Origin of the sequence: Cytobacillus sp. NCCP-133 (genome assembly GCF_026011715.1) — a bacterium.
Taxonomy (GTDB): Bacteria; Bacillota; Bacilli; order Bacillales; family Cytobacillaceae; genus Cytobacillus.
Genome location: NZ_BRVM01000015.1, coordinates 1 through 57671, shown reverse-complemented (window position 1 = coordinate 57671; position 57671 = coordinate 1). Strand labels below are relative to the sequence as shown.

Here is a 57671-nt window from a genome sequence, read left to right as displayed (position 1 = left end):
AAGATTTGTATAGTTTCAAAACGTATGAAAAGGCTATCATTTTTTTTATCATTGAGGACACAAAGAATGAAAGCGATTACTGGAAAGGAGATATTCTCATGAACGGAAAAAACCTTAAGCAAGAAGCAATTAATCTTCATCGTAAACATGGAGGCAAAATTGAAGTAGTAAGCAGAATGGACATAAACAATATATTAGATTTAAGTCTGGTATATACACCAGGTGTTGCGGATGTATGCAAAATGATTGCTGAACATCCGATAGAGGCTGATTCCTTGACATCAAGAGGGAATCTGGTGGCTGTCATTACAGACGGGACTGCTGTTCTTGGTTTGGGAGACATCGGGCCAAAGGCTGCAATGCCTGTAATGGAAGGAAAAAGCATCTTGTTTAAGAAATTCGCAGATATAGATGCTGTCCCTCTTTGTCTTGATACGAAAGATACGGATGAAATTGTCAATATTATCAAAGCCCTTGCCCCTACATTTGGCGGTGTGAATTTGGAGGATATTTCTGCACCAAGGTGTTTTGAAATTGAAAGCCGTCTGATAGAGGAGCTTGATATTCCAGTATTTCATGATGATCAGCATGGAACTGCCATCGTCGTGCTCGCAGCACTGATTAATGCCCTTCGTGTTGTAAACAAACAGCACCGCAGCGTTAATATCGTGATTAATGGAGCTGGAGCTGCAGGAATAGCAATAGCTAAACTGCTCATGCATGCGGGCTATAAGAATATTACTCTTGTAAGCTTGGAAGGGATAGTCTGCAAGGGAGAAACGTGGATGAATCCAATGCAGGAAAGTATGGCAGAAGTAACCAACTTAAAGAGGTTGAAAGGGAATTTAAAGGATGCAATAAAAGGCGCTGATGTATTTATAGGCGTTTCGGGACCGGGAGCATTAAAAGCAGATCATATTAAATTAATGGATCGCGATCCGATTGTTTTTGCAATGGCCAATCCAATTCCTGAAATTTATCCCGAAGAGGCAATAGAAGCAGGAGCAGCAATAGTAGGAACAGGAAGATCCGATTACCCGAATCAGGTGAATAACCTGCTTGCATTCCCAGGAATATTCAGAGGGGCTCTGGATGCCAAGGCCAAAAATATCACGGTGGCAATGAAGGTGGCAGCGGCTAATGCCATTGCAGATGTGATTCCAGAAGGAGAATTGAAAGCAAGTTTTGTAATCCCTGATGCGCTTGATCATAGAGTGCCGCAGGCTGTCGCTAAAGCAGTGTCAGCCATGGCTATTCAAGAAAAGAAAGGCAAGAGTTCAGTGTCTTAAGCTGGGCCTTTGCCCCGCTTTTTAAAAAGGAGGATGATTAGATGGAACAGGCAGTTGAAAATGTGGAAACTAATCGCTCTGCAAAAGAGCAAAAGGCTGTTCAGGTAAGCTCTTTGTCAGATCATAAAATTTTTAATATACCAGTTGTATGGTTTACGGTATTTGCTGCTATTACGTTATTGAGCATGTATACTGGCAACCTGCCAGGAGGGATGATCGGAAGCTTGCTTGTGATGATTGTTCTAGGTGAAGCTTTTGGCTGGATTGGAGATAGGCTGCCATTGGTAAAAACGTTTTTGGGCGGAGGGGCTATTGTAGCTATTTTTGGTTCCGCTTACATGGTGTATAGCGGGATTCTCCCGGAAAACATCACAGAATCCGTAACTGTTTTTATGACGGATGGAGGATTTCTTGATTTTTATATTGCTGCCTTAATTACAGGAAGTATACTTGGCATGAATTCAAAAATTCTGGTTAAAGTAGGGGTTCGTTATTTTCTCCCAATTACTGGCGCAGTCATAGGTGCAGTCCTTATTACAGGAATTGTCGGTCTTATGGTTGGATTTACCCTGCAAGATGCTGTATTGGTAATTGCTATGCCTATAATGGGCGGAGGCATGGGAGCAGGTGCAGTTCCAATGAGCCAAATTTACTCTGAGCTTCTTGGAAATGAGCCAAGCTACTACATTTCTATGCTTGTTCCAGCTCTTGCACTAGGGAATGTTTTCGCTATTGTATTTGCAAGTATATTGGATAGAATAGGAAAAAGGTTCCCATCCCTGACAGGCAACGGACAATTAATTCAAGGTTTTAAATATGAGAAAACCGAGTCCAAATATAATATTGGAAAAATGGGTGCAGGATTGTTAGCTGGGTTAACCTTTTTTACACTTGGTAATCTGCTGGGCGATTTTCTTCCGCTCCACCCTTATGCCATAATGATCATATTGGTGGCTGCCGCAAAAATTGCTAATCTCATTCCAAAGAGTGTGGTAGAAGGTGCAAGCCAATGGTACCAATTTGTAGCAAGTAACTGGACATTCGCTCTATTATTTGGAATTGGAGTAGCATATACAGACTTAAACACGGTGCTGCAAGCATTATCTCTTCAGTATATTCTTACGGTTTTTGCTGTAGTGCTGGGGGCTATTCTGGGGGCCGGATTATTAGGCAAGTTAGTAGGATTCTATCCAATTGAAGCAGCCATTACAGCTGGGCTTTGTATGGCAAATATGGGCGGAACTGGTGATGTTGCGGTTCTTTCTGCATCAAAAAGGATGGAATTAATGCCTTTCGCCCAAATTTCATCCAGGCTTGGAGGAGCATTAATATTGCTGTTATCTGGATTGCTGATACCTTTGTTTTTATAATGCACTGTGACATTTCTTTTGCTGGTGGAATATTATCCTTAAAAAGGGAAGGATTTGATCAAGCCTTCCCTTTTTAAAAATTGATTTTAAGGCTGGAATCCTATTAACTTTGCTTTTTTATCAACACCGAGCGTTTTTTCATCCGGGAAAGTGATGACCGAACTGATGTAGTCCCAGCGGATGAGGAAGTGTGTCACGCAATCTTCTTCCTTTTGCATTTCCTCGGGGATATCTGTACCGTCTTCCTCCTGGATTTTTGTGCGTTTAAAGCAAGGGTTTTCAACCCAGATGCCCATGTTTTCGGTTTTGATCAGGTTTACGAGATACCATTCGTCTGGCTGGTAAATGCCTGTGATGGAACCAACCAGGTCATTCGGAAAGTTTTTGAATTTTATTTGGATTTTCTGGTCTTTAAAGTTTTCCAGATGCATAAGCTACCCCTCCTGAACTAGTAAACTATCTTTTGTATACTCTTCCTTTTTTTGAGTTTTTTAAACATCCATAAAAACGCAGCCCGGTTCACTCTTCAAAGTGAACCGGGCTTTTGCTAGCGATTGCCATCGACATATTTTCCGTGGTCCGGAATGGCGATTTCATCAAATTCATTAACGAGCTTTGCGAGGCTTGCCCTTAATGTACCGGCAGCCATTGGGACGCCATGGCCTGTAATAGCAACAGCAGGCTGAAGTGCCTCAAGCTTTTGAACAGAGGTCCGTGCTGATTCCCAATCAGTTGTTAAGTAGCGCGGCGGGCCGCTGATTTCCTGTTCCTGTGTCAGTACGCTGTATAGGGATTCTTGCTTAACCGTTACAAAGGCATCTCCTGCAATCAATACACGGTCAGCTTCTCTGAACAATGACATATGGCCCGGTGTATGGCCTGGTGTGTGAATCCATTTCCACCCCTCCATATGAGGAACGCTGCCGTCATCAGGTAAAGGCTGAACATGGGTGCCAAGGTCGATGCCTTCATGAGGGAAGGCGGGTGACATTTTGGCAACTAGTCCGCCTTCTACGCTTGCATCTGGCTTTGGGTAATCCTCCTTCCCTGTTAAAAATGGCAGCTCCAGCGGATGGGCGTAAACAGGAACCTGCCAGCGCTCGACCAAGTCAATAATCGCCCCTACATGGTCAAAATGCCCATGAGTTAGAATAATCGCTTTCGGCTTTGCATTTTCTCCGTACAGCTCTTCGGCTGCTTCAATAATTTTGTCTGCTGACTTCGGCATTCCGGCGTCGATCAGCACCCAATCTCCAGGTTCTTCGGTTACACGTATAAAACACACATTGACAATCTGAACTGTAAGGCAATGAACACCATTTGCTTCATTCACAATCATTCCGCTCGTTGAGGAAGTCATAGGCATATAGCGTTCGGTTGATGAGCTTTCCTTCAAGAAAAATACCTCCTTTAAACTCGCGCTTAGTATAGGTCTCGTGTCCTGATTGAAGCATCACTTTATCGCAGTCTAACGGCAGTAAGGCTCAGGGGAATCGAAGGAGAAGAGTCCGGAGCCCAACTGCCCGTAAAGGCCCGATTGGTTCAACTAACAATCAGCGGGGATAAAAAAAGCGCCCCACTGATTGAAGTTTTACTTTATCTTTTTGAGTATACCCGCATAAGAATTTTGTATGCTGCATATTCAGGGGTAAAAGGGAATAAATGAAAAAAAGCCCTGCCGATGCTGCCGGCAGAGCTGAGTCATGGAGTCCCTTTTATGATAAAAATTCGTGCGGGTTTAAGCCAAGTTCCATGCAGATTTCTGTGACGGCTTGTTTTTCGTTTTGATCAAAATGGCCGTCAGCATAGCCAATAGCGATACAATAACGGGCTACAAGCCGGGCAATTTCCGGCTTGTTCCTCACGCGGCCGACTGCTTTGAAGGCTTCCGCACGGCCGATAATGGGATCCGTTTCAATTCGCTGCACGAACATATTGAATTGCTGGATGACTTTCTGAGTATCAAATACTTTTAATTCTTCGCTGCTATTCACAAACTCAATCATTTTTTGTCGTTCAGAGGGGTCGAGCCTGCCATCGGCCATCCCGACAAGGGCGCATGAAGCGACAACAGCATCAAGGACATCTTGGCTTTTAAAGCGCGTAAATAATTCCTGTGCACGTCTTTTCTGGTCATTGGCCCATTGAACGTAGTCTGTCTGATTTGGGGACCAGGAGTTTCCGCAAGCGTTGCAGGTAAGCTTAAGCTGATTTTTTCCAATAAATCCGCCAAGAAGCCCGATTGGGCCCAGAATAAGTCCGCCGACTGCTGCTTTGCCAAGGCCAAATCCTTTTTGCCCAGTACGGATATTGGTAGACCCGCAGCGGGTGCAGGCGATATTTCCATCTGTGTAAGATTGGGCTTGCACTGGCTGCCTGTATCCGGTTTGGCTGCCAAATGATGATGGCTGGGATACAGGGCTATTATGTGCTGGTTGATTGTAAGACGGCTGGCTATAGCCTGGCTGGCTGTAGCTTGTCTGTGCCGGCTGGCTCGGTGTATAGCCTTGAGACGGCTGTCCGAAGCTGTTCGGCTGCTGATATTGATTTTGATTGATTGCAGGCTGAGGGCTTGCTGCAGGCTCTTCGTCTACGGAAACGCCGAAGTTACGGCAAAGTGCAGCCAATCCCCCCTGGAATCCGCTTGCGATGGCGTTAAATTTCCATTCGCCATTATGGCGGTAGAGCTCGGCTGCTACAATTGCTGTTTCCACTGTAAAGTCACGGCCGAGTTCGAAACGCAGAAGCTCTTCATTTGTTAGGGCATTGAAGACCCTCACATAGGCATTGGAAACTTGGCCAAAATTCTGCCCTTTCATCTGGGCATCATGGATGGTAATGGTAAAAGCAATGCGATGGATATGCTGAGGCACTTTGTTCAATTCGATCCGGATTTGCTCGTCATCCCCGGCACCGGCTCCAGTGCGGTTATCATTGCTGTATAGAATAGATCCGTTGCCGCCAGAAGGATTATTATAAAAAACAAAATCGCTGTCACTTTGAACTCTACCGGATGCATCTGTTAAAAATGCTGAAGCATCCAGGTCATATTGCGGCTGATTGTGGCTGACATCCCAGCCCAATCCTGCCATGACAACCTGCAGCCCTGGATTCGTCTTGGTTAAATCTACTTTTTGTCCCTTGCTTAATTGAACTCCCACAGATTTCACTCCTTTTTATCAATGGCAACTATGTATTGTTAATAGTGTTATACGTACTCGGCAGTAAGAAGTTTCATAGTTTTCATTATAAGGGAAGTGGAGAAGAAGTGAAACTTGAGGGGCTCTCTACGGCGTGATTAACTCCCATCTTTCACTCACTGCCATCAATTTGGTCGATTAACTTCCATTTTCCTCCCACTGACTTTAATTTCGTCGTTAATAGATGGAAAAATGGTTTTTTCATGAAAGCATCGAATAATACTAGAAAGAGAAGAGGGGGAAACAGAATTGAATCGTAAAGCAAAAATATTTGCCCACCGTGGTGTAAGCGGCCATTATCCAGAAAATACAATGGCGGCTTTCCAGGCTGCATTGGAAGCAGGGGCAGATGGGATTGAACTGGATGTGCAGATGTCAAAAGACGGAAAACTGGTGATTATCCATGATGAAGCCCTGGATCGGACTACGAATAGCACAGGATATATAAAGGATTTGACTTATGATGAGATCCGAAATCTTGATGCCGGTGGGTGGTTTGCTGAAGCTAACGCTGGTGAGGCTATCCCGGACCTGGGGGCTGTTTTTCAATGGGCAGTCCGAAATGGCAATGAGCTTCTAATCAATGTGGAATTGAAAAATGACTTGATAGATTACCCGGACCTGGAGGAAAAAGTGATTGAGCTGGTTAAGAAATACAGATTAGAAAATAGAGTTATCCTGTCTTCTTTTAATGCGGAGAGCATGAGGAAAGCGAGGGAGCTGCATCCTTCCATCCAAACCGGTTACTTGATTTCGGGTATGCCGGAAAATGCATTGGAAGTGGCAAAAAAGATTGGTGTGAATAGCATTCATTGTGAAGAAACCTATGCACTGTCTGAGTTTGGCAGGGAGGCAAGTGAAGCAGGTTTTACTTTGAGAGTATACACGGTGAATGATGAGACAAGAAGTGAATTTCTGAATAAATCCGGGGTTGAAGTGATTATGACAGATTTTCCTGAGAGATTTTTGAAGAAATAACTTTGAAAAAAGCTTTTTTGAGGGTAGTGCCAAAGCTAATTTGGGCTTTAAAAACAAGATAACCGCGAAAAATCAAATTTAACCGCGAGATCCAGAATATAACCGCTAAACCAATAGTGTTTGAGGCATTCCGCGTTTTCCCGATCCTGCAATCAATTAAACGGCTGCTGATTAAAAAAGCAAGCGCAGTCATTCTGTGCTTGCTTTAAGATTTCTACCAAAGCACGGGCTTGGCTACCATAAACCAAAGCATGAGCATTAATAGAAATAGATAAATCCAGACGGAGCGGGTGAGCTTCTTTACCAGAAAGTGCTGGTCCGCTCCGGGTTCATCAAATTTTTTCAAGACAGGCGTAAAGGCCCGTGCGAGAAAAAAGACAGATGCCCCCATCACCATTAGGGTTGCGACAATCCAGGATGTCGTCCATGCCCAGTGGCTATTCACGATAAGAAGGACACCCGAGCCTACGAGCACATGTCCTGCATGCTTGACGAGGCGGACGGATGTCCTGAAGATGCCTATATATGCCTGCTGGACGCCCTGCCCGGCTGATTCTAATTTTTTGGCGATCGGAATCAGGACAAAAAACGGTCCGACAGAGAGAATGGCGCTGCTGACATGAATGTACAGCAGCACACGGTATAAAAGTACTTCCATCTCAGAGCTTACTTCTTAACGGGGCTGAATTCGTGAACCCATACACGCATTTGTGGAAGCCAAGGCATGCCTGGGTGCATGGAAAGGATGGACTGCTTGTAATCCTCCAAGCTTTCAAAGCCTTCCTGACGGGCATGTTCATCTGTTAATTCACCAAGTGACTGGGAGTATACCTTTTCAACAATAAAGTCCTGGCCCTCAAGAGTCATGACTTCCCCAATGTCAGCATATCTGCCGTTTCGGCGAGTAGCTGTTTTTTTTCCTGCAAGTACTTTTTCAACGTCCTCTTTAACCGTAACCATACGGTCAACTGAACATGTTTTTGGCGGTAATGTATTTGGGTCATGCTGGTTTGACATTATGTAATTCCTCCTTATGTAAATGCGTACTTTAAAACCATACCATATTTTTAAGCGGGAAGGTAGTTTAGCGAAAGAGATTGTAAAACTTATGGCGATTAAAATCGTAAAGAGATGGAAAAGGAAGGCATGTGACTTTATGCTAAAAAGCTTGAGGAAACGGATCCTCAAGCTTTTCTTATCATTTCAATTTAAATGAGCTTTTCAAAGATACGATGCGGTTGAATACAGGCTTTTCTGGTGCGGTGTGCTTTGGATCGACGTTGAAGTAGCCATGGCGGAAGAATTGGAATTTATCCTTCGGCTGTACATCCTTCATGTTTGGCTCGATAAAGCCCTGGACGATTTCAAGCGAGTTCGGGTTCACATAGTCAAGGAATGTCTTACCATCAGCTTCATTTTCAATTGCAGCATCTGCACCAGCATTTTTATCTGCATCTTCGTCTAGGATCAAAGGCTCGTATAAACGGAATTCAGCCGGAAGGGCGCTCTTTGCATCCACCCAGTGAAGTGTTCCTTTTACTTTTCGGCCAGTGAATCCTGTTCCGCTCTTTGTTTCAGGATCGTACGTACAATGAAGCTCTGCGACATTGCCGTTTTCATCCTTAATTACATCGTTGCACTTGATAAAGTAAGCATGCTTTAAGCGGACTTCGTTTCCAGGGAATAGCCGGAAGTATTTCTTCGGCGGATCTTCCATGAAATCATCCTGCTCCACATAAATCTCCCTTGAGAACGGAATTTGGCGTGTGCCCATCTCAGGGTTCTCAGGGTTGATTTCTGCATCAAGCAGTTCTGTTTGGTCTTCAGGGTAGTTTGTGATGACGACTTTTAACGGACGAAGCACACCCATTGTTCGAGGCGTTTTCAGCTTCAAGTCTTCGCGGACGAAGTGTTCAAGCATGGCTTCATCTACAACGCCTGCACCCTTCGAAACGCCAGTCTCTTTTACAAAGTCACGGATGGCATCAGGCGTGTAGCCTTTGCGGCGTAAACCGGATATAGTCGGCATGCGAGGATCATCCCATCCATCCACGTATTTCTCATCAACAAGCTGCTTCAGCTTCCTTTTGCTCATAACGGTGTTTGAAATGTTTAAGCGGCCGAACTCAATCTGCTGCGGCGTGCTTTCCATTTCGCACTCTGCCACAACCCAGTTGTATAGCGGGCGCTGATCTTCAAATTCAGTCGTACATAAAGAGTGGGTTACACCCTCGATCGCATCCTCAAGCGGGTGGGCAAAAGCATACATCGGGTAAATGCACCATTCATCCCCAGTGTTATGGTGAACCGCATGTGACACACGGTAAATAACCGGATCGCGTAAATTCAGGTTTGGTGAAGACATATCAATCTTCGCTCTCAGAACCTTTTCGCCGTTTTGAAATTCGCCTTTTCTCATGCTTTCAAACAAGTCAAGGTTCTCTTCCACTGAACGGCTGCGGTATGGACTTTCTTTTCCAGGTTCTGTCAGTGTTCCGCGGTATTGGCGGATTTCCTCCTGGCTTAAGTCATCCACATAGGCTTTACCTTTTTTAATCAAAAGAATAGCACGGTTATACATCTCCTCGAAGTAGTTGGAAGCATAGCGAAGCTCCTCCCACTCATAGCCAAGCCATTTTACATCTTCTTTGATTGCGTCGACATATTCCTGGTCTTCTTTTAACGGATTTGTGTCATCAAAACGCAGGTTTGTTTTGCCGTTAAAATCATCAGCCAGGCCAAAGTTGATCACGATCGATTTGGCATGTCCGATATGAAGGTAACCGTTCGGCTCAGGCGGGAAACGGGTGATGATTTCCTTATGCTTTCCCGACTCCAGATCTTCTTTAATAATCGTTCGAATAAAATTTGAGTTATGTTCCAAACCGGTATCAGCCTTTCTGTTTTATGTAGTTAGTCCTTATTTTAATTATATTGGGAAGGAAAATAAAGCGAAACTTCCTTCAGCTGCGGTTTTCCTCTGCCTTTTGTTGAACTTGAAGGCAGTTTGTTTCATTTTCAGCGTATTGCCAAGTTAATGAAGGCCCAACCCTTATTCATTCTTTCTATTATAAACAAGACATTGCCGGAGTAAAAGTTTTTCAGCCGCCAAGCGCCCAAGTTTTACAAAAGTGTTAAATTTTTTCAAATGTGAAGGGAATGCCTGTAGAAAAAAGAATTCTTATAAATAGGACATTACTTTATTAATTGGAGGGATGAACATGGCTAAAGAGTATCCGGTTTTAGAAGGGGCAGAGCCTTTTTATTTTGAAGGGAATGAGATTGGGATTTTGGTATCGCATGGATTCACCGGCTCAACCCAGAGTATGCGCCCGCTTGGCGAGGCTTACGCTAGGGAAGGATATTCAGTTTGCTTACCAAGGCTGAAGGGGCATGGCACCCATTATGAAGAAATGGAAATGGCCACTTATCAGGACTGGATTGATTCTGTGGAAGAAGGTTACCGGTGGCTCAGGGAGCGCTGCAGCACGATCTTCGTTACGGGCTTGTCGATTGGCGGGACGCTGACATTGTATATGGCTGAAAACCATCAGGAGATTAAGGGGATTATCCCGATTAATGCAGCTATCCACATTCCGGATATGGCGGCAGCAGCGAATCTTGAGGATGTCAGATTTCTCGATGCGATTGGTTCGGATATTAAAAATCCGGATATAAAAGAACTGGCTTATGAAAAAACACCTGTGAGGTCACTTCGGGAAATTACGGAACTGATGAAGAAGGTTAAAGCGGATTTGGGAAAAGTGACTTGCCCTGCACTTATTTTTGTTTCAAAAGAAGATCATGTTGTCCCGCCTTCCAACTCTTATGACATTTTTAAGAGCATTAAGACGGGCGCTAAAGAGTTGGTAGAGCTGGAGAATAGTTATCACGTAGCAACGCTTGATAACGATCAGGAACAAATTATTAAGAGAACGCTGCAATTTTTGCGGAGAGCATTGGAAACAACCAGTTTGCAGGAATAAAGGGCAGGGGGCTGATGAGCTCCTCTTTTCTTTTTGTGAAAACATGTCAAGTGTGTTAGTATTTAGTGATGCGAAATAAGTGCTGCTGTTCATTGAACAACGGAAAGAAGAGATATCATTTGAACAAGGCAGTAAAGGAGACTTTGTGGACGAAGTCTTTTATTATGCTGTTGGTCGGGAATTTGTTCGTGTTTATGTCGTTTCATATGCTGATTCCGACCTTGACTCCCTATATTAAGTCGATTGGGGCTGCGGGGCTTTTGGCGATTACCGTTATTTATCCGCTTTCAAGTGTCGTTGTGATATTCCTATTGTTCCGTTTGATCCACGGGCTGGCATGGGGCTGGTCCACCATGGTCAACGGTACAGCGGCAGTAGATGTGGTCCCTAATTCCCGCCTGGGAGAGGGGATGGGCTAGTTTGTGGCAACGGCAATGCTTTTTCAAATCTCAAGTGTATTTCTGATCTTAGGGATGTTTGTGACCGTGTTCTACGGCTGCAGGCGCGCTTCCATCCGGCCGCAGCAAGTGTCTTAAAAAAAGAATAAAACTGGCATTCAGGAATATATATTTCTGAATGCCAGTTTTTATTTTTTTAGGCGTGGTATTTATAGAGGAAGATATCTTCTTGTACTATTAAGAATGTTACACAGAAATACAAATATGTTTCAAAAATGATAGGGAAATGAAATTTTTTGCAGAAAAATTTTTGTTAAAATAGAAGGATAAAGGATGAAAATTGGCGCATCATGCGTTTTTACATATTGTGCCTGCCCTTAAAGGTGTTTGGGCAAACGAGGCATCATTTCAAATAAGCACTGCGGGGGATCAAGATGACAGTAGAGAAGCAGCTAATTAATAAATCTTATTATCAGACCTTCATGGAATCGAATGAAAATGAGCATCCAATTAGGGTTTTGGGTGAGATGTACGTGGCTGAGCAGCAGAACGAAGTGCCTGATTTAACGTATATCCGTTTTGCTCAGGGAGAGGTTTATTTCCTGAATAAAGACTATGAAGCGGCAATCTTTAAATGGGAAAACATAACGAATGAACTGGGGCCATGGGCACAGAAGAATTTGGCGGATGCCTATTTTGAATTGGATCTCCTTTCTAATGCTGAAGATTATTATAAAGCCATTGAAACCGATTCTGATGTATTAAGGACAGAAGTGCTTCTTCAGCTGTTTTCATTGTACATACAGCGCGGTAAGCTTGAATTGGCAGTCGAGTCTATTAAAAAAGCCGTTGCTTTAAATCCGGACTATCCGGATGTGACGGAACTTGCAAGAGATTTCTTTGAGGAGCACAGCGATTGGGGCAATGCGGTTGAGCTTGCTGTCAATGAAGCAATCCGTACTGAATCAGTGTCCTGGTTTGGGGTTCTGCATGCCTATGCAGAGCAGGGGCGCACGGCCAAGATCGAGCCTAACTATTTCAGCGAGGCGTTGGCAGTTCTGTTTAAAGTAGACCAGGCTCGCTTTGAACGATTGTCAGCAGCATTTTGGAACGGCTATAAACAAAATGACTTATATTTTTCATGGCTGAAGGAGTATAACCATTTGCTGCTGAATATGGAGCCTGGACGCTCCCATACCTGGCAGCTGCTTTCTGAGCTCTATAAAGATACTTATTTTGAATTAACCAGCGGCAAGCATTTAATCAGAGAGTTATCTCATTTAATACCCAACCACATAACAAACTGGGTAAAAATAGCGACGCCTTCACACACACTGGTTTCTTCAGCAGCTGTTCTGGCTTGGAGCGAGATTTTTCCATCTAATATTGATGCTTCTGCGGTCAGTGAGGCAGAAAGTCTTGTAGGGAAGTCTATTCGCTATCGGGATGGCCTGGAGGAAGGATTCAAGCTATTCGAGATTGTTATGAAGTGGGCGAAGGAGAAAGGTGTGCTAATGGGCGAAAGGTTCGAATGGATGGTTCGTGAGCTTCTTGATCAGAACTCAAGCCACTTGCTGGTTGCAGGTGCGTCTTCAAATGGAAAGTCGTCTTTTGTAAACACGCTGTTAGGTGAAGATCTGATGGGGGATGCAACTTCTTCCTCTGTACTCTTTAAGAATACTGATGAAGCGAAAATCCATGCAGTTACAGATGAAGAGGCCATCAGTATAACGGATCTTGAAGAATTTAGGCAAAGAGCAGAGAAAAGTCAGCATACACTGATCCGCTGCCAAATGCCATTCAGCTTTTTAGAGAAAAACATGCTGGCGCTTATTGACACTCCTGGACTGGCCGGACAGAGCAAATTCCGCAATGGAGCATTTCAGTACCTTCATTTTGCCGATAATCTTTTGTTTGTTCTAAATGCCGATTCGCCACTGACGGATAAGGAACTGGATATGGTTGTCAGAATGAGGGAGCAGGCTCCTGAATTGCCGATTCATTTCCTTTTGAGCAAAATGGATCAGGTTCCAAGCAGCCAGGATGCCATGGAACTGTTTGAAGAAACGGAGTCCCGCATTCATACTTATTTTCCTCATGCAAAGGTATTTGCTTTCTCCGCGTATTATGAGAGTGAAAGCCAGCTAAATGATTTGTCAGCGTTTCTCAAATCGATGATGGATGGGCGGAATATGGAAGAAGAACGCACAGCTAAAGTTCTTTATTATATTAAAAAATCCATTAAATTCCTGCTTGAGAAGCGTGTGGAAATGGAGAATAGCCTGATTGATACGATTAAATGGAATGAAGAAATGGTAACGAAGCTTAATGGTGCCATCAATCAGCTGAGTGATATGGAAGAGGAGAAAACTCGGGCGGTTAAAAAGTCTTACAGTAAAATCAAAGACGATATGAGACAGGACTTGGAGAAAAAAATCCCTGAGCTTCTGCGGAATTCCTCAGAATTAGTAACAGAAGACAGCGATTTTGGGAAAATTCATGATGAATTGAATGACGAAATGAATCAGCGCATTCAAGGTTATATCGAAGAGCGGGTATTGCCGGACTTCCATGTTTCCATTCAGGGCTGGGTTAGTGAAAGTGAAGGCGAGTTCAAAGAAAGCCAGGCTTATTTGGATGAAATGAGCGAGAGCTTCAACGACTTGTATAAGGCAGAAAAAATGGCATTGGAGTGTGATTTCCGGGTACTGGATGACTGGCGCCGGGATGCCGACCGTATGACAAGAGGCGGTGTTCAGCTGGAAAAGGTTAATATCCTGAATCGTTTCTCTCCATCACAATTTCTGCTGAAAAGTGCAGGGAAGCTGCTTGGAGCCATTCCGCAAAATAAAGCAATGCTCCATAATAAATACAAGCAGTACATTGAAAATGAAGATTATAGCGAAGTCGCTGAATCGATTACAGATAAGTTCATGCAGCAATTTGAATTATTCGAGAAGTCGCTTGAGCGTGATATCAAGATGTTCTTCCTAAACCCATTCGATGTGCTGAATGACACGGTTGAAGAAACACTTGTTGAAATTGAAGAAAATAAAGAATCCTTAAGTGAGATGCGCAAAAACCCAGAGATTTTCCGTGATCCACTTACCTTGTTTGAATTGAAGCTCCGCCAGTTTGAGTGGATGACAACGGCAGGGGAAAGGATAAAAGAATATCATTAATAGCAAAGAGGAAGATGCAGCCAAAGCATTTTCCTTTTTTAAAAAAAATCATAGTTTTGAAAGCGTTTACTTTTATTTTATTAGAAAAATATTTTTCGGCTGTGTAAAAAGGTTTAGTGCATTATTTGTATATATTAATATAAAATGATGTCTTTTTATAGTGAACAATTGTCCTTGATAGGAGGAAAAACCGCTTGATTATTTTCAAGATAGGAGTAGAATAAATATTAAATTTTCAGAGATTAGGAGATGTCAGGATGAAAGTCGTAAAGTTTGGAGGATCCTCTTTAGCATCGGGAAAGCAAATCGAAAAGGTTTTTAACATAGTGAAGGCTGATCCAGAGCGGAAGGTGGTCGTGGTATCGGCTCCAGGAAAGCGATTTTCAGAGGACCAAAAGGTTACAGATTTATTAATCGCCTGTGCAGAGAAACGGCTGCAGGGGGAAGACGCGGGAGAACTGGCAGAACGTGTGCTGGAAAGGTACGGCCAAATTGCTGACGAATTGGCACTGAATCCTGACATAAGCGATATTATTCAAAAGGACCTCTTTGACAGGCTTCATAGTGAAATAAGCAATCCTGAAGCCTTTATGGATCTTGTTAAAGCCAGTGGCGAAGATAACAATGCGAAGCTTGTTGCAGCCTATTTTCAGCAGCAGGGAGTGGAAGCAAGATACGTCAATCCTCTGGAGGCCGGGCTGCTCGTTAGTCCAGAACCTGGGAATGCACAAGTGCTGCCGGAAGCATATGAAAATCTTTTTAAGTTACGGGAACAGGATGGTATTCTTATTTTTCCTGGATTCTTTGGCTACAGCCGGGAGGGAGAAGTTTTCACATTCTCGAGAAGCGGTTCGGATGTGACAGGCTCCATTTTGGCAGGTGCTACGAAAGCGGACTTGTATGAGAACTTTACGGATGTGGATGCAGTATACTCTGTTAATCCATTTATTGTCGAGCATCCAAAGGAAATCAAAAAGCTGACATACAGGGAAATGCGGGAGCTCTCCTATGCCGGGTTTACCGTATTGCATGACGAAGCACTTGTACCGGCGTTTCGTGCGGGGATTCCGGTGCAGATTAAGAATACGAATAATCCAGCCGCACCGGGGACAAGAATCGTTAACGAGCGGGATAATACAAACGGGCCTGTCATCGGGATTGCCAGTGATCAGGGCTTCTGCAGTATTTATGTCGGCAAATATTTAATGAATAGGGAAGTCGGATTCGGGCGCAAGCTGCTGACGATCCTGGAGGAATATGGCCTCAGCTATGAACATACACCATCCGGGATTGATGACATCTCCATTATCCTGCGGGAAGATCAATTTAAGGATGGCATGGAGGAAGAGATTCTGTGGCGCATAAAAAAAGAACTTCATGCTGATGAGGTGAAGGTGCAGCACAGCCTGTCGCTTATTATGGTGGTAGGCGAAGGCATGCGCCAGAATATTGGCACGATGGCCCGCGCTTCTAAAGCCCTCGCAAAAGCAAAAGTGAATATGGAAATGATCAACCAGGGTTCATCTGAAGTGAGCATGATGTTCGGGGTGAAGGCCGTGTATGAAAAGCGGGCTGTTCAGGCGCTGTATGATGAGTTTTTTGCTGCGGTGGCGGCGGTTTGAGCTGAGTGCATATGAAAAAATAGATTTCAATCAAACGTTTGATTAAAAAGCTTAAGGAAAGTCCTTAAGCCTTTTTTGTGTCAAATTTGAATGAAAAAAAACAAAAAAATCCAAAATAAGAAGGAAACTTTTTCAATCTTGGAAGGGGTAAAGCCATGAAGAAATTATTAATTATGGGGTTCATGCTGCTGCTGCCGTTAAACATGGCATCATCGCCAATCAGTGCCGCAGCCCAGAAACCTTGTATCAGTCAATCCCAGGTAAAGTTTGAAAATGAGTTCCGGAAACTGTGGATTGACCATGTGTTATGGACAAGCAATTATATTACAAGCGCCACAACAGCGGGAGCTGAGGATCAGAAGCAAGTTATGGCGCGGCTTATGAAAAATCAGGAGGATATTGGAAATTCCATCAAGCCTTATTATGGAGAAGCCGGAGGGAATAAGCTGACAGAGCTGCTTAAAGAGCATATCGTCGTGGCGGCAGATATCGTGGAAGCAGCCAAGAGCGGGCAGGGAGCAAAGGTGAACCAGCTGAACAAAGACTGGCACCGGAATGCTGATGATATCGCAGCGTTTCTCAGCAGTGCCAACCCTCATTTGAAAAATGAAGACGTGAAAAAGCTGCTGTATATGCATTTGGAATTGGTAACAGGTGATTTATCTGCAAGCTTGGTAAAGGATTGGGACGCAAGAATCGTATCGATTGATGAAGGATTTTCACACATTATGATCATGACGGATGCGATTGCTGACGCGATCGTGAAGCAGTTTCCAGACAAATTTAAAAGCGAATGAAAAGGAACTCCAGTGACATGCTGGAGTTTCTCTTTTTTTTCTTTGACAAAGCTGGCTGTCCCATTATAAGCTTATGAGCGTGCCAAAAATAGAATGGTAAAATTTTCACATATAGAGGGAGGGGTATCCGCTTGTCAGGAGAGCAAAGAAAAAAGATGTACATGTTAATGATTAATATGTTTATTGCCATCGGAAGCTTTGGAATTATTATTCCAATTTTGCCTGCTTATTTGGAATCCATTCATCAGGGAGGAACGGCAGCTGGCCTGATGATTGCTATTTTTGCGGGTGCCCAGCTGATTTTTTCTCCAATTGCGGGGAAATGGGCTGATCAGTACGGCCGCAGAAAGATGATTATATACGGATTAACTGGTTTGACATTATCCATGCTGGTCTTTTATGCAGTAGATTCGATTTGGCTGCTTTATTTTTCACGTGTAATCGGAGGCGTTGGGGCAGCCTTGCTGATTCCGGCTATTTTTGCATACATTGCTGATATTACAACCATGGAGCAGCGTGCAAAAGGAAATGGCCTTGTTTCAGCTGCAATGTCACTTGGTATTGTAGTTGGGCCTGGAATTGGCGGATTTTTAGCAGACTTCGGATTGAAAATGCCATTTCTGATTTCAGCGCTTGTATCCTTAGTGGCCGTTATTTTTTCAATTGTGCTCCTTGAAGAAAGCAGCACATTGCAGCAGCCTTCTGCGGACGAAATGCCTGAAGAGGAACCAATGGTCAAGAAGCTGGCAATGTCCGTTAGGAAGCCTTACTTTATACCGCTTGTTATCACGCTGGTGATGAGCTTCGGGCTGATGGCGTATGAATCGGTTCTGGGACTTTATCTTGATAATCAGTTTGGTGCTACTCCGCAAGAGATTGCCATGATGGTTACCTCAACAGGGATTATAAGTGTAATTGTCCAGCTTTTTGTCGTGGATCGGGTTGTCAGGAAGTTTGGAGAGGGAAAGGTGCTGAATTTCTTTTTGGCAGTCGCTGCATCAGGTTTCCTTGTTTCTTTGTTTGCAGGAAGCTATGCGCTTTTCTTCGTCATTTCGTTAATTATATTCCTGGCAACATCCATCCTGCGTCCGGTTTTAACGACGCTTATTTCAAAAATGGCCGGCAGTGAGCAGGGATTTGCGATGGGTATGAATAATGCTTATATGAGCATTGGAAATGTGCTTGGCCCAACCATTGCGGGTATGCTTTATGATGTGCGGATCTCGTATCCGTTTGTCCTGGGTTTAGCATTATTGTTAGTTACGTTATTTATAACGGCTGCCTGGCAGAGGCGTGCGCCGAAAAGCAAAGCAGCTGTATAGTAAAAAGCTTGGAGACATTGTCTTCAAGCTTTTCTTAAAATATCAGAATTTATATCCCTTTGAACTTAGAGAACTGTCTAGCTCCAGGCGCCTTGCGCTTTTCTTAAAATGCGAACTACCTCCATTCTTTATCATGCAGGAATAATCAGGATCTATATAAAAGAAAAATAAACTAGTTTAATTTGTGGCAATTTTGTGAAAGAAATGGAGTTTGGTTGACACCATTAAAATAACGTAGTATTCTGAAAATAACAAAAATTATTGAACAAATGACGGCTGCGGGAGAGAGCAACGATGAGGCACCGAAGGAGCAAGCTTCAAAAAGACCCTTGAAGCAAATCTCTCAGGTAGACAGAACCGCAGCGGGACGCATCTCTGGAGAGCTTGCATGTATGATGCGACACCAAAGGGGTTAAACTCTCAGGTAAAAGGACAGAGAAGGGGGTAGAGGTTGCTGCCTTTTTCTGTCCTTTTTATATGGATAGCAGCTTACCAGAAATGCGGATGGAGGGACTCAATATGAATACAAATATCAATGCTAACCGGGCGACATTGCTGATATCCTGTCCGGAAAGGCCGGGTATCATTTCGACGGTATCCAATTTTTTGTTGGAACATAAAGCCAATATAGTCCATTTTGACCAGCATACAACCGATCCGCTGGCAGGCATCTTTTTCATGCGAATCGAATTTGATATGAATGATTTTGATGAGGCATTTCCGAAGCTGAAAGAGGATCTGCCGGAAATGGCAAGAGAATACTCGATGGAGTGGAAGCTGAGCGGCAAAGGTGAGCGGAAGCGAATGGCTATCTTTGTTTCAAAGATGGACCATTGCCTGCTGGAGCTGCTTTGGCGCCGGAAAGCAAAGGAGCTTGATGCCGATATTCCTTTGGTGATCAGCAATCACCTGGATTTGAAGGAAGAGGTAGAGGGGTTCGGTATTCCGTACTACTATATTCCGATTACGCCTGATACTAAAGCTGAAGCAGAGCGTAAGGCATTCGAGCTCTTGGATGGGAAAGTGGATTTTATTGTCCTGGCGAGATATATGCAAATCCTATCGCCGAGCTTTATTTCCAAATTTCCGAACACAATTATTAATATCCATCACAGCTTTCTGCCTGCCTTCGTGGGAGCCAATCCATATGCAAGGGCGTTTAACCGCGGAGTCAAGCTAATCGGGGCAACCGCCCATTATGTAACAAATGATCTGGATGAAGGCCCGATCATCGAGCAGGACGTGCTGCGAGTCAACCACCGCCATACGGCACAGGATCTTAAAGTTGCCGGCCGACATGTGGAAAGGCAAGTTCTTGCCCAGGCTGTTGCCTGGCATCTGGAAGACCGCGTTATCGTGCATGGGAATAAGACGATTGTGTTTTAAAAGGGTGCCACAAATAAATTGGACACAGCATCTTAGAGTACAGCAGACATCAGAGAGAAGGTGACAAACATGAAAAAGAAAAAGTTATCAATGATTGAGATGATTAAAGCCAATAAAGAAGAGCTTATGAAAGATCACCGTGAGCTTGAGAAGATTGAGAAAAAGATTGACGATAAATATGCTAAAGCACAATAAAGAAGATCGCCCGGCCTGGGATTGAGAACAGGCTGGGCGTTTTTTATGGAGTTGAGTGATGAGTGAAAATGAAGGGAACAAAAAAGATCATAGGTTGTTGAGTGCAGTTCAAATCTTAAACCACAAAAAACGCCCAGGGAATCCCTGGACGCCAAAACTTATTTTTGTTTAAAGTAATCCATGAAAGCATGGTAGATTTCCGTTCCCTGGTAAAAAAACAGGCTGGAAGCGGTTAATGAGAACAGTCCAATCATTAAGAATCGAATCCACATCATTTTCGTTTTCCTCCTTTAATTGTTTTTTTTGACAATTAAGGAGTGTGGATCATGTAGTTCGCCTCGTAGAAAATTGGCGTATAGAAGATTTTTTTTCGCCGGGCGATTATGTGAAGCGCGCTGTATAGGAAAAGGATGACCGCTAGACTGCCGAGTACCAGTGAGGCTGAATCCTGTATGAACACATATTTCTTAGGATTATCTTTTAAAAGAAAGCTCTCCGCAAGTTCGGAAACGGTTATGGCTTTGCTTTCGTCCATGGGGATTCCATTAACGTGGACGCCTGGGTATTGGGTGATGAGAAATGCTAAAAACATCGATAGCAGCATAAACGGCATGAATCTTGCTTTTTTCACTCCCTCACCCCTTCTTAAAAGTTTGTATTCATCATAACCACTATTCAAAGATTAGTAAACTAAAAGATTATGACAATATTCGTTAAAATTTTATGAGAAAATAGAAGGGCAATCGGCCTGAAGGCATACAGGTATTTATTAGAGGTGTGCTGGGTCTGCGGTACACCACAAAAGAATGTGATTAATTTCACATAATGTTCATTTTTATGTGTGCCCGATCTTCAAAAAATATATTATATTAATACTGTAGTTATACTGTTTATTTAATTTAAAATGCCACTAAGGAGGCAATGACATTATGAAGAAAAAATTATTTCAGCTTCTCTTAATACTAGGACTTGTAATGACTCCTTTTTTTACGGATGCACATGTGAAATGGTTCACAAATGTAGCGCCTCAAAAAGAAACGATTGAAAATATATTGTCAGCCTTGTTTATGGGGCTAGGGCTGACAGCTGCAGTTGTATTAGCGCTTTTAACATTGGTTATTCCCAAAACTACCGAGTGGACAAGAATAAGAAAGCTTGACGATTGGCTCTCTGGCTTCCGTAAGTACAGCAGATATATCTTGAAGTATGGGACAGCTGCAGCTTTAATTCTGCAGGTTACGAATGGCACCTTGTTTGCGCCGGAGTTCCATTTAAGCAGCACATGGGCTATGTTTCTAACTTGGGCAGCAATCGGATTCTTGCTGATCCCGCATCACTTCTCTACGAAGATTGCAGCAGTTATTTTATTAGGGCTATTTGGGTATGTTACTTCTCATAATGGCATCTTCCATATGCTTGATTATGGCTATTATGTTGCGATTATTGGCGTGCTGCTTGTTGGCAGCACAAAGTTCGAGAAAATTGGTTTTCCGTTTCTGTATTTAGGCACTGGTGTGTCTCTGTGCTGGGTAGCTGTTGAAAAATGGGTGTACCCAAGCATGTCACTTGATATCGTAGCCAAGCATGGTGTTCCGACCTTCGGCTTTGAACCCGCTGCGTTTGTCGTGATGGCTGCATTCATTGAGTTTGTGGTTGGCTATTTGCTTGTGGTCGGCATTTTGAATCGTGTAGTCGGATTTATCGTGACAGTCATTTTTATCACAACAACCATGCTGTTTGGGATGACTGAGGTGATCGGCCACTTTATGATTCATGTGGTGCTGATTATCTTCATCATTGAAGGAGTATCATTTTACAATCCTCCGATCAAACTGCATAAAACAAAGACCGGCCAATTTGTGTTTGTGTTCCTAAACTTTATTTTTGTGCTTGCTTCATTCATTTTAATTTATTATCGATTTGCCTAGGGATTGACAGACGAATCAGAATAGATTATAATTAAGATAATAGTTGAATAGTTTCTCCTAAAGGGGAGTAGCTTTTACAGCAGAGTCGTCATTTCGGAGTTAAGAGCTCCCGGCTTTGTTGGCAACCTTACCGTTGTTAGCAAGACCTTTGCCTGTTTCGGGTAAAGGTCTTTTTGTTTTTAAAAACCTTTACCGCTTGCTGGTAGAGGTTTTTTTATTGCCTTATAAAGCTTGGCAATACAATTCCTCAACTGACATAACTGCAAGGAAACAGCGTGAAGCTATTAATACTTAAAAAATTTAAGAAAAGGAGGCTGAGAATTGAAGAAGCCTAAAATGTCTTTCGCTGAACTAATTCAGAAAAACAAAGAAGAGCTCCTTAGAGATCGAGAAGAGCTTATGAAAATGGAAAAACGCCTGGATGAAAAATACGTAAAAGCTAATTAAGGGAGGATATTTGGATGGAATTATCGCTTTTGTTGGAGTATGGATGGGTATTATTGCTGCTGATTGCACTGGAAGGATTGCTTGCAGCAGATAATGCGCTTGTTTTAGCGATTATGGTTAAGCATCTTCCGGAAGAGCAAAGGAAGAAGGCTTTGTTTTATGGATTGACAGGAGCATTTATTTTTCGCTTCGGATCCCTATTTGCGATTTCGTTTTTAGTAGATGTTTGGCAGGTTCAGGCCATTGGAGCGCTCTACCTTCTGTTCATCGCGGCTAACCACATATTACGAAAGTTCCTGGTGAGAAAAGGCGAGGAAGAGGCTGGGGTGACGAAAGAAAAGAAAAAGTCAGGCTTTTGGATGACAGTTTTTAAAGTAGAGCTCGCTGATATTGCGTTCGCAGTAGACTCAATTCTGGCAGCAGTAGCACTGGCTGTGGCTCTTCCAGATTCAGGATTGGGCCATGTAGGCGGACTTGACGGCGGGAAATTCTTTGTCATCTTTGCCGGCGGTATGATCGGATTAATCATTATGCGTTTCGCAGCAAATCTCTTTGTGGATCTGCTTCACAGGAGACCTGGCCTTGAGATAGCAGCTTTTGGTATTGTCGGATGGGTTGGCGTTAAATTAGCTGTCTACACGATGTCCCATCCGGCGCTTGCGATTCTGCCTGAAGGATTTGCCAAGTCTTCTGAGTGGAAGATTACTTTCTATGCAGTCTTAATTGGGATTGCATTGGCTGGCTGGTTTTTATCAAAGGAAAAGCAGGAAGCACCTATTGAGGAAAAAGCAAGCTAATAAAAGGCAAGGCGGAGGCCTCTCTACCTTGTTTTTTATTGGGAAAGTAAAATGGCATTCAAGTACGACAAATCGCGTATGTTTTTTCCTTTCTGAGCAGGGTAAACAAAATATAGACACCATCAGAAAGGAGAATTTATATGAAGGACAAAAATGTACCGTATAAAGGCTTCAATACTGAACAAAGCAATGGTTTAACCGACACACAGGAAGTGAACTATAGCAGTGAGTTTAAAGAGGCATATAAAGCAGAACAGAGACAGGATTCCAAGGAATCCGACGATAAAAAATGATAAATAGATTTTCAGGAGCTCTGCCATTCAGCTGGCAGAGCTCTTTTTTCAATCAAACGTTTGATTGAATCTTGCCGGGCCCAGTCTGCTCATGCCATTCGGAACGGAGGATGCCCATTTCAATCAGGTTCCAATATTCACCCTTCACCTTATTTGTTTGCCTGAGAAGTCCTTCTTTTTGGAAGCCTGCTTTCTCGTAGACTTTTATTGCCCCTCTATTAAAATCAAACACCCCAAGGCTGACTCTATTTAATTTTAACTCATTGAAAGCGATGGCCAGTATCTGCCGGATCATTTCGGATGCATAGCCTTTTCCGCGAGCGGCAGGGGTGACGAAAACCTTCCCGATCCTGCCGGTTTCGTTTGTCCAATCAATGCGGCCAAGGGAGATATGGCCGACTGTGGCTTCTGTTTCTGTTTCGATTACTTTATAAATGTATTCCGTGCTGTTACTTTGATTGGCCGAGCTGATATACTTTGCTAGCTGCCCATGATCAACAGGAAACTTGAAATGGGCAATTCTCCATTGAACCATGAGTTCTGTTGTTGTTATCCAGCTTAAGAGCAAATCAAAATCTTTCTCGGTAAAAGGTTCTAATTTTATCATTGGAATTCCTTTCGTTTTTCGAAATATGGATATCATTCTCTGTTATTATAAATATATAATAAATATGATGTAGAGAGCAGGGGAAAAGCTATAAATCATTCAATCAAACGTTTGATTAAATGCCTGCAGAGCCTTGGCTGACATGGGTTAATAGGGATTTGAAAAAGGAGATTCATAGATGAAAAAGAGAGTCATTTTGATAGCCGGCAGTGTGCTGATTTTATTATCGGCTGCATTGCTTAGTGCAGGGAGTTATTTTTACAATGTGGCCATCAACCGGAGCCATGATCCAGTTGATTTATATAGCGGGAATGCGCAGGCTGTCAGCGCTGCGTTGGAGGAGGAGACACAGGCGAAGCTGGAGGAGGTTATGAAGTGGACAGAGGAACAAACCTTTGACCAGCTTGAGATCACCTCAAATGATGGCTTGATACTGAAAGCTCGCTTTTTAGATAATCCGGATTCGAGCGGAAAAGCCGTGATTCTGGCTCATGGCTATAAGGGGAATAGTGAGCAGATGCCGGGCATTACCAAGTTTTATTACGAACTGGGATATGATGTGCTGAAGCCTGATGCCAGAGGGCACGGGGAAAGCGAAGGCGATTATATTGGATATGGCTGGCATGAACGTAAGGACTATCTTGGATGGATTGATTTATTGAAGGAGGAAAATGGTGCAGACAGGATTTTCCTGCATGGATTCTCAATGGGAGCTGCGACCGTATTGATGGCAAGCGGAGAAGATCTTCCGCCTGAAGTGAAGGGGATTATTGCGGATAGCGGCTATACGACGGTCCATGAAGAACTGGCCCACCAGCTGAAGCATATTTACCATCTTCCATCCTTCCCTTTGATGCAGGTTACAAGTGTCTTTACAAAAATCAGGGCCGGATACTCTTTCAATGAAGCGTCCGCTATCGAACAGGTGAAGCAAAATGAGCTTCCTCTGTTCATCATTCATGGTGATCAGGATGATCTGGTGCCAACTGATATGGCCTATGAGATTTTTGAAAAAGCCGGCGGCGAAAAAGAGCTGTGGATCGTGCCGGGTGCAGGGCATACAGACGGATATACGGTGGCAGAGCAGGAATATCAGGAGAGGCTGAAGGAATTTCTTAATGCCGCACAATAGAAAAATGGCAGTGAATCACTGCCATTTTTATTTTTGCTTTTTCTTTTTCCAGGGCCTTAATACGGAAATACCAAAGATGAAGAGGGTAACAGCGATTTGAAAGTATACGGCATATTGGCGGGTTATATGATTATCAATAAAAACAGGATTCGATAATGCCTTGCTGCCTTCCGCTTCAAGAAGAGTCATATTTTCCATCATTAGTTCATCGACGATAATAATGCCGACCACGGTTTGGATGATAAATAAAATCCATTTGACGGTAACCCATCTGTGATTGAAAAATCCCCAGTTTGTAAAAAATCCATAAATAAAGCCAACTAATAACGTACCGATTGCACCAATCCGAACGACATAATCACTAATTGTCACCACATTTTTGTACATTTCCAGAGTTTGACCATAGGCGGCCATTTCCATGGAGAAGTTTAATGTGAGCGAGCTCATGATCCCCCCGAAAAATAATGAAACGAGAATGATATGAAGGATTTTCAGCCACCTGGCCGCTTTTGTGCTTAATTTTTTCAACCTTTTTCCCTCCTTTTTGAAACACTTTATAAGTGTAGCAAGGGAAAAGGGATGTCCATATCAGCCTCCGCCGTAATTTGCAGTAGGGCGCTGGTCTTATTTTGGCATATAAAAACCGCTCGTTAATGAGCAGGTTTATTGCCCTTTATGCAGCATATGCAGGCGCTGAGCAGGTTGCCATCCGGATCTTTGAAGCCGAATCCGCCAAGGCCGTGCTCCTGGTTGAGGTTGAGTGGCCCAACTTCCACGTTCTTCTCCTGCAGCCATTGGTGGAGCTCTCTTAAAGAAGGTGTATAAAAATCAATCACACTATGCTCGACACCATCATTCGAGTTGGCGAATGAAAGAGATTTCCCTTCTGCTGCGGTTTCAACCAGGAATATCGTAGGCACACCCTTTGATTGAAAGCTTAGCATGGCGTTTTTCTCACCTTTGAACTCTACTTCAACACCAAGAACATCTACATAAAAATTAACCGATCGATCCAGCTTGGATACCGGAATCTCGACTGTTGCAATATGAGAAATATAGTTGGACATGTTTATCCTCCTTTGGAATTTAGCTATATAACTATTTAGCGGAAAGAGGGAAAAAATCCTTCTTTCCATAAGCATACCGCCAATTTAGCGCTTTATCTCGGTGTTTGTACAATCATTCTTTTGCCCCAAGGCATAAAATATATCATTAAATTGTGTAATGAACAGGAGGAATAATAATGGACAGAAATGAACTTTTTTTTGCCAGGTTAAAAGGCAGTGAAGAAGTTCCGCCAGTTCGTACCGATGCTTTTGGCACGGCAAAATTTAAAGTAAGCAAGGATAAGAGGAAAATGGGCTACCGTTTGACAGTTAATGATCTTTCCAACTTTACTCAAGCTCATATTCACTTAGGAAGAAGGGGTGTAAATGGCCCAGTTGTCGTTTTCCTTTTCGGCTTAATCGATCCTGACATTAGTGTAAATAAGGGTGTTGTAGAAGGGATCATTACAGCCAGGGATTTAGTGGGTCCTTTAGAAGGAAAACCTCTATCCGTTCTTATAGACCTGATGAGTGATGGGGACACATATGTTAACGTGCATACAGCCCAAAACCCAGACGGAGAGATTCGCGGTCAAATCAAGCCTTATTGGTGCTAATAAGCTTGAATGATTAATTCCTTGAAAAGTGAGCATATTAATTTTTAGAACACTTGAAAGGGGTCATAACGTTGAAAAGGCAGGATGAAAATAGAGAAAAGCCTCAAAATTCACTTACAGAAGAGCAGCAGCTCATCAATGAATTTGGCAAGCATGATGGCAGTCAGCCGATTCCGCAGCCTAAGGATTATGATGAGATTGAGTATTAAGAACCCTGCAAAAAAGACTCCAGAATGATGTGCACCCCAAAAGTTAGACGAACTAATTCTAACTTTTGGGGTGTTTTGTGTGGTCAAATATGATGAAGGATTTAAGCAGAGTGTGGTTAACGCTTATTTAGCTGGTGAAGGTGGATATGCTTCCTTGGCTAACAGATTTGGAATCCGAAGTAAAACCAATATAAGAAAATGGGTCAGTGCGTTCCTGCAGTTTGGGAAACAGGGCTTGACTACTAAAAAATCAAATACGAATTTTCTTGTTCAATTTAAATTAGATGTCTTAAACTATAAGGAAAGAACAGGAGATTCCCTTGAAGAAGTTGCTAGAAAATTTGGCATTACTGATCCGCCTATGATTCATAATTGGTTGACAAAATGGCAAAATGATGGTATTGAAGGGCTCTCTAAATCAAAGGGGCGTCCGTTAATGTCGAACAAGCCGAAGAAGAAGAAAAATGAAAAGAAAATGACGAAGGAAGACCAACTATTAAAAGAAATAGAATTACTTCGTGCGGAGAATGCCTATTTAAAAAAGCTCCGAGCTTCAGGGATAAATATTCCGAACCGACTGCTAAAACAGAATCCAGGATCATCCACGAACTCAGAAAAGAATTCAAATTAGCAGTTATTCTTGAAGCTACAGGTTTTCCAAAGGCAACTTATATGTATTGGCAAAAACGATTTAATGAATCCAATCCGGATGAAGAGATTGAAAAGATTATCCAAGAAATTGTAGACAGACATAATGGAAATTATGGCTATCGACGAATTGATATGGAATTGCGTAAGAAAGGTATATCGTAAATCACAAAAAAATCCTACGGATTACCAATAAACTTGGTATTATTTGTATATCATTCACACGTAACTCTCGTAAATACAGCACGTATAAAGGAACCGTAGGCAAGATTTCGAAAAACCTTGTAAACCGTAGATTCCATACAAGCATACCACATCAAAAATTAACGACTGATACATCTGAATTCAAATACTACACGACCGATTCTAATGGGAAGTTAATCATTAAGAAGGCTTATTTAGATCCGTTTCTAGATATGTTTAATGGTGAAATTCTATCTTTTCGATTCTCAGAACGGCCGAACGCTCAAGCAATCATGGATGCTTTAGACGAAGCAATTGAAATAACAAAAGATTGCCCCTATCGAACTACTATACACTCTGATCAAGGCTGGGGTTATCAAATGAAAAGATATGTAAAGAAACTAAAAGATAATGGTATCTTTCAAAGTATGTCCCGAAAAGGAAACTGTCTGGATAATTCACCTATGGAGAATTTCTTCGGGATAATGAAACAGGAAATGTATTACGGTAAAGTTTATAAATCATTTGAAGAGCTTAAGCAAGCAGTAACTGATTATATTTTTTACTATAACAATGAACGGATAAAAGCAAAATTGACTGGCATGAGCCCGGTGGAATACCGTCTTCATACCAGTCAACTAGCTGCTTAAATATTTTGGTCTAACTTTTAGGGTTCAGCACAGAATGAGGAGTCTTTTTTTAATCATGAGCATCATTATTATGAAAAACCCGGTTGTCCAGGTATCCGTGGAAGAACCATTCTCCTGCACCAATGACAAGGGCGGAAACAAAGGCTGCCAATGCAAGATTGTCTTTTCCGGCCACAAGCATTTCCTCTAAAAGCCAGATGACGAAAAAGCTCAGGCCGATATCTGATACTGTGGCAATGGCATTCCTTTTTGTATGCTCGGTCTCATCACCAGCCATTCGAAATATCATCATGTCGCCGAGTACATAAGCTGCAATCGTCAGAACAAAGCTAATGATCAGCGTTTCGGTGAATCCAATATCAAAGAAACCGGTTAAGACTATTCCCAAAACGGCCGTGATCATTATAAATTTAATCAAGATTGCTTTCACATGCTCCATGCTGAAATTCCTCCCTATCGTTGTTTACGTATCTATACCCTGCACGCGATAGGATATGCGGTGGATTTCCAGAAAAGGGGATTTAGTTTTAATCAGATAGAAGCGAAAATGCCGGATGCTTTGGCAACCAGCTGATTCTCGTTATTGTAGATCAGGCAATCTGTGTGGTTCAGTGTCCGGCCTCTTTTTACCAGATGGGCATCGGCAATAAGATACTCACCGGTGGCGCCCCTTAAAAAGCTAACCTTTAAATCTGCAGTTACGACGGTTTGCATATTGTTTTCATCCGGTCTAAAAATATTCCCCATCGCGACATCCGCCAGCGTGGAAATAATCCCGCCATGGACAAGTCCGGCGCTATTGATGAAAAGCGGCTGGATTGGCAAAGTCACTTTCATCTGGGTTTCATCGACTCTTTCATAATGAAAACTTAAAAATTCATCAAAAGGCTGTTTGATTAGCATTATGTACACTCCAATATGGTTAAGGTATGTTGACTTATTCACGAATTTTCGATGAAATCCCTGCTTTTTGAAGAAAATCGTTTGCTGTTAAGGTTTGTGGAGACCGGGTATCCGCGATATCCAGAATATAATCGCGAAACGCCAACGTGGTTTCAATAAATCCAAAAAAATGATATTATTTTCAATAAATTCTAATTTTAAGCGAGAGGCAGGACTGGAAAAATGGCAAAGGTAGAGAATATTAGCTTCGCAGAGAATTTCCCGATCTCCTACACAGAGCTGGAGAAGGAAGCAGAGAAGAAGATGGCCGCTGGGGGATTTGGGTATGTCCAATCAGGTGCGGGCGGGGAAGAAACCCTGAGAAAAAACACGGAATCATTCGCGAAATATTCGATTGTACCAAGAATGCTGAGGGATGTTTCGGTACCGGATACAAGTGTGACGCTATTTGGAAAGACATATCCTTATCCCATTTTTCTGGCGCCAATTGGAATGCAGCGGCTTGAACATGAAGAGGGGGAGCTTGCGTCGGCCAAAGCGGCGGCTGCTTATCAGGTTCCTTTTATTCAGAGCACGGTTTCAAGCCACTCGATTGAAGAGATAGCCGCAGCAACGGGCAGCAGTCCGAAATGGTTTCAGCTATATTGGTCCAATCACGAAGAGACGGCTTTTAATATGGCGCGCCGTGCGGAGGAAGCCGGGTATGAAGCGATCGTTTTAACGGTCGATACAGTCATGATGGGATGGAGAGAAGCGGATCTCAGGAACAATTTTTCTCCCTTAAAGCTGGGCTATGGAAAGGCAAACTATGAAACTGATCCGGTATTTATGGCCTCTCTTAAAGATGGCGATGTGGTCCAGGGGATCCTCGATAATATCCATCATCCAACTTTAAGCTGGGAGCATGTTGCCAGATTAAAAGAGATAACAAATTTGCCGGTTCTAATAAAAGGCATCCTCCATCCGGAAGATGCGAAGCTTGCGGTTGAGAAAGGAATAGATGGAATCATTGTTTCCAATCATGGGGGGAGGCAGCTGGATGGTGTGATGCCTGCGATTGATGCACTTGGACCAATTGCGAAAGAAGTAAATGGACGGATTCCGGTTCTCTTTGACAGCGGGATTCGCCGCGGGTCAGATGTGGTTAAAGCGCTGGCGCTTGGAGCGGATGCGGTTTGCCTGGGAAGGCCATATGTATATGGATTGGCCATTGGCGGGCAGGCTGGCGTAGAAAAGGTGCTTGCCAATTTTATAGAAGAAACAAAGGTCTCCCTCTCTTTGGCCGGGGTCAGCAGCTTGAAGGAAATGGCTTGCCTGCAGCTCATAAGATAGATTGAGAGAAAAGCTCCCTGGAGAAAGGGAGTTTTTTTGTTGACAGAAGAATCTATGTTTAATAGCATACCTATAGGGGTAAAAATATAAAGAGCTTACCTAGAGTCTTAAAATGTCCCCAAAAATAAAAATTTCAGGAGGAATTACGATGAGTAAAAAAGTAGCAATTATTGCAAGCAACGGCGGATTATTTGATGCATACAAGGTGTACAACATTGCGACTGCGGCGGCGGCAACAGATGCAGAAGTAGCGATTTTCTTCACTTTCGAAGGGTTAAACTTAATTCATAAGGAAGCATACCAGCAGCTTCCAATGCCTGAAGGAAAAGAGCATTTTGCAGAGGGCTTTGCAAAAGCCAATGTTCCTGCAATTCCTGAATTAGTGGCAATGGCACAGGATTTAGGCGTTAAATTTATTGGCTGCCAAATGACTATGGATGTTATGGGACTTGAAAAAGAAGCTTTTGTAGATGGAATCGAAGTTGGCGGAGCTGTAACATTCCTTGAATTTGCCAACGATGCGGATGTTACGCTAACATTCTAGTTGAAGATTTGCCGTCCACCAAAATACCGATACAAAAGGAGTTGCAATCATGTTCGAATACACAGTAGAAACCGAAAAATCGATTGATGAAGCTATTTCTTCGCTTGAAGAAAGCCTGAAGGAAGAAAAATTCGGGGTCCTTTGGCAGTTTAATGTCCAGGAAAAACTGCAGGAGAAAGGGCTGGACTATGATGAATCTTTCCGTGTTTTAGAAGTTTGCAATCCATTTGAAGCACATCGCGTATTAACACAGAACAAAATGGCTGGCTATTTCTTGCCTTGTAAAATTGTAGTCTATGAGGATGCCGGCAAAACGAAAATTGGCATGCCTAAGCCGACAAGCATGATTGAACTCGTCAATGACGAATCCGTTAAAAGCATTGCGGCTGATATTGAAAACCGTTTAATCGGATGTATTGATAAAAGCATCTAAGCAAAAAGAATGATGACAGTCCCGGAATAATTTGTTAAGCTTGAGGCAGCTTATCAAATTAAATATCTATGAAACTACTAGGGGTGCCCCGAATGTGCGGGCTGAGAGGGAAGCGCGATATAGCTTTCCGACTCTTATAGACCTGATCTGGTTAATGCCAGCGGAGGGAAGTAGGCTTTGACGGTATGTCGAATCATTTATACTTAAACCAAGCCAGGTCCTTTCGCGGATCTGGCTTTTTTTGAAGGAAAGAAAGAACTTCGATAACTGTCCAGCTCCAGGCGCCATCGGCTCGAGGTCATAAGCTTGTCTAGTTTCGGCTCCTAGGGACTCGAGACATAAGCCAATCCCTTTCAGAAGGGAAGAACACCTTCTTACAGGGCTCGTCTTATGCTTGTCGTCCCTGGGCAGTCGCCTACACATTTCTAACAATCCGTCCAAAAGGTTAAAGAACAACCTTTCAGCCGGCTCGTCTTATGCTTGAGGCCCGCAGGATGCGGGTCATGCAGACGTTGCCACAGGAAGTGGCGGTTTTAGTCTGCGTTCCTAGATGGCGGGCGCCTTGCGCTTTTCTTGTGTACATACTTTTCTCCACGATAAGCGATCAGGCTGCCCTTGAGGAAGGAGGTTAAGGTGAATAAAACCCGTTTATTGACGACGATGGCATTATTTGTGGCGATTGGAACGCTGGGATCCCATTTATTATGGTTTCCGGCAGGTGTGGCCAAAGCCTATCCCGTCCAGCATGCGGTGAATGTATTGGCGGCAGTAACGCTTGGGCCGCTGCCGGCAGTGGGAGTGGCGTTTATGATCGGATTGCTGCGAAACCTGCTTGGTTTTGGGACGCTTCTTGCTTTTCCAGGCGGAATGATTGGCGCTTTTTTGGCAGGCGTGCTTTATCTAAAATTCGGCCGGAAAATCTGGGCTGCAGTTGGAGAAGTAGTGGGAACTGGCATCATTGGAGCACTGTTTGCCGTCCCGTATGCAAAGATATTGATGGGAAGCGCAGCTGGCGCATTCTTCTTTATACCGCCATTTCTTGTCAGCAGCTTTGCCGGTGCGGCTATTGGATGGATGGTACTCGCTAAAGTAAAGGAAAAAAATTTAGTGCAGAATATGTGAGTTTTTAGTTGGCGGCGTTGCTGAACGGAGGAACAGAGAGTTTGAAGCCGAAGGAGAAAAGAAGCGGCGGCAGAGAGCAGTATGAAGCAACTTCAGAGAAATAAGCGGGACAAAGCGGTTTCATAAAGCAGGTATGAAGCAACTTCACCGAAACTAGTTAATAGAAGTGGTAGAAAAAAATTAAACAATAAGAAAACTGCTAGGGGCGCTTCGGCTGAGATAAGGAGTTTTTCCTTTGTCCCTTGGAACCTGATCTGGGTAATGCCAGCGCAGGGAAGCGGTGAGGACCTCATTTTTTCCTCATGCTTTTCCCCGGCAGCTTCTGAATAATGAGGAGGCTATATTTTAATGACTTTTACAGAAATTCTACGCAAAGAGAATGATGATTTATTTCAGCTTATTTTTCAGCATCCGTTTGTACAGGGAATTGGGAGAGGGGATGTGCCGAAAGAGGCGCTGGCCCATTATATTAAAGCCGATTATGAGTATTTGAATGCTTTTATGCATATATACGGAATCGCCATTTCCAAGTCTCCTGAGCGGAAGGATATTGCTTATTTCAATCAGCAAATTGAATTTGTACTGAACAGCGAAATCCACCCTCATCATAACTTCTGCCAGCAGATTGGTGTAGAATATGAAGCGCTTCAGGGCTTCCCGCTTTCTCCGACGGCAGACCATTATGTGAAGCATATGATGTACCATGCCCATACAGGCGGGATGGGTGAAATTCTGGCTGCACTATTGCCTTGCCCTTGGACTTATTGGGAAATCGGGCTTGAGCTCATGAAGCAATATGAGCCGCAGGAGGACCATCCTTTTTACCCATGGATTTCTTTCTATGCAAATTTAAGGGTTGAAACAGTTACCATGAATATGAGGAATCGTTTGGATGAGCTTGCGGATGCGGCATCTCCAGAAGAAAGGCAGCGAATGAAGGATGCCTATCGCAAAAGCTGCCAGCTGGAGCTTGGATTCTGGGAGATGGCTTACACCTGTGAGGAGTGGCCAGCAGGCAATACGGTAGCAGCACGATAAAAAAACGGAAATTGGTTCGAAAACCAGGCAGATGGTTATCAATAAACACGCCTGCTTCTGCTTCGCGGCAGGGCAGGCGTGTTTTTTCGAAAATTCCATCTATAATGCGCCGTAATGGGTGTGTTAAAGGAAGATAGCTTCACTTCGGCCGCAAAAGGTGTGGAGTTATGGATGACGTAAGGAATGCCATCTTTTGTCCGTTTGTCAGATATGATGGCGACATGGTCAAACTTGGGAGAAAGGAAAACAACGATATCGCCGGGCTGCCATTGCTGAAGGTTATTTGGGTCTCAAGGAATAAGCTTCGTGGTTAAAGCTTTTGCGTACCGGCTGAAATACACATTTTGATTGGGGACACGCCTGAAATCGATGTTCGGATCCGGTTTGCCGTTTACGCGCTAATATAAGTCCGTGTTTTCTGCAATATCCATGTCGATAAGATCTTTGATTGTAATTGATGCCCCGTTAAATCCCCGCCAGATTACATCTTTACAAACACCTTCTTCATCAGGAGGGTATCCCCCGGCATAATAGGCGCTTTTATAAGGCGTGCGCTGCTCCACTTCTTTTCTCGCGGCCATGACTACATCAATTGGATCGGCGATGCCGTTTTGATTGCGGTCAGCTCGAGAATAGTCAGCGGGAATATCAACCTTTTTTGAAAAAGGGTTCTCCAGATGAATGCCGATTGAATCCAGTATGATTCCATTCCGGAAAAAGAGAATGAATATGAGCAGAACACCAACACCAAGTATGGCAGCGAAAACTTTTTTAGCATCATGATCTCCTTCTGCGTTTTATGGATTAGACGCCCTTTTTACCACAGGGACAATGAAAAAATTCTGGATGAATTAAAGTCGATGCCAAAGCCGCTCTTGCCACGCAAGCTTCAGGATGAAATGCATCAGGAGATTCGGCAGTTTTCCGCTCAGTACAGCCGGCGAAAAAGGTGGGGAAGGATAATGAAAAGATCGTGGGCCAGTGTTTTAACGGCTGCAGCTATATTCATTTTGGGTATTGTCGGTCTGGAGATGTTTGGAGAAGAGAAAGGGAGTCCGCAAAATGCTTCCGAGCAGCCGGGTGTTGATATACCGGAAACAGATCAATTAGATGACCCTTCATTGGGATTACACCAAGTGGCATTGCAAGATCTGTATTTTGAAATACCAAATCAGAAAACGGATGTGGTGGTTGACCGGAAAATAAAGGATGGATTTACGGTGGTTGATATCCTGGATAAAGATACGGGTGAGATCATGTTCACGTATGGAGAATCGGAAGGGGATGTACCGATTAAGACGGTGTATCGGGATCTTAAAACGGAAACTGCAGACGTGAGGCTTCAGGTGACGGTGGAGATTGATAAAGAGAGCGGCATGATTACAAAGGTCATGGACAAACATGTCAGTGTGGAGCCGCAGCCATTCCAAATGGATAAGGATAATATCTATTCCACCCCAAGGAGCGGAACATTTCCTGCTGAAAATCTTGGAGTGGTGGCCCATTTGAATGTCGATTGGGGAACCGAAAGAAAAAACAGAATGGAACAAATCTATGAAGGGTTTCTAATCGGAGTGAGAAAAAGTGAATGACCTGTTTCCTGCTGGAGCAGGTTTTTTCATTATTAAGATTAATCTTAGTACATATAACAGATGGTGGAATGGGAAGTGGTGCATAAAATCGGAAAGTTACGCATAAGTGAACGAGATTGAGTCAAAAATGGAAAAAGTGGTGCGTATATCGGTGAAAGTGGTGCATAAATTTTGAAGAGCAGCTTTTTCTTACTTTAATGGATGATTTAGCCTGTTTTTTCCACAGTGTTTATAGGGATAACCTCCTTTTCATGTTACAATATATGTGAAGAAATTCACAATTCTTAAGGGGTGATGCTGATGCTATTATCCAAATTAAAAACAGCACTTTATTCATCCATCGTCTTCACTTTTGGCTTCTGGCTGCTTTTACTCTTTACAGAAGGGGAAATGTTTTCTTTTGTCTTGATCATGATATTCCTCTATTGTCTATTTGGAAATGTCATTTACGGTGTTCCGGTTTCGTTGCTGTCTGAATTTCTTACAAACAGGTTCATCCGCTGGCGGCTTCCAGCAGCTGCTTTTATACATACGATGCTGGGTGCAGTCACTTATTTTTTTACTAAAGGGTTCGCCTTCTTTGCTCTTCTTGCTGCGTTGCTTTTCTTCCTGATGGACGAGCTGCGAAAATGGGACCGGGTGATGCCAGCCGGGAAAATAGCTGCTTTAAATGCAGCGGCAATTCTATTGGCTGGTTTGCTGCCGATGGCCCTGCTTTGGATTCTTCAAAAAGCCGAAGTGGAGGCAAAGACAAATGATCTGTACCTGATTCCTCAAGGATGTATTGGACAGGTGATGATTTTGCATGAGTTCGAGTATGCCCCGGAACCGGAAACAGAAGGGGAGTATGATGTTTTTAGCATAAACAAAAAGGGATATGCTGTTACCGGTTTGCCGCAAAGTGAAGGCTTGATTGAAGACTTATATTATTATGTTGGTGAAAAGGGAAATCGTGAAGAAATCCCGGAGCACTGCATCAAATTAAGGGGAGCAGGTTCAACGATGGGAGATGGATACGAGTATTCCTATACCCGTTTTACTGTAGGATGCCGGGAGGATAGTGATGATCTGCAAGATGGGCCATCTGTTGAGGAGATCCTCAATGACGAAGGCGTGCTTGATGAAATCAATCAAACGTTTGATTGAACAAAAAAAGCTGGAGAGTCCAGCTTTTTTTGTTATTTCACTGTTAATTGGCTGAGTTGGTGTTCATGAATTTCTTCTTTAGTTACATGAACTTTAATATTGTAAGAACCTGATTTTGAAAAGAACTTGCTTGCAAGATATTCACCCGGGATGCTTTCTGAGGCTTCTATATATTCAGATTGCTGCTGTTCATCCTGCCAGACTTCAAAGCTAACATTTGCGTTGGTTAAAGGCTTGCCTTCCTTCAGGATTTCAGCCGTTATTCTAGCTTTCCCATCTTGTTTGAGAGCCCCATCTGTTTTCAGGTTAATCGAAACATGGCTATGTGGATGTTCTTCCTCCTGAAAGACAACCGTATTTTCAGGTGTACCCGCAATGACTTGCTTTGTCGGCATCCGGTGCATATTTCTTGCTGTGACGTGGGCTACAACATAGTATTGTCCATTTTCAGGGAAGCTCTTTTTAACTGAATAAATGCCATCGCCCTGGTGTTCAGCTTTGAGCATTTCCCGGTCATTCCGCCCAGATTGCCATATTTCAAAAACAACATCATTAGCATCCATTACTTTTTCGTCTCCATGTGTAACGATTGCTTTTAAAGTTACTTCCTCATGGGGGGTGATTGATTGGGGCGTCTGAATTGAAACCTCTAATTTGTTTTCGCTTTTCCCGCTGTCTTTTACCATGGAGCAGCCAGCGAGAAGAATAACACTTAATAAAATAACCGTATACTTTTTCATCTTTACTCCTCTTTCTATGCATTTTCCATCATAAGTATGGACAATGGAGGCAGTTTCTATAACCTAAATTTATTATGGTGCCCGGCACTGAGAAAAAGTATGCAAAAAAAACAGCCTGGAATCTCCAGGCTGTTAATGATATACGGTAGGAATGGCTTTTAATGAATGAACTGGCTCTGCATTTTTTCTGCCTGTACCTTTAATTGCGGCGTGTATGGCAGTCTCAAGCGGACAAGTGATTTCTTTTAGATAGGCATCGATGTTTGTCCTTAAAGCCAGAATGGCTGCCTCATCCTTAAGCTGTTTAATCACTTGGTCATTATTGATGACGATCACAAGCCTTTTTTCCAGCAGAAAATCCAAGTTGATTTCCTCTTGCCCTGGAAGGGAAGTGTGAATCAGAATGGGCAGCCTTTTTTGAAGGGCTTCACTTATGGTAACGCCGCCTGGTTTGGTCATGATGGCATCCGCTTCGTCATATAGCTTGTTCAATTCATCAGGATCATGGATATAACCAATCGGTACTATTTGCTCGGAATGCAGCTTTCGAAGTTCCCCGAAGAGTTCTTCATTATTTCCGCAAAGAATCCTGAATTGAATATGAGGAAGTTTTTGCATTGCACTAATTAGATCGAATGAATCCAGTAAGCCGCTGTTTCCCCCGGCAACCAGAACATGGCGAATCCGTTCTGTTTCATAAGGTGAGGGAAACTGATACGTTGTGCTTACAGGAATACCTGTGACAAAAATACTTTCACCAGAAAGATGATGTTTGCTTATTAATTTTTGCATTGCTTCGTGATGGGGAACGAAATGGTAGTCAATCCCATGCTTGCCCCATATATCATTAATAAAAAAGTCTGTATATACATTCACCGCTGTAAAGCGCTGGTAACCCCCTTTTTGTTTTAATGAGCTAATGATTCCGGATGGAAAGGAATGGGTGCAAAATATAAGATCTGGCTTTTCCGTTTCAAGGAATTTCTGCATTTTTCTTTCAAAGTAATAGGATAACACCTGCAAATCAGGCTGCATTTTAAATGGATGCTGCTTGTACATGATGGTGTAGTATAAAGCCCTGTAAAGAAAAGGGGCTCCGAGAAATCCTTTTAGATAAATTCCTGACACAAGTTTCTCCAGTTTTACACTGCAATAGCTTAAAAAATCGACTATTTTAATGTCCGCATCAGGATATTGTTCCAGGACATGTTCCTCGATCGTTTCGGCAACTTTTAAATGCCCGGTGGGAAATTGGAATAATGGAAGCACCAGAACTTTCATATTGGCCCTCCTTTCCTTACTTTATTTTATTTTTTACATATTTAAAAAGCATGTAGATTAAGAAAATCACTAATAACAGCACCCCAAGAAAGGGGGCGTATTTAGGATTAATGTGAAAGAGGTCTCCTGCAAAATATCCGGCTCCGATTATGGGGACCACCCAGCAAAGAGAGCCCGCCAGGGAATAAAGGAAGTACCGATGAAATGGAACTTTTGAAATGCCTGCAAAATACGGGCTTATTTGGCGTATGCCAGGCATATAGAAACCGGCAAATATCATCAGCCGATGATCATTTAGGTAGCTTTTCTCGGCCTTTTTCCATCGTTCTTCCGTTATGCCAATATACTTACCATACTTTTTTAGGAAAGGCTTTCCGGCATTTTTGCCGATCCAATAAGCTGTAAGCATGCCAAGCAACGCACCCATCTCAGCGCTGAAAGCAGACAGCCCAAAGGCAAGCTTGTGATTTCCGATTAATACACCAATCAGGAATAACAGCGATTCCTCTGGAGCCGGTATGCCGACAATCCCGAAAAATAGAAATAAAAAAATGATCCAATACCCGTATGAAGAAATAAATTCAATAAGTGTTTCCGTACCCATCGCAAGACTACTCCCGATTTCCTGTTTTTAAAGAAACAAAGCATATCCCTTTTTCTGCTGCCTGCTGAAGATAATCATCCAAATGGCGGATCATATACTCAGGAGCATTAGCGTCAGCGCCCAAGGTTTTACCACTGTCATGAAGCAGAAAAATCCTCCCTGGTTTGGATGCCTTCGCTAAAACCTCCGAAAAATCCGCCCGAATATGCTTGACCTTCCAATCCTTAAATATGCCAGCCCACATAATGATTTCATAGTTCCTGGCGATCCAAAGGGAAAATAAATTGAAATGCCCCCATGGAGGCCGGTAAAGAATGACCTCATCATTTACCGTTTTTTCAATCATTTGCTTCGTCCGGATCAGCTGTTTTTTTAACGAGACCGGTCCCAAGATCCAGCTTGAAATGTGCCGGTAGTGATGGATGCCGATTGCGTGGCCTTCTGCATGCATTCTTTTTAGCAGCTCTTGCCCTTGTGCTGCCTTTTCCCCGACGACAAAAAAGGTTGCCTTAACATGATGCTTCTTTAAGACATCGAGAAGGCGGGCAGTATAGCGGGGATCAGGACCATCATCAAAGGTTAACGCAATAGCGTTTGGCTCTGCTATTTCTTTTACAATCCCCCAATTTAGCTTTCGTATAATCACAGTGGGGAGTATACCGTAAAGGATAAAGAAAATGAAGATGGATGTTAAAAAATAAACCATGGAAAATTAAGTCCTTTCCTATGGATGATTCACTTACTTCCATTCCCTGTTTATAGTGAGGATAACCTTAATGTCGCGATAGAATGTCAAGTAAATGTCCTCTTTTATGGTAAGGAGTGCTAAATAGGAAATCAAGGTTAAAAGGCTGCATCCAGGAATGCAGCCTTACTGATAAAGGAAAAATTATTTTTTCAATAATAAATACATAAAATAAGGAGCCCCTATGAGTGCGACCATGATGCCAGCCGGAAGTCCGTCTGGATCTACGAGGTTTCGGCCAAGCGTGTCGGCGAATAATAGAAGCCATCCTCCCAAAAGAATAGCAATCGGAATAAACAGCTGGTTGCGCGGTCCGACAAGTGCTTTAGCCATATGCGGCGCAATTAAGCCTATAAAGGCAATTCCGCCAGTTACAGACACAGCTGAAGCTGCCAAAGCAACAGCGGTAAGCAGAAGGATGATCCGTTCTTTTTCAATCGATACACCTATTCCAATGGCGACAGGCTCATTTAGGCTTAAGAGATTCAAACGATTTGCTTTATACAAAGTAAATGGAATAAGCAGAAGAAGCCAAGGAAGGAGTGCCCAGATGAATGGCCAATCCGTCCCCCAGATATTCCCTGATAGCCATTTAGCAATGAAATCGACTTTCTCTCTTTCAGCGGATGAGATTAGGACAAGCATGACACCTGAAAGTGCCATGGAAAAGCCGACCCCAACCAGCACCATTTTTACAGGCTGAAGCCCTTCACTTTTTTTATAGGAAAAAGCATAGATCAGAATGGCTGTAATGAGAGCGCCGAAAAATGCGCATAGCGGCAGCATGTAGATGAAAGAGCCAGCTTCTATCGGGAAGAACAGAAAGAAAACGGCTATAGCAACACCGGCACCGGAGTTTATGCCAATGATGCCCGGGTCCGCCAGATCATTGCGAGTTATTCCTTGTAAAATGGCACCGGACAATGCAAGTGCCATGCCGGCGAGTACAGTGATAAATACCCGAGGCAGCCGAATCGAAAATAACACGAATTCTTCTTTAAAAGTGCCCTGTCCCAGGATCGTCGGGATCAAGCGGTCATATGAAAGGGAGGCATAGCCTAACCCCATCCCAATAACAATGGTTATCATAATAAGCGCTGATAAAATTCCAATTAAAATCCGCTGTTTTTTTACTAACTCTGGCTGGATCATGAGAATGCCTTACCTCCTTTATGTACGATGAACAGAAAGAAAGGAAGCCCTATTACTGCAATAATAGCCGCTACGGGTGTTTCGTAAGGAGCATTGATGGTTCTGCCGAGTGTGTCGGCCAGAAGCATCAATGCAGCTCCTGTAAGGGCGGACATGGGAAGAATAAAACGGTAATCGGTACCGACAATAGCACGCACAATATGAGGCACCATTAATCCGATGAACGCCATATTGCCGACCAGTGCAACGGAAGCGCCTGCAAGCAGGGTAACTAGGATGAACAGGATGGTTTTAATTCGAGTTGTATTTTGGCCCAAGCCTACAGCAACTTCTTCATTTAAGCTTAAAATAGTAAGCTGCTTGGACATAAAAAGGGAAACGAGTATGCCAATTGAGATAACTGGAACAATTACTTGCAGCTGGGTCCAGGATGTGCCGACGAGTCCGCCTGCAGTCCACATGCTGACATCTTTTGAAATCTTAAAATAGATGCCGATACCTTCTGCGATTGCAAAAAGGAAGGCAGAAACCGCAGCTCCGGCCAAAACAATCCGGATAGGAGAAAAACCGCCTTTTTTCATGGCGCCAATGCCGAAAACCAATAGAGCTCCGACAGCGGCACCGATAAAGCAGGCGAAAAGGATCCCTATGTAATTTGCTGAAGGAATAAGAACAAGAGTTAATGCAAGTGCGGCATTTGCACCAGCCGTTAATCCAAGCAGCCCCGGATCAGCAAGAGGGTTTCTTGTCATTCCTTGCATGATGGCCCCGGAAACGCTAAGAGCAGCTCCGACAAAAATGGCAGCCATTTCACGGGGCAGACGGATTTCGCGAATAATGGAAATTTTTTCTCCTGAAGCATTAGAAGTAAGCGCCAGCCAAACATCTCTGACCGTAACATCCGCTGCACCAAACACACAAGCAGCCACAAACATGCCGGCAAAAATAACGAAGCCTGCTGCCAGTTTATATATAAATGGAATGAAGGGTTGAGCATCTTTAGTCATTGTACTCTCATCTTTCTTTATAGGATCAGAAATATCTTTGAACTTCGAAACTGTTTTAGGTCCACAAGGAAAGCTGCGGAAGCAAAGTATCTCACGGCCAAAAGCACCTTCTTTTGGAGGAAGTGGCGTCTTAGTCTGCGTTCCTCCGTGGGCCAGGCGCCTTCCGCTTTACTAAATAGGAAAGAGGAATTCCCAAAAATAAGAATCCCTCCTTCAGTATTAGTTTCCTAAAAATGACTCTTTAAAGAATTCCAGCTGTGCATCAAGTGTGATTGGGTCACTGAAGGATGCACCGTTGCCTTCCATTTCAAAGACACGGTTATTTTTTACAGCAGGAATATTTTTGTATGTTTCCGTTTCCTGGAACGAATGATCTGCATCGGAGTATTTGCTAAGGACGATATAATCTCCTGCATATTCTGGAAGCACTTCTGTCGAAATGGCATAGTAGCCATCTTTCAACGCCATTTCCTTAACTTTTTCCGGCATTTTCAAGTCCATTGCCTGATACAGGATTTCAGTTCCGCGTGCCCAGTTATCGCCAAATACATAAAGCTGCTTATCAAAGATTTCGAATACAGATACGGTTGCATCTTCTCCAATCTTTGCACGGATTTCTTCACCAGCTGCTTCGGCACGCTGTTCGAAGTCTTCTACCCATTTTGTTGCTTCGTCTTCTTTATTCAGAAGCTTGCCAATTTCCACATGCTGCGACAGATAATCTAATTTTCCCCATGTGTAAGTTACTGTTGGGGCAATTTCTTTAAGTTTATCGTAATTTTTAACGGTTGATAAGGCAATAATCAAGTCTGGCTCCAATTCAATAATTTTTTCCAGGCTATCTTCGGATACTTCTTCAGCATTTTTTAATTCTTCTTCAAACCGAGGGTTATTTTTAGACCATGTATCTACTCCGACGATATTTACACCTAACTGCATGACGTTTCCTGTAAAACCGGAGAGGAGGACAACTCGCTTAGGATCAGCAGGGACTTCGACCGGTCCAGTTTCGGATTCGTAAGTAACTGTGCCCGTTTTTTTGTCTTCTTTTGGTTCAGATGAGCTTGTATCTTTTTCTTCGGTATTGCCGCAGGCGCTAATTAGCAGAAGCAGCAAGATGGTAAACGGGATCAAAAGTTTCTTCATGATGGTTTTCTCCTTTTAGTAAATTGTAAGTAATGCACATAGGTTTATTTGTGCGGGGGTCGCGTCCGATGACGGCATCAATATTAAATACTTTTCTTAGTACATCTTGTGTGATGACTTCTTCATAGCTTCCCGATTTGACGATTTCGCCATCCTTTAATGCAACTATATGGTCAGCGAACCGGGCTGCCTGGTTTAAATCATGCAGGACCATCACGATGGTGCGCTGCTGCTCCTCATTCAGCTTTTGAAGAAGCTCAAGAACTTCAAGCTGATGGGCCATATCCAAATAGGTGGTCGGCTCATCAAGGAAAATGATCTCCGTTTCCTGTGCAAGGGCCATGGCGATCCACACTCTTTGGCGCTGTCCGCCCGACAAAGCATCAACAGGCCGGAATTTAAAATCCTTTGTGCCTGTCACATCGAGTGCCCAGTCGATGACATCATAATCCTTTTTCGTCAATCTTCCGAAGCCTTTCTGATAAGGGAAACGTCCGTAAGAGACCAGCTCGCCAACCGTTAAACCGCTTGCACTTTCGGGTGTTTGCGGCAGAATTGCCATTTTCTTGGCAAGGATCTTTGTATTTTCCTTTGAGATGTTTTCTCCATCCAAAATCACCGTGCCCGATTGATGGGAAATGATCCGGGTAATCGCTTTTAAAAGGGTAGATTTACCACAGCCATTTGGACCAATGATGGTCGTGATTTTTTTATCTGGAATTTGGACGCTTAGATCCTTTACAATTAGGCGTTCGCTATATCCAATGTTCAAGCCTTCTGTATATAGGCGGACCATTATGTAACCTCCGTTTAGTTGAAAATTTATTTTTTTGTGGTTGTCAATTAGTGATAATGATTATCAATTTCGGTTCTTTCTTACTATAAGTCTATCTGTTTTTTCTGTCAATAGAATTTAAAGGAAAACTCTTTAGAAAAATTTCATTGTCAAAGATGAAGAAAGGACGTATAGTTTAAGTGAGAATGATAATCAATAGTAATTGATTATAGGAGTGAACGGAAATGATACAGATGGAGATCTATGATGTAACAGTAATTGGAGGAGGTCCTGCAGGGCTTTACTCGACTTTTTACAGTGGTTTGCGGGAAATGAAAACAAAGCTGATTGAATTCCAGCCGCAGCTGGGCGGAAAAATTCATGTATATCCGGAAAAAATGATCTGGGATGTTGGCGGACTGACGCCAACTCCGGGAGCAAAGCTGATTGAACAGCTGGTTAAGCAAGGACTAACGTTTAATCCGACGGTTGTTCTGAATGAAAAAGTGGAGTCTATCAGTAAGAATAAAGATGGAATATTTGTTTTAAAGGGGTCTTCCGGCGAAGAGCATTTTTCCCAAACTGTAATTGTTGCAGTTGGCAGCGGAATCTTAAAGCCGCAGAAGCTGAAGATTGAAGGTGCAGAGCGGTTTGAGGTCTCCAATCTGAACTATACAGTCAAGTCTCTTGCACATTTCAAGGACAAAACGGTCATTGTTTCAGGAGGAGGCAATTCGGCAGTAGATTGGGCCAATGAACTGGAGCCGGTGGCGAAGCAGGTATATATTACCTGCAGGAGAGATGCTTTAACCGGACATGAAGCCCAGGTTTCGCAGCTGATGAATAGTTCGGTTATCTGCATCTGCCATACATCGATTACAAAATTGATTGCAGGCGGAAATCATGAAGAAATTGATCAGGTTGAATTGACGAACCATGAAACGGGCGAGGTTTCTTACTTGGCGATCGATGAAGTTGTGATTAACCATGGATATGAACAGGATACGGAACTCTTGAAAAATAGCAATCTGAACATTGACATGCTGGACGATTTCTATATTGCCGGCAATTCGAACAGCGAGACTTCTGTTGAAGGGCTTTATGCCGCTGGAGATATTCTAAAACACGAGGGCAAGCTTCATTTAATTGCCGGAGCTTTCCAGGATGCTGCGAATGCTGTTAATAAAGCCAAGCAGTATATTGAGCCGGATGCTGCCGAAGCAGCAATGGTTTCCTCTCATAATGAAGTTTTTAAAAAGCGGAATCGGGAATTGGTAAAGCAGCTGGTGAAGTAGGAGGGAATTGGGGATGTGCAGATAGATATTTTATCCGCACATATATATAGTGTATGCACACATAACGTGGCAGTATGGGTTAAATTCAGCACAAAAAGAGATGTCTGAACACCCAAAATAACTGAAGATCATACAAAAAACCGGCCCACATTACAGTGAGCCGGTTTTTTTACGTGCTTACCTCTTTATTTATCTGCATTTCGGTCCGAAGCTGACGAAATTTAGCAAAGAAAGCTGCCGTCATGGCTAGGGAGAGAATTCCAAAGATTACGACCATAATCTGAAGGCCAACTGCGTCCAGCAGGAATCCTGTCAGCAGGAGCACAATTTGAAATATGACTCGGTCGAGCATGTTGCGGAAGGAGAAGAATCTTCCATGGAATTCTTTAGAAACTCTCGTTTGGAAAATGGTCGCGGCTGTAGGGAAGAAGCAGCCGACTGCAAATCCAAATACAAAGAAGGCCGCAATGGATAGAACCGGCACATCTGCAAAGTACAGAAGCAGCTGTGAGACGCCAATGATAAATGAGAAGAAAAATAAAATAGCATAAGGGGAACGTTTTTGGCTGATTTGTTTGACGATAAATGCGCCAAGCATGAAGCCGATTCCTTCTGCAGTATAGATCAATCCTTTAATGGATGAGCTGTCCTGGAGTTCGCTGATGTTGATGACCATCAAGTTGAATCCGCCAAGAAACAGCAATGGAACCAGGGTTAAGATCAGAGTCATGAATACAATGGGAAGTTCTTTAATAATCGGAAAAACTTCCTTGAACCCTCCTCTGCTTTTGGCTGATTTCTTTGCTTCACTTAGTTTTTCCTTTGATTCCTCGAAGTCCATTAACCATGTGATCCCAAATAGAATCAGGTATGCTGCCAGCGATACGATATAAAGCATGGATAATGGAAGAATGACTAACAGTACGCCGGCAAGGGCCGTACCCAGTATCCTGGAAAGGGTAGAAGCATTCATGTGGACACCATTTAGCTGCAGCAAGTCTTTTTCTTCAACCACGAGAGGGATGGCTGCCTGCAATGCAGGGAAATAAAAGGCTGCTGACAATTGAATGACAACCAAAAACAGGATCATCCACCAAACAGAACCGGTTTGAATGGCAATTAGCATGAAAACAACACTAATGGCTCTGACAAGCCCCGCTCCAAGCATCACCGTTTTTTTATTAAGCTGGTCTGTAATTTTGCCGGCCAGGGGGCCAACTATAATTCCGGCCAGCAATCCGGAAGCGAGAATAAGTGATTTTAAGAAATCAGAAGGGACTTTCTCCTGCATAAACTCCAGATTCCCAATGATGCCAAGCCACAAGCCCAGCCCTGCTATAAATTCACCAGTTAATAGAATCCAAACATTTTTATTTTTCCACATGATAGTGCCTCACTAATTTCATTAGAATTTCGATAATCTAAAGATACTATAAATTTTTAAAATAATGAATCTAATTTTACAAATAGGTAAAATGAAAGCCGTTATCAATTACAAGATCAGAAAAGAAAAAGGTATGTTCATTCTTTTTAGACAATTCCTGCAGCGGGAAGCAGGGAAGGGCGGTGGACGGATCGGGTGTTTCTGAGGGAATCTGCCGAGATGAATGAGAGGAGGCTTCATTGAAATGGTTTTAGGCCAAACGTTAAAAGACATTCTGGTAAAGACAGCAAGGAGATGAAGAAGGTTCTCAGCTTGATGAAGCCAGGTAATAGACAAATGTGCAAAAGAAAAATTCAATCAAACGTTTGATTGAAAGTGGGTGGACGCAGGACTGGTGCGGGATGCAACGTACAGGCTGCGTCTTTTTTTGTTATAGAGGCGGCTGCAGGAGTTAATGATTGCCGACTGCTTTTTCAATTGCAGCGGCAGCGGAATCGATGGTAGGAAAGGTTTTTTTTATTAAATTTTCCGTATAGGTAATTTCAAATGAATGAGACTCTTTCATGTAACGGACAGCTAAAACACGTATATGGTCTTTAGAAAAAGTTTGAGTGATTTGGCAATCACCATAATATTTTAACGTTTCAAGCATGTTTTTCGTATGATCTAGCGGCATAGTTTGCAACCTCCTTTTTGGGTTGGTGTAACTAAGTAGATCTTAATTCCATTATAAGGAATTCGTGTGCTGATTTATATGGATAATTTGTCGGATTTTATCACAAGTGCGGGGAAAAGTGGTCGGAAAGAACAGTTACTTTTTCATATATATGGAAATGTTTATGTAAAAATTAGTAAAATTCGATGTTGTATCATATGATTTTTGGATTTTTTTGGTTGGGGATCAAAAAGGTTTTGAGTCGGTGAGGTTGGCCCTATTCACCTCTGCTGTAAGGGCATTAACAGGAATTCTAGTCATATCCCAGGGGCACTTTAGGTATCTTGAAGTCAGGGATGCGGCTAATGGCTTTTTTGATAAAGGCGGATTCCCTGTTATCGAAAAATCGGGATATACTCTATTGATTATTTCCATTGCAATATGGACTCATTGCATAGTGGGGTTCCGGGGAGATATGTGTAAAAATAGGACATAGACTAGAAATATTTACCAATAAAGTTAGAAGCCCAACGATCGTTGGGCTAAATCATTATGAATCTATGAAATCCAATGCACCTTCAAAAGGTTGTGGAGACTGCCCTAAATCAATGATATAATCCCCAAATCGTTTTATATGGCCAGTCAAGTAAGGACTCATAAATCGAACATCTTTAGAATCAAATCCATAACCTTCTCTCTTCAATGCTCTTAGAATTACTGTTATATCAACAACGTTTTGGAAAATGACAGCATTTGAGACAAGCTCATTATACTTGATGACTTTTTCTTGTTTTTCTGGATCGTTGTCTGAGATAACCCCATCGCCTCCAAAACATAGCCATCCAGAAAAGGAGTGGTATGCCTCGACTTTGTTCGTCTCGTTTGTAATTTGTTGTCTTAGTTCAATATCTGAAATATAACGGAGTAAGAAGAGTGTACAAATTGCTTTACCCAGTTCTCTTGAAGCTTGATATAATTTGTTTTTCCTACTTTCATTCCCTAATTTTCTTAAAATCATAGAAGAGGAAATCTTGCCATTCTTTATTGATAGAACCACTTGGATAAGATCGGCCCAATGAGTTTCAATAAGATCCCAATCGATCGTTCCTTTAAACAACGAATCAATGTGTCGATAAGTAGTTTCAGCTGTAGGACGAAAAAAGTTTCGATCTTTAATATTTCGGATTCTTGGCATGAGCTTGATACCTAAAAGATGTGCAAGAGCAAATACTGGATAGGATTGACCTTGTGTATCTGCATGAATGGTATCTGGTTGAATATCGGATTTATTTTGAAGAAGTCCCTCAATGATATATACAGCTTCCCAAACACCGCAAGGAATAAAGTGACTAAAAAGAGCAATATAGTTATCGGCGATCAGATGAAAAGCGATAGCCCCATAGCCACCATACCGAATATGATATTCAGCTAATAGATTTTCTTCATAAATATCATACATGGTTCCGTCTGCAGCCGCCTTTTTGCCCGTTCCCCAAAGCTTTGGCAAATCAAAATCTTTATGATAATGATTGATTAGATCGCGCGATGCTTGATTTAATTTTTCTACTGTAATGTGCCTTTGGTTTACATAGGAAAGCATATCTGCTGTAACCGTTCCTCTTATGTGACGTGCAGCTTGCGCTGGCCCTAAATTACATCCATAAGCAAACGTATTTAAAATGTACCTCTCACGAGGATTATCCAGTTTTGGATCTGAGCCAGATAAAGGCCCAAAATGACGTGTCCAGTGAATCCAGTGTTCTACATTACAAAGAATATCAATTACATTTCTCTCTGGTAGTCGTTCCTTTATTAATCGTTCTAATTCTTTCGCAGAAACCCCTATCTCTTTCCCTTTATAGCGTTTCAAAGTCAATTTCCCACTTTCATCAATTGAGAGATTGTCATTTCTAGGAAACTCTTTATCAATTTGATGAGAATAGGCTACCAATTTTTCTTTTAAGTTTGCTACAAAATCCTCTGCGTTATTGGGTAGATCAAGTTCTTTACAGTAATCAGAGACTAAAGGTTCGCATTCTTCCCAACTGAGTAACTGTTCCCGAAAATCATCATACGATTCGGAACCTGGAACACAAATATCCCCTGATTTTAGTTCTGTTGCTATTTGTGAAAAAACACAAGCTTCTAAATGTCTTCTAGATATTTCCCAGCTACCGACACGTTTTTTTACACGAACTAACGATTTCCAATCTACATTCGCAAAAGATAAGTTCAAATCATCTGGGAGCCAATCACTTCTCCGATTTCGATTTTCTTGAATTATCGATAAAGCATCCATCAAAGCCGTATCCTGGCTTGTTGATGAGAATTGAAGTAAATCAGCCAAACGGAACATAGAAGCTCTATAGCTTCGGAAATGGGGGAGGATAAATTGCAAATGATTATTACCGTGGTATGCGGAGACTGCCTCGCAATCCTCTAGTAACTGTTGAATACTTCCACTTTCCTTTAGGGTACTTTTTATCAGTTGACTTGCCTGTACTTCACTATCTTCCTGATCCAGTACATGTAATACATTTTTAAAAACCATCACAAGATGTTCCATCTTCTCTTGATGTTGTTCTTTTATGGCTTTTAAATCTGCTTTCGCTGCGTTATGTAAATTCCCCATCCGTTTCATAAACATTTCTGTTATATAATCACGAGTTTTCATTTGAGCATGAAACAATAAAGATACAACCAGAGTGATCCTTTTCGCTTTTGTATAATCCCTAAGTTCCTTGGCTTTTAACGACTTCGCTTCGGCCGCAAAATGCTTAATTTTTGCAACTGGAACGCCTTGTACATAGGCCTTCATATCACCAAAAGACTGTAACCAAACCAGGTGACCGATTAAATCTTTTAAATTTCCTAGAGTCGGGTTTTTAGGAAGCTTCTTAAATCGATTAAAGTCGCTGAAATCGCTGTCTTCATTTTTTAAAAGAATTTGTTCGAATTTTTCTTGTTTAATCTCTGACAACCGATTTAATACTTGTTGAAAATAACTTCGATTGACTACCATCCTAATTCTTCTTGTTAACCTATCCAAAGTACTAAATGCAGGTAATTCCATCCGGGAACGAATCATCTCATCGATGGTAGCATTAATGATATCAGCTGGATTATCTTTTACTACGGATATATCATACATAATTTTCATGATTTGTTTGCGGTTAGTCTCGCTGTATGGAGAAACCTGCAAAAATTCTCTAATCGCTTGGTGATGACGATATAAAGTACGTTTGTGATCATATCGAGGAACAATATCTTCCTTTATATTCAAGTAATCTCGAATATATGAAACCAATGGTTCGGGGATATCTGCTAGTTTCGGAAAGTACCCTAATCGCTGAAAAGTTTTTAACAAAAGAGTCATGTTTAATACATTTACTGAACCACGAGCCTGAGTATAAATAAAACTTAATTCTTTGGTTCCAGGTGTGTATACGCTACGAAGCTCATCATTTGAATATTTTTTCTTCAGTCTAGGATAAGCTGTTCGCTCAATCGATGCCATTTATCACTTTCATCCTTTTCATCATAGGATTTTTGTTTAACCAAATACCTTTTCTACTGTTTGCTCTAGGTCTTTCATAGATGGGGCTGCATATCTTCGAGTGACATTTACATCACTGTGTCCCATTAATTCTGCCACTGTAGCAATATCGATACCAGAAGAAACTAGTTCTCTCCCGTAGGTATGTCGTAACATATGAGCGTGAATACCTAGCTTTTCAAAAATCCGTTGAACCGAACGCTTAGACATCCTCTTTTTGAAGTTAGAGAGAAACAACGATGGGTCGTTGTCTTCGCGCGTTTCTAAATAATGGCGTAGGTGGTACCGAGCTTCAGAGGGTAGAGGTACTGTTCTAGCAATACCACCTTTTCCATCTCGGATAATTACATTACCCGATCGTTCTCCCATATGAACATCGTCTTGATTTAACGATGTTAACTCAGAAACTCGTAAGCCGGTATATAGCGAAAAATAGACAATAGCAATCGAGCGAAGATTACCTGATCGCTCTACCTCACGAAATAAGCGATTACGATCCGTTCTTGGTAACGATTTAGGAGAAATATGTCTGGAATGGCGAACTTCAGGACGTTGAATATTATCAACTAAGTGGGATTGTCCCAAGTGCCGAACATAAGCTACAATTGCACTATATTTGGGATTCAGAGTGGATGCTTTGTTTCCTCTGTCCTGCAAATGCTTGATATATTGTTGGACATCATATCGGGTTAATTGATCCAGATTGCTTCCTTCTGAATGTAACCATTTCTGAAAATTTTTCATGTGTCTTACATAATCCTCAATCGTTTTTTCACGATTTCCTTTTTCAAGAAGATAGTTTTGAAACCCTACGAATTCTATGTCACTTTTTTTCACCATTAGCCCCCACTTTTTAGCCTCTTTTGACATCTATTATAACTCAAAAATGACACAGAAGACATGTTCTATGTCATAATTCTACGTCAATTCTAAATAAAAAGACAACTCAACCTATAAATTAAATAAACCTAAAGGTCGAGTTGTACTATTTTAATTATAAAATTGTATATGCAATTAACTTAAAGTAATTACATTGTTAAAATCCCAGGACTATGTCATGCTTCCTTTTTTATTTATCAATATTAACCCAATCACTATCAATAATAATCCTGCAAATGTTGATAACTGCAAGATATTACCAAAGATTAAGTAGTCTAATATAGCAGTCAAAGGGGGAACGCAATAAAATAAGCTGGTTACATTTGTAAGATTCCCCTTACTTATCATGTAATAAAGTAACATAGTGGCACCTACTGTTATAATCAATACCATCCAAAGGAGAGAAACCCAAAAGGTAATACTCCAATCTACCGCTAAGGATCCAAAAAAGGGTGCAACAATAATAAAAACTATAAAGCTACACGTGTATTGTATAGCCATATTTATAGGAAGGCTGATTTTAATCTTTTTCTGTAGGATCGTTCCGTACGTAATACTGCCGAGGGAGAGAATACAGCATATAATTCCAAAAAGTGAAATAGTCCCTACTAAAATACTGTTCAGAACAACTAAGATAAGACCGATCATACCTAAAGACAACCCAACCCATTGTATCCTACTAGCTCCAGCTTTAGTTAAAATGGTTGTAGTTACAGGCTGAGCACCTAAAATAATGGCTAATAGCCCAGGGGAAATATTATAGTCTAAGGCTAAAAAGAAAAATGCTTGATAACCTACCTGTTGGAAAAGCCCAGTAAAAACTATGAGTCTCCATTGATAAGTATTTGTCGGAAAGGAAGGTTTTAATTTCAAACAGAAAATCCATAAAATAACCATGGCGAAAAAGAATCGGTATGATAAAAAAATAAAGGGATCCGCATATGATAAGCCTAATTCTACAAAAATGGCGCCACTACTCCACATTAATACAAAAATCCAAGGAATTATTAATTCTTTATTCAAAGAATTTTTTTTGACCATGTTCGACGCTCTCAATTCTGGTTCCATTTTTTCACCTCTAAAAAAAGAGAGCCTCTCTTTAACGAAAGGCTCATCCCATATTAATTGCAAACAATTCTCATTAGTTACCTACAGTAACCTTCAAGCTAGACCAATCGGAAAAAGAAAAACGCTCCCCTAATTCACGCTTTTCAATTAGATATTGGTGAACTTTATTTGCCTTGTCTACCATGACTTCATCATTTGCTCGTTTAGCTATCTCGGCAAGCCATTTATAGCAAACATCAATTGGAATATTTTTATAGAAATGAATTTTTGAGAGTAGAAACACAATCTCTTTAAAATTGTAACGGGATATCACGTTTGTTAGTGAAGATATTATTCGTTCCTCATATTCTTGATCAATATCTTCTCTTTCTACTATAAAGGGTTCTATATCCGTATTATATAGATTTTTATCTTTGAAGATATCACTAGCATGATAATTACTATCAAATGCAAAGTCTAGACAAAGAAATAAACGATTATTATTAGAGAAGTTTGCTGCCGCATGAACGATACCTGCATCAAGGAACCAAACTTCTCCTTTACGCATACGAAACACATTATTTTCATCCGAATGATACGCCATTTCATTATCTTCTAAAGGAATAAACACACGAAAATACTGGTTGATGTTTTTATCTAAATCAACAAAGTCCCTATGCGGCATAATCAAAGCATCTATTAGGTTTCGGGTTCGAACCATTTTTAAATTTTCCATGTTGAAATTTTCTTGGAGAAGATTACTTATGTAATATAGCTTTTTTCCATAACCTGTTTGCTTAATCTCATGATCATAATCACGGTATTGGGTGTCTGTTTCATCTTCAGAAGCACTCCATAGTGTACAATTCATCCAAAACCCAGCACTAAATTCATCATATTCTTCAGGAATTTTCGGAAATGTATCATGTACTTCTAAATCCTTTTTTAATAAGTCATCATTAATTTCGATTTTCCCAAAAATGTAAGAAGCCATATGGTTAATCCTCCCAGATAAGTAGTAGCAAATAAAAAGTAGGTGTCGTGTTTTCATTATTTGCCCATATCTACATTATATTGGGTTGCTCTGCATCTATAAAATTGATAAATTGAAACATAACAATCGAAAATTTAGATGGGAGAGCTAACGATATGGAAATCCGTCACTTGAGGACCTTTAAAGCAATTATTGATCTAGGAGGATTTACAAAAGCTGCAGACTACCTTGGATATGCCCAATCGACTATAACTTCCCACATTAGGGCTATTGAGAATGAACTGGGCCAACCCATATTTGATCGAATTGGGAAAAAGGTATTACTAACTGAAACAGGAAAGCTTTTAGTACCCCATGCATTAAAAATGCTTAGTATTTATAAGGACGTTAAGGAGATTACATCCTCTAACGGAGAAATTAGAGGGGATATAGTCATTTCCGCACCAGAAGCATTATTAATTTATAGGCTTCCTCCAGTGATTAAAGAATTTAAAGAAAAGTGTCCAAACGTCAATATTGAATTAAAACACTTGGATCCAACAAAATTAAAGGAGGATTTAACGACTGGAAATGTGGACTTAGCATTCGTTTTGGATACAGAAAAAGTGGATGACGACATATATTTTGAGGAGTTGGTAGATGAACAGATGATGTTTATATCGCCTAATAATGGTTATCAAAACACCATCGCTTCACTTGAAAACCAAGTGCATTTATTTACCGAAAAAGGTTGTGGTTATCGCCTAATGTTTCAAGATATTCTTAAGGAGTACAATATTCAAAACCAAAAAAATATTGAGTTTTGGAGTATAGAGGCCATTAAACAATGTATAGTTTGTGGAATTGGTGTTTCCTTACTACCCTATATTACAGTGAAAAATGAAATCGAACAAAAAAAGATTATGGCTCAAGAAGTTAAAACTGATGAATTATTGTCTACTTATCTTGCTTATCATAAGAATAAATGGTTAGCCCCATCATTTAAAATATTTAGCGAAATAGTTAGAAGACATGCACAGGAGTGGAGGGATACCACCACAATATATCATGAGCGAAATAGCCCTATAATTCTCAATTAGGAAAAAATATTTTACTGCATTCGTTGACTAACATCCTAAAACATTTTGAAATTATTTTTGATAAGGAATACAGATAATGGCGAACTATAAAATAGACTTTGAATAAAAACAATCCCGTAAATTCCCATAGAATAAGAATTTCCGGGATTTTTATGGTAAAAACTGTCTTAGCGAGGGTGAAACGTCAAAATGTTGGCGAGATCCCAATAAATATAATGCCGAAAAATTCATCGACTAAATTCCAGAAACACGATCATTAGACTTTTAACTCGTTTGGTAAATATTTCTAGTCTGTGTCCTATTTTTACACGTATCTCCCCGGTACCCCATAGTGATCGTTAAAAACCTTGGATTAATACTTAATCCAAGGTTTTTGGTGTCTTCTATGCCAGCTGCTGCTCAGCAAACTCGCGATATAACTCATGTGTTTGTGTTAATTCATAATGAGTGCCAATGCCTGTCACTCGGCCCTTTTCAATAAAGACTATCTTATCTGCATCGACGATTGTTGAAAGACGGTGAGCGATGACAAAGGTTGTCCGGCCTTTCATTAAGCGGGTCAGTGCCCGCTGGACGATGCCTTCAGATTGGCTGTCCAGGCTTGCGGTCGCTTCGTCCATCATCAGAATCTTAGGGTCGCGCAGGAACGCCCGCGCAATGGCGATCCGCTGCCTTTGCCCTCCAGAAAGCTTCACGCCCCGTTCGCCAACTTGGGTATCAAGTCCTTTCGGAAAATCTTCTATAAATTGGTCGGCATAAGCCATTTTAGCGACTTCCCACAAATGCTCATCTGAGATGCTTTCCGGCTTTTCCAACCCATAGCATAAATTTTCACGAATGGTTCCTGCCATCATTGCACTTTCCTGTGAGACATAGCCGATTTGGCTGCGCCAGGATTTTAGCGAGATATGCTGGATGGGTGTGCCGCCAATCCTGATTTCGCCTGCAGTGGGCTCATAAAATCTCTCCAACAGCCCAAATAAGGTGGTTTTTCCGCTTCCGCTCGGACCTGCCAAGGCAATCATCTGGCCTGGCTGTGCTTCGAGTGAAACGTTCTGAAGAACCGGCTCTTCTTCGCTATAGGAAAAAGATACCTGATCAATGGCAATCGGATGGTTGCTGATATCTATATCGATGCCATCTTGTCCTTCCTCCAGCGGCTGTTTTAAAATCTCGATAATCCGCTCGGTTGCGCCTTTGGCTTTTTGCAGCTGAGTAAAGAACATCGCGAATGAAGTGATCGGCATAATAATCTGGAACAAATAAAGCAAAAAGGCAACGAGTGATCCGGTTGACATGGTTCCACTGGCAACACGCATGCCGCCATAAGCAATAATCATGACGATGACCGTCATCATGATCAGATACATCGTCGGGCCGATCATGGCAAAGATGCGGGCTTCTCTTAAGCCAAAACCAAGTAGCATATCAATGCCATTCAAGCCCTTTTCTTCTTCGTTTTGCTCAGCAGTAGAAGACTTCATTAAGCGAATTTCACTGAGCGTTTGCGTGATATGGCCGGTAAATGTTGCTGTCTCATCCTGAAGCCCGCGTGAAATCTTTGCCATTTTTCGGCCAAGAGGAATCATAATCGCCAATGTGATGGGAACAGAAATGAGCATGAGCAATGTCATCTTCCAATCCATCACAAGCAAGATGCTGATGGCACCTATGATGCTGATGATCCCAGTGATAAATTGCGGAAAATGGCTGGTGATCAGCTCCCTGACAATGCTTGTATCATTCACAACGCGGCTTACGGTCTGACCGCTCGATTGCTTATCGAAAAAACGGACCGGTAGCCGGATGAGCTTCATCCACATCCGGTTACGCAGCCGTGCCACGACTTTCTGGCCGACATAGCTGAGCAGATAGATGGAGATTCCGCTGATGATTGCCTGGATGATAAAAGCGGCGCCAATTCCGATGATGAGCGGAGCACTTAAGGATTTCACAGAAAAACCGTCAACGAGATTTTTGGTCAGCAACGGAACGACAAGGCCTGTCAAAGTGGTTAAGATACTGGCTGCTAACCCAATGATGAGCGAGGTCTTTGGAATTTTTGTTGATAGGATGAGTGAAATGAAAGGTTTTAGGCTGGTTTGCTGGTTGTCCATGTATGGTGCTCCTGTCTAGTGATATATTCGTTTTCAGTATATACCATTAAAACTTCCATTTCCTGTTATGCACCTATACGCCCACTCCATGAATAGGATGTGATAAAAACCGATAAAGGATGATTGCCGTGGCGATTAATTTTCCAGCAGGCATTAAAACAATGACGATTAGCAGCGGGCCAACCAAAGTGGTTTATTATCCCCGGGTGACCGGGATGCAGAATAAGCACCTGCAGCATTTTATCAACAGCACGATTGTTAGAGAAAACCAGCAGCTCATTAACGAGCAAACAGGCAATATGGATACTGCCGTAGTGGATTTGTATGGATATTATGAGATAAAAAATAATCAGCGAGATGTACTGAGTTTGTCTTTGAACAACTATGTGTATCATTATCATGCTGCACATGGGATGACGGTTATAAAGTCTCTGACGTTTGATTTGCAGAAGGGGAAGCAGGTGGCGCTGAAGGACCTATTTAAATCGGGAAGTGACTATGTTAAACGAATATCAGAGCTGATTAAGGTGCAGATAAAAGAGCGTGACATCCCCCTGCTTGTAGATTTTACTGCTATTAAGCCGGACCAGGACTTTTACATGGCCGACAAAGCACTGGTCGTCTATTTTCAGCTCTATGAAATCACGCCGTATGCTTATGGATTCCCGATGTTCCCGATCTCGGTTTATGACTTGCAGGATATTATGGATGAGAATGGTCCGCTGGGGAGGATGGCGGTGAATTGATGCTGAGGTGCCTAGTGTAGTAAATAGATCAAAATCATAAAAAAGACCACCGTTTTCAATGTAAAATGGAAGTACCT

The 57671-nt window shown here is 42.2% G+C and carries 55 protein-coding genes, 3 pseudogenes and 3 riboswitches; of the genes and pseudogenes, 30 read left to right on the top strand and 28 right to left on the bottom strand.

Features of this window, described 5'->3' with window-relative positions; genetic code table 11:
* Nucleotides 1-98 precede the first annotated feature (98 nt).
* Complete coding sequence (locus tag NCCP133_RS16245; protein WP_264806120.1) at nt 99-1289, top strand: NAD(P)-dependent malic enzyme; 1191 nt, start codon at nt 99-101, stop codon at nt 1287-1289.
* A 41-nt stretch (nt 1290-1330) separates the two neighbouring features.
* Nucleotides 1331-2659 (top strand): 2-hydroxycarboxylate transporter family protein, encoded by a 1329-nt coding sequence (locus NCCP133_RS16240; RefSeq protein WP_264806119.1) that lies wholly within the window; start codon nt 1331-1333, stop codon nt 2657-2659.
* 86 nt (nt 2660-2745) lie between these two features.
* On the opposite strand, the gene NCCP133_RS16235 is transcribed toward NCCP133_RS16240, so the two are convergent.
* From NCCP133_RS16235 to NCCP133_RS16225, 3 genes are all read right to left on the bottom strand, one after another.
* Complete coding sequence (locus NCCP133_RS16235) at nt 2746-3090, bottom strand: hypothetical protein (RefSeq protein ID WP_264806117.1); 345 nt, start codon at nt 3088-3090, stop codon at nt 2746-2748.
* A 116-nt stretch (nt 3091-3206) separates the two neighbouring features.
* Entirely contained in the window at nt 3207-4025 is an 819-nt protein-coding gene (locus NCCP133_RS16230) for an MBL fold metallo-hydrolase (RefSeq protein WP_264806159.1), read from the bottom strand.
* Between the two features lie 349 nt (nt 4026-4374).
* Nucleotides 4375-5820, bottom strand: a complete 1446-nt coding sequence (locus tag NCCP133_RS16225) for a TerD family protein (protein WP_264806116.1) — start codon at nt 5818-5820, stop codon at nt 4375-4377.
* A gap of 288 nt (nt 5821-6108) precedes the next feature.
* On the opposite strand from NCCP133_RS16225, the gene NCCP133_RS16220 reads away from it, so the two are divergent.
* The gene (locus NCCP133_RS16220) at nt 6109-6837 is read left to right on the top strand and encodes a glycerophosphodiester phosphodiesterase (RefSeq protein WP_264806115.1); all 729 of its coding nucleotides are present in this window, start codon (nt 6109-6111) and stop codon (nt 6835-6837) included.
* A gap of 214 nt (nt 6838-7051) precedes the next feature.
* Here the strand turns inward: NCCP133_RS16220 and NCCP133_RS16215 are convergent, their stop codons facing one another.
* The 3 genes from NCCP133_RS16215 to NCCP133_RS16205 form a co-directional block, all read right to left on the bottom strand.
* Nucleotides 7052-7495: a hypothetical protein gene (locus NCCP133_RS16215; protein WP_264806114.1), complete on the bottom strand. Its 444-nt coding sequence runs from the start codon at nt 7493-7495 to the stop codon at nt 7052-7054.
* Nucleotides 7496-7503: 8 nt separating this feature from the next.
* Nucleotides 7504-7854 (bottom strand): ASCH domain-containing protein, encoded by a 351-nt coding sequence (locus NCCP133_RS16210; RefSeq protein ID WP_264806113.1) that lies wholly within the window; start codon nt 7852-7854, stop codon nt 7504-7506.
* A 181-nt stretch (nt 7855-8035) separates the two neighbouring features.
* Nucleotides 8036-9721 (bottom strand): glutamine--tRNA ligase/YqeY domain fusion protein, encoded by a 1686-nt coding sequence (locus NCCP133_RS16205; protein ID WP_264806112.1) that lies wholly within the window; start codon nt 9719-9721, stop codon nt 8036-8038.
* Nucleotides 9722-10058: 337 nt separating this feature from the next.
* Between NCCP133_RS16205 and NCCP133_RS16200 the strand changes: the two genes are divergently transcribed.
* The 8 genes and pseudogenes from NCCP133_RS16200 (at nt 10059) to NCCP133_RS16165 (ending at nt 19725) form a co-directional block, all read left to right on the top strand.
* Nucleotides 10059-10823 carry an alpha/beta hydrolase gene (locus NCCP133_RS16200; protein WP_264806111.1) on the top strand — a complete coding sequence of 255 codons (765 nt, stop codon included), beginning with the start codon at nt 10059-10061 and terminating at the stop codon, nt 10821-10823.
* 164 nt (nt 10824-10987) lie between these two features.
* A pseudogene (locus NCCP133_RS16195) lies at nt 10988-11239 on the top strand (MFS transporter); the annotation flags it as partial.
* 416 nt (nt 11240-11655) lie between these two features.
* The gene (locus NCCP133_RS16190) at nt 11656-14403 is read left to right on the top strand and encodes a dynamin family protein (RefSeq protein WP_264806110.1); all 2748 of its coding nucleotides are present in this window, start codon (nt 11656-11658) and stop codon (nt 14401-14403) included.
* A 257-nt stretch (nt 14404-14660) separates the two neighbouring features.
* Nucleotides 14661-16025 carry an aspartate kinase gene (locus tag NCCP133_RS16185; protein WP_264806109.1) on the top strand — a complete coding sequence of 455 codons (1365 nt, stop codon included), beginning with the start codon at nt 14661-14663 and terminating at the stop codon, nt 16023-16025.
* A gap of 155 nt (nt 16026-16180) precedes the next feature.
* Entirely contained in the window at nt 16181-16822 is a 642-nt protein-coding gene (locus NCCP133_RS16180; RefSeq protein ID WP_264806108.1) for a glycosyltransferase, read from the top strand.
* 131 nt (nt 16823-16953) lie between these two features.
* The gene (locus NCCP133_RS16175; RefSeq protein WP_264806107.1) at nt 16954-18144 is read left to right on the top strand and encodes an MFS transporter; all 1191 of its coding nucleotides are present in this window, start codon (nt 16954-16956) and stop codon (nt 18142-18144) included.
* A 269-nt stretch (nt 18145-18413) separates the two neighbouring features.
* Nucleotides 18414-18514: riboswitch (glycine riboswitch) on the top strand.
* Nucleotides 18515-18663: 149 nt separating this feature from the next.
* Entirely contained in the window at nt 18664-19530 is an 867-nt protein-coding gene (gene purU, locus NCCP133_RS16170; RefSeq protein ID WP_264806106.1) for a formyltetrahydrofolate deformylase, read from the top strand.
* A 69-nt stretch (nt 19531-19599) separates the two neighbouring features.
* On the top strand, nt 19600-19725 hold the full coding sequence (locus tag NCCP133_RS16165) for an FbpB family small basic protein (protein WP_264806105.1): 126 nt from the start codon (nt 19600-19602) through the stop codon (nt 19723-19725).
* Between the two features lie 310 nt (nt 19726-20035).
* Here NCCP133_RS16165 and NCCP133_RS16160 read toward each other — a convergent pair whose 3' ends face one another.
* A complete protein-coding gene (locus tag NCCP133_RS16160; protein ID WP_264806104.1) occupies nt 20036-20356 on the bottom strand; it encodes a hypothetical protein in 321 nt (106 codons plus the stop codon).
* A gap of 298 nt (nt 20357-20654) precedes the next feature.
* Between NCCP133_RS16160 and NCCP133_RS16155 the strand changes: the two genes are divergently transcribed.
* The 5 genes from NCCP133_RS16155 (at nt 20655) to NCCP133_RS16135 (ending at nt 23190) form a co-directional block, all read left to right on the top strand.
* Complete coding sequence (locus tag NCCP133_RS16155) at nt 20655-21653, top strand: hypothetical protein (protein ID WP_264806103.1); 999 nt, start codon at nt 20655-20657, stop codon at nt 21651-21653.
* 115 nt (nt 21654-21768) lie between these two features.
* Nucleotides 21769-21948 (top strand): hypothetical protein, encoded by a 180-nt coding sequence (locus tag NCCP133_RS16150; protein WP_264806102.1) that lies wholly within the window; start codon nt 21769-21771, stop codon nt 21946-21948.
* Between the two features lie 26 nt (nt 21949-21974).
* Nucleotides 21975-22100: an FbpB family small basic protein gene (locus tag NCCP133_RS16145; RefSeq protein ID WP_264806101.1), complete on the top strand. Its 126-nt coding sequence runs from the start codon at nt 21975-21977 to the stop codon at nt 22098-22100.
* Nucleotides 22101-22114: 14 nt separating this feature from the next.
* Complete coding sequence (locus NCCP133_RS16140; protein ID WP_264806100.1) at nt 22115-22897, top strand: TerC family protein; 783 nt, start codon at nt 22115-22117, stop codon at nt 22895-22897.
* Nucleotides 22898-23037: 140 nt separating this feature from the next.
* Nucleotides 23038-23190, top strand: a complete 153-nt coding sequence (locus NCCP133_RS16135) for a YfhE family protein (RefSeq protein WP_264806099.1) — start codon at nt 23038-23040, stop codon at nt 23188-23190.
* A 52-nt stretch (nt 23191-23242) separates the two neighbouring features.
* Here the strand turns inward: NCCP133_RS16135 and NCCP133_RS16130 are convergent, their stop codons facing one another.
* The gene (locus NCCP133_RS16130; RefSeq protein WP_264806098.1) at nt 23243-23797 is read right to left on the bottom strand and encodes a GNAT family N-acetyltransferase; all 555 of its coding nucleotides are present in this window, start codon (nt 23795-23797) and stop codon (nt 23243-23245) included.
* 178 nt (nt 23798-23975) lie between these two features.
* On the opposite strand from NCCP133_RS16130, the gene NCCP133_RS16125 reads away from it, so the two are divergent.
* Entirely contained in the window at nt 23976-24929 is a 954-nt protein-coding gene (locus NCCP133_RS16125) for an alpha/beta hydrolase (protein WP_264806096.1), read from the top strand.
* A 27-nt stretch (nt 24930-24956) separates the two neighbouring features.
* On the opposite strand, the gene NCCP133_RS16120 is transcribed toward NCCP133_RS16125, so the two are convergent.
* Both NCCP133_RS16120 and NCCP133_RS16115 read right to left on the bottom strand, forming a co-directional pair.
* Complete coding sequence (locus NCCP133_RS16120; protein ID WP_264806095.1) at nt 24957-25457, bottom strand: DUF2269 family protein; 501 nt, start codon at nt 25455-25457, stop codon at nt 24957-24959.
* A 122-nt stretch (nt 25458-25579) separates the two neighbouring features.
* Nucleotides 25580-25996: a VOC family protein gene (locus tag NCCP133_RS16115; RefSeq protein WP_264806094.1), complete on the bottom strand. Its 417-nt coding sequence runs from the start codon at nt 25994-25996 to the stop codon at nt 25580-25582.
* Between the two features lie 176 nt (nt 25997-26172).
* Here NCCP133_RS16115 and NCCP133_RS16110 point away from each other — a divergent pair, with 176 nt between their 5' ends.
* The 3 genes and pseudogenes from NCCP133_RS16110 (at nt 26173) to NCCP133_RS16100 (ending at nt 28282) form a co-directional block, all read left to right on the top strand.
* Nucleotides 26173-26592 carry a CHRD domain-containing protein gene (locus NCCP133_RS16110; RefSeq protein ID WP_264806092.1) on the top strand — a complete coding sequence of 140 codons (420 nt, stop codon included), beginning with the start codon at nt 26173-26175 and terminating at the stop codon, nt 26590-26592.
* Nucleotides 26593-26663: 71 nt separating this feature from the next.
* Nucleotides 26664-26801 carry a hypothetical protein gene (locus NCCP133_RS16105; protein ID WP_264806090.1) on the top strand — a complete coding sequence of 46 codons (138 nt, stop codon included), beginning with the start codon at nt 26664-26666 and terminating at the stop codon, nt 26799-26801.
* Between the two features lie 79 nt (nt 26802-26880).
* A pseudogene (locus tag NCCP133_RS16100) lies at nt 26881-28282 on the top strand (IS3 family transposase).
* A 49-nt stretch (nt 28283-28331) separates the two neighbouring features.
* On the opposite strand, the gene NCCP133_RS16095 reads toward NCCP133_RS16100, so the two are convergent.
* Both NCCP133_RS16095 and NCCP133_RS16090 read right to left on the bottom strand, forming a co-directional pair.
* Entirely contained in the window at nt 28332-28721 is a 390-nt protein-coding gene (locus NCCP133_RS16095; RefSeq protein WP_264806089.1) for a YndM family protein, read from the bottom strand.
* Between the two features lie 92 nt (nt 28722-28813).
* Complete coding sequence (locus NCCP133_RS16090) at nt 28814-29185, bottom strand: PaaI family thioesterase (protein ID WP_264806088.1); 372 nt, start codon at nt 29183-29185, stop codon at nt 28814-28816.
* Between the two features lie 222 nt (nt 29186-29407).
* On the opposite strand from NCCP133_RS16090, the gene NCCP133_RS16085 reads away from it, so the two are divergent.
* From NCCP133_RS16085 to tenA, 5 genes are all read left to right on the top strand, one after another.
* Complete coding sequence (locus tag NCCP133_RS16085) at nt 29408-30517, top strand: alpha-hydroxy-acid oxidizing protein (protein ID WP_264806087.1); 1110 nt, start codon at nt 29408-29410, stop codon at nt 30515-30517.
* 148 nt (nt 30518-30665) lie between these two features.
* Complete coding sequence (locus NCCP133_RS16080) at nt 30666-31061, top strand: DsrE/DsrF/DrsH-like family protein (RefSeq protein WP_264806086.1); 396 nt, start codon at nt 30666-30668, stop codon at nt 31059-31061.
* Nucleotides 31062-31110: 49 nt separating this feature from the next.
* Nucleotides 31111-31494: a DUF302 domain-containing protein gene (locus tag NCCP133_RS16075; protein WP_264806085.1), complete on the top strand. Its 384-nt coding sequence runs from the start codon at nt 31111-31113 to the stop codon at nt 31492-31494.
* Between the two features lie 69 nt (nt 31495-31563).
* Nucleotides 31564-31680: riboswitch (TPP riboswitch) on the top strand.
* A gap of 447 nt (nt 31681-32127) precedes the next feature.
* On the top strand, nt 32128-32616 hold the full coding sequence (gene thiW, locus NCCP133_RS16070; protein ID WP_264806084.1) for an energy coupling factor transporter S component ThiW: 489 nt from the start codon (nt 32128-32130) through the stop codon (nt 32614-32616).
* Between the two features lie 191 nt (nt 32617-32807).
* A riboswitch (TPP riboswitch) is annotated at nt 32808-32909 on the top strand.
* Nucleotides 32910-32964: 55 nt separating this feature from the next.
* A complete protein-coding gene (gene tenA / locus NCCP133_RS16065; RefSeq protein ID WP_264806083.1) occupies nt 32965-33654 on the top strand; it encodes a thiaminase II in 690 nt (229 codons plus the stop codon).
* A 38-nt stretch (nt 33655-33692) separates the two neighbouring features.
* Here the strand turns inward: tenA and NCCP133_RS16060 are convergent.
* Nucleotides 33693-34235, bottom strand: a pseudogene (locus NCCP133_RS16060) (DUF1287 domain-containing protein).
* Between the two features lie 381 nt (nt 34236-34616).
* Here NCCP133_RS16060 and NCCP133_RS16055 point away from each other — a divergent pair.
* Nucleotides 34617-35246, top strand: a complete 630-nt coding sequence (locus NCCP133_RS16055) for a hypothetical protein (protein ID WP_264806082.1) — start codon at nt 34617-34619, stop codon at nt 35244-35246.
* A 300-nt stretch (nt 35247-35546) separates the two neighbouring features.
* Nucleotides 35547-36392, top strand: a complete 846-nt coding sequence (locus NCCP133_RS16050) for a DUF6843 domain-containing protein (RefSeq protein ID WP_264806081.1) — start codon at nt 35547-35549, stop codon at nt 36390-36392.
* A 32-nt stretch (nt 36393-36424) separates the two neighbouring features.
* On the opposite strand, the gene NCCP133_RS16045 is transcribed toward NCCP133_RS16050, so the two are convergent.
* From NCCP133_RS16045 to NCCP133_RS16010, 8 genes are all read right to left on the bottom strand, one after another.
* Nucleotides 36425-37132: a FixH family protein gene (locus NCCP133_RS16045; RefSeq protein ID WP_264806080.1), complete on the bottom strand. Its 708-nt coding sequence runs from the start codon at nt 37130-37132 to the stop codon at nt 36425-36427.
* 132 nt (nt 37133-37264) lie between these two features.
* The gene (locus NCCP133_RS16040) at nt 37265-38413 is read right to left on the bottom strand and encodes an MGDG synthase family glycosyltransferase (protein WP_264806079.1); all 1149 of its coding nucleotides are present in this window, start codon (nt 38411-38413) and stop codon (nt 37265-37267) included.
* A 16-nt stretch (nt 38414-38429) separates the two neighbouring features.
* Nucleotides 38430-39017, bottom strand: coding sequence for a DedA family protein (locus NCCP133_RS16035; RefSeq protein ID WP_264806078.1), 588 nt, complete (start codon nt 39015-39017; stop codon nt 38430-38432).
* A 7-nt stretch (nt 39018-39024) separates the two neighbouring features.
* Entirely contained in the window at nt 39025-39723 is a 699-nt protein-coding gene (locus NCCP133_RS16030) for a polysaccharide deacetylase family protein (RefSeq protein WP_264806077.1), read from the bottom strand.
* 183 nt (nt 39724-39906) lie between these two features.
* On the bottom strand, nt 39907-40914 hold the full coding sequence (locus NCCP133_RS16025; protein ID WP_264806076.1) for a FecCD family ABC transporter permease: 1008 nt from the start codon (nt 40912-40914) through the stop codon (nt 39907-39909).
* Nucleotides 40911-41921 carry a FecCD family ABC transporter permease gene (locus NCCP133_RS16020; RefSeq protein WP_264806074.1) on the bottom strand — a complete coding sequence of 337 codons (1011 nt, stop codon included), beginning with the start codon at nt 41919-41921 and terminating at the stop codon, nt 40911-40913. The genes NCCP133_RS16025 and NCCP133_RS16020 overlap by 4 nt, the downstream gene beginning before the upstream one ends.
* 219 nt (nt 41922-42140) lie before the next feature.
* Nucleotides 42141-43067, bottom strand: coding sequence for an iron-hydroxamate ABC transporter substrate-binding protein (locus NCCP133_RS16015; protein ID WP_264806073.1), 927 nt, complete (start codon nt 43065-43067; stop codon nt 42141-42143).
* Entirely contained in the window at nt 43018-43863 is an 846-nt protein-coding gene (locus NCCP133_RS16010) for an ABC transporter ATP-binding protein (RefSeq protein ID WP_264806072.1), read from the bottom strand. The genes NCCP133_RS16015 and NCCP133_RS16010 overlap by 50 nt, the downstream gene beginning before the upstream one ends.
* 224 nt (nt 43864-44087) lie before the next feature.
* Here NCCP133_RS16010 and NCCP133_RS16005 point away from each other — a divergent pair, with 224 nt between their 5' ends.
* Nucleotides 44088-45137, top strand: a complete 1050-nt coding sequence (locus tag NCCP133_RS16005; RefSeq protein WP_264806071.1) for an NAD(P)/FAD-dependent oxidoreductase — start codon at nt 44088-44090, stop codon at nt 45135-45137.
* A 169-nt stretch (nt 45138-45306) separates the two neighbouring features.
* Here the strand turns inward: NCCP133_RS16005 and NCCP133_RS16000 are convergent, their stop codons facing one another.
* The 6 genes from NCCP133_RS16000 to NCCP133_RS15975 all read right to left on the bottom strand — a co-directional run bounded on the left by NCCP133_RS16000 (nt 45307) and on the right by NCCP133_RS15975 (nt 53652).
* The gene (locus tag NCCP133_RS16000) at nt 45307-46521 is read right to left on the bottom strand and encodes an MFS transporter (RefSeq protein ID WP_264806070.1); all 1215 of its coding nucleotides are present in this window, start codon (nt 46519-46521) and stop codon (nt 45307-45309) included.
* 451 nt (nt 46522-46972) lie between these two features.
* Nucleotides 46973-47197, bottom strand: a complete 225-nt coding sequence (locus tag NCCP133_RS15995; protein ID WP_264806069.1) for a hypothetical protein — start codon at nt 47195-47197, stop codon at nt 46973-46975.
* Nucleotides 47198-47726: 529 nt separating this feature from the next.
* The gene (locus NCCP133_RS15990; protein WP_264806067.1) at nt 47727-50693 is read right to left on the bottom strand and encodes a Tn3 family transposase; all 2967 of its coding nucleotides are present in this window, start codon (nt 50691-50693) and stop codon (nt 47727-47729) included.
* 36 nt (nt 50694-50729) lie between these two features.
* The gene (locus tag NCCP133_RS15985; protein WP_264806066.1) at nt 50730-51602 is read right to left on the bottom strand and encodes a tyrosine-type recombinase/integrase; all 873 of its coding nucleotides are present in this window, start codon (nt 51600-51602) and stop codon (nt 50730-50732) included.
* A 180-nt stretch (nt 51603-51782) separates the two neighbouring features.
* Complete coding sequence (locus tag NCCP133_RS15980; protein ID WP_264806065.1) at nt 51783-52679, bottom strand: DMT family transporter; 897 nt, start codon at nt 52677-52679, stop codon at nt 51783-51785.
* A gap of 73 nt (nt 52680-52752) precedes the next feature.
* Nucleotides 52753-53652 (bottom strand): aspartyl/asparaginyl beta-hydroxylase domain-containing protein, encoded by a 900-nt coding sequence (locus NCCP133_RS15975; protein ID WP_264806064.1) that lies wholly within the window; start codon nt 53650-53652, stop codon nt 52753-52755.
* A gap of 155 nt (nt 53653-53807) precedes the next feature.
* Between NCCP133_RS15975 and NCCP133_RS15970 the strand changes: the two genes are divergently transcribed.
* Complete coding sequence (locus tag NCCP133_RS15970; protein ID WP_264806063.1) at nt 53808-54731, top strand: LysR family transcriptional regulator; 924 nt, start codon at nt 53808-53810, stop codon at nt 54729-54731.
* Between the two features lie 383 nt (nt 54732-55114).
* On the opposite strand, the gene NCCP133_RS15965 is transcribed toward NCCP133_RS15970, so the two are convergent.
* Nucleotides 55115-56848 (bottom strand): ABC transporter ATP-binding protein, encoded by a 1734-nt coding sequence (locus NCCP133_RS15965; protein ID WP_264806062.1) that lies wholly within the window; start codon nt 56846-56848, stop codon nt 55115-55117.
* A gap of 128 nt (nt 56849-56976) precedes the next feature.
* On the opposite strand from NCCP133_RS15965, the gene NCCP133_RS15960 reads away from it, so the two are divergent.
* A complete protein-coding gene (locus tag NCCP133_RS15960) occupies nt 56977-57594 on the top strand; it encodes a DUF3298 and DUF4163 domain-containing protein (RefSeq protein ID WP_264806061.1) in 618 nt (205 codons plus the stop codon).
* Nucleotides 57595-57671: the final 77 nt, after the last annotated feature.

What these genes read in the sequence shown, in the direction of transcription:
- NCCP133_RS16075 (WP_264806085.1), top strand. Translation starts at nt 31,111, where the DNA reads ATGTTCGAATACACAGTAGAAACCGAAAAATCGATTGATGAAGCTATT.
- NCCP133_RS16010 (WP_264806072.1), bottom strand. Translation starts at nt 43,863, where the DNA reads ATGGTCCGCCTATATACAGAAGGCTTGAACATTGGATATAGCGAACGC.
- NCCP133_RS15995 (WP_264806069.1), bottom strand. Translation starts at nt 47,197, where the DNA reads ATGCCGCTAGATCATACGAAAAACATGCTTGAAACGTTAAAATATTAT.
- NCCP133_RS16180 (WP_264806108.1), top strand. Translation starts at nt 16,181, where the DNA reads ATGAAGAAATTATTAATTATGGGGTTCATGCTGCTGCTGCCGTTAAAC.
- NCCP133_RS16230 (WP_264806159.1), bottom strand. Translation starts at nt 4,025, where the DNA reads ATGCCTATGACTTCCTCAACGAGCGGAATGATTGTGAATGAAGCAAAT.
- NCCP133_RS16080 (WP_264806086.1), top strand. Translation starts at nt 30,666, where the DNA reads ATGAGTAAAAAAGTAGCAATTATTGCAAGCAACGGCGGATTATTTGAT.
- NCCP133_RS16110 (WP_264806092.1), top strand. Translation starts at nt 26,173, where the DNA reads ATGGACAGAAATGAACTTTTTTTTGCCAGGTTAAAAGGCAGTGAAGAA.
- NCCP133_RS16130 (WP_264806098.1), bottom strand. Translation starts at nt 23,797, where the DNA reads ATGATAAAATTAGAACCTTTTACCGAGAAAGATTTTGATTTGCTCTTA.
- purU (WP_264806106.1), top strand. Translation starts at nt 18,664, where the DNA reads ATGAATACAAATATCAATGCTAACCGGGCGACATTGCTGATATCCTGT.
- NCCP133_RS16030 (WP_264806077.1), bottom strand. Translation starts at nt 39,723, where the DNA reads ATGGTTTATTTTTTAACATCCATCTTCATTTTCTTTATCCTTTACGGT.
- NCCP133_RS16055 (WP_264806082.1), top strand. Translation starts at nt 34,617, where the DNA reads ATGAAAAGATCGTGGGCCAGTGTTTTAACGGCTGCAGCTATATTCATT.
- NCCP133_RS16085 (WP_264806087.1), top strand. Translation starts at nt 29,408, where the DNA reads ATGGCAAAGGTAGAGAATATTAGCTTCGCAGAGAATTTCCCGATCTCC.
- NCCP133_RS16240 (WP_264806119.1), top strand. Translation starts at nt 1,331, where the DNA reads ATGGAACAGGCAGTTGAAAATGTGGAAACTAATCGCTCTGCAAAAGAG.
- NCCP133_RS16140 (WP_264806100.1), top strand. Translation starts at nt 22,115, where the DNA reads ATGGAATTATCGCTTTTGTTGGAGTATGGATGGGTATTATTGCTGCTG.
- NCCP133_RS15975 (WP_264806064.1), bottom strand. Translation starts at nt 53,652, where the DNA reads ATGGCTTCTTACATTTTTGGGAAAATCGAAATTAATGATGACTTATTA.
- NCCP133_RS15970 (WP_264806063.1), top strand. Translation starts at nt 53,808, where the DNA reads ATGGAAATCCGTCACTTGAGGACCTTTAAAGCAATTATTGATCTAGGA.
- NCCP133_RS16210 (WP_264806113.1), bottom strand. Translation starts at nt 7,854, where the DNA reads ATGTCAAACCAGCATGACCCAAATACATTACCGCCAAAAACATGTTCA.
- NCCP133_RS16190 (WP_264806110.1), top strand. Translation starts at nt 11,656, where the DNA reads ATGACAGTAGAGAAGCAGCTAATTAATAAATCTTATTATCAGACCTTC.
- NCCP133_RS15980 (WP_264806065.1), bottom strand. Translation starts at nt 52,679, where the DNA reads ATGGAACCAGAATTGAGAGCGTCGAACATGGTCAAAAAAAATTCTTTG.
- NCCP133_RS16155 (WP_264806103.1), top strand. Translation starts at nt 20,655, where the DNA reads ATGAAGAAAAAATTATTTCAGCTTCTCTTAATACTAGGACTTGTAATG.
- NCCP133_RS16045 (WP_264806080.1), bottom strand. Translation starts at nt 37,132, where the DNA reads ATGAAAAAGTATACGGTTATTTTATTAAGTGTTATTCTTCTCGCTGGC.
- NCCP133_RS16165 (WP_264806105.1), top strand. Translation starts at nt 19,600, where the DNA reads ATGAAAAAGAAAAAGTTATCAATGATTGAGATGATTAAAGCCAATAAA.
- NCCP133_RS16245 (WP_264806120.1), top strand. Translation starts at nt 99, where the DNA reads ATGAACGGAAAAAACCTTAAGCAAGAAGCAATTAATCTTCATCGTAAA.
- NCCP133_RS16235 (WP_264806117.1), bottom strand. Translation starts at nt 3,090, where the DNA reads ATGCATCTGGAAAACTTTAAAGACCAGAAAATCCAAATAAAATTCAAA.
- NCCP133_RS16135 (WP_264806099.1), top strand. Translation starts at nt 23,038, where the DNA reads ATGAAGGACAAAAATGTACCGTATAAAGGCTTCAATACTGAACAAAGC.
- NCCP133_RS15990 (WP_264806067.1), bottom strand. Translation starts at nt 50,693, where the DNA reads ATGGCATCGATTGAGCGAACAGCTTATCCTAGACTGAAGAAAAAATAT.
- NCCP133_RS16115 (WP_264806094.1), bottom strand. Translation starts at nt 25,996, where the DNA reads ATGTCCAACTATATTTCTCATATTGCAACAGTCGAGATTCCGGTATCC.
- NCCP133_RS16185 (WP_264806109.1), top strand. Translation starts at nt 14,661, where the DNA reads ATGAAAGTCGTAAAGTTTGGAGGATCCTCTTTAGCATCGGGAAAGCAA.
- NCCP133_RS16125 (WP_264806096.1), top strand. Translation starts at nt 23,976, where the DNA reads ATGAAAAAGAGAGTCATTTTGATAGCCGGCAGTGTGCTGATTTTATTA.
- NCCP133_RS16095 (WP_264806089.1), bottom strand. Translation starts at nt 28,721, where the DNA reads ATGGAGCATGTGAAAGCAATCTTGATTAAATTTATAATGATCACGGCC.
- NCCP133_RS16020 (WP_264806074.1), bottom strand. Translation starts at nt 41,921, where the DNA reads ATGACTAAAGATGCTCAACCCTTCATTCCATTTATATATAAACTGGCA.
- NCCP133_RS16000 (WP_264806070.1), bottom strand. Translation starts at nt 46,521, where the DNA reads ATGTGGAAAAATAAAAATGTTTGGATTCTATTAACTGGTGAATTTATA.
- NCCP133_RS15965 (WP_264806062.1), bottom strand. Translation starts at nt 56,848, where the DNA reads ATGGACAACCAGCAAACCAGCCTAAAACCTTTCATTTCACTCATCCTA.
- NCCP133_RS16090 (WP_264806088.1), bottom strand. Translation starts at nt 29,185, where the DNA reads ATGCTAATCAAACAGCCTTTTGATGAATTTTTAAGTTTTCATTATGAA.
- NCCP133_RS16040 (WP_264806079.1), bottom strand. Translation starts at nt 38,413, where the DNA reads ATGAAAGTTCTGGTGCTTCCATTATTCCAATTTCCCACCGGGCATTTA.
- NCCP133_RS16015 (WP_264806073.1), bottom strand. Translation starts at nt 43,067, where the DNA reads ATGAAGAAACTTTTGATCCCGTTTACCATCTTGCTGCTTCTGCTAATT.
- NCCP133_RS16025 (WP_264806076.1), bottom strand. Translation starts at nt 40,914, where the DNA reads ATGATCCAGCCAGAGTTAGTAAAAAAACAGCGGATTTTAATTGGAATT.
- tenA (WP_264806083.1), top strand. Translation starts at nt 32,965, where the DNA reads ATGACTTTTACAGAAATTCTACGCAAAGAGAATGATGATTTATTTCAG.
- NCCP133_RS16035 (WP_264806078.1), bottom strand. Translation starts at nt 39,017, where the DNA reads ATGGGTACGGAAACACTTATTGAATTTATTTCTTCATACGGGTATTGG.
- NCCP133_RS16005 (WP_264806071.1), top strand. Translation starts at nt 44,088, where the DNA reads ATGATACAGATGGAGATCTATGATGTAACAGTAATTGGAGGAGGTCCT.
- NCCP133_RS16200 (WP_264806111.1), top strand. Translation starts at nt 10,059, where the DNA reads ATGGCTAAAGAGTATCCGGTTTTAGAAGGGGCAGAGCCTTTTTATTTT.
- NCCP133_RS15985 (WP_264806066.1), bottom strand. Translation starts at nt 51,602, where the DNA reads ATGTCAAAAGAGGCTAAAAAGTGGGGGCTAATGGTGAAAAAAAGTGAC.
- NCCP133_RS16215 (WP_264806114.1), bottom strand. Translation starts at nt 7,495, where the DNA reads ATGGAAGTACTTTTATACCGTGTGCTGCTGTACATTCATGTCAGCAGC.
- NCCP133_RS16050 (WP_264806081.1), top strand. Translation starts at nt 35,547, where the DNA reads ATGCTATTATCCAAATTAAAAACAGCACTTTATTCATCCATCGTCTTC.